Here is a 57,671-nt window from a genome sequence, read left to right as displayed (position 1 = left end):
CGACGCATTTCGCTGGCCTGGAACACGCGCTCGGTGCGTGCCTCGACGACTTTGCCGTGGGCACCCAACACGCGCGCCTCGACTTCTTCACCGGCCAATGCGCCGAGGACGAACCAGGTGCGACCTTCGAAAAACGCGATGCCGCGACCGTCATTGGCCAGGCGCTCGATGGTCAGGCGCTGCTTTTTGCCGGTCGGAATTTGCGGGGCCTTGCTGCCGCCGGTGGGCTGGAAGCGCAGGCCTCTCTCGTGCTTGGCCATCAGTTGGGCGCGTCGAAAATGCCGGTCGACAAGTAACGGTCGCCACGGTCGCAGATGATCGCGACGATCACCGCGTTTTCAACTTCTTTGGACAGCCGCAGCATGGCCGCGACAGCACCACCCGAGGACACGCCGCAGAAGATGCCTTCTTCGCGGGCCAGACGACGGGTTACGTCCTCGGCTTCGCTTTGCGCCATGTCGACGATGCGGTCCACGCGATCCGCCTGGTAAATCTTCGGCAGGTATTCTTGCGGCCAGCGACGGATGCCCGGAATCGCCGAGCCTTCCATGGGTTGCAGGCCGATGATCTGTACGTTCTCGTTCTGCTCTTTCAAGTAGCGCGAAACGCCCATGATGGTGCCAGTGGTGCCCATCGAGCTGACGAAATGCGTGATGGTGCCCTCGGTCTGACGCCAGATTTCCGGGCCGGTGGTGGTGTAGTGCGCTTCCGGGTTGTCACCGTTGGCGAACTGGTCCAGCACCTTGCCACGGCCTTCGGCTTCCATTCGCTGGGCGAGGTCGCGGGCGCCTTCCATGCCTTCTTCCTGGGTGACCAGGATCAGCTCGGCGCCATAGGCCGTCATCGCGGCTTTACGTTCGGCGCTGGAGTTGTCCGGCATGATCAGGATCATCTTGTAACCCTTGATCGCGGCGGCCATGGCCAGGGCGATCCCGGTGTTGCCCGAGGTCGCTTCGATCAGCGTGTCGCCGACGTGGATCTGCCCGCGCAACTCGGCGCGGGTGATCATCGACAGCGCCGGACGGTCCTTGACCGAACCCGCCGGGTTGTTCCCTTCGAGCTTGAGCAAAAGGGTATTGCTGGTGGCGCCGGGCAGGCGCTGCAAACGGACCAGCGGAGTGTTGCCGACGCAATCGGCGATGGTTGGGTACTGCAAGGTCATGGCGTATTCGCAATCCAGACTGCGGGGGCGCCTATCATACCGGCAAACGTTCGCAGGCCATATCACGCAAAGTGCGGTGCTTATGGCTTATGGGAATAAGCGAGTCGTTCAGCACTCTTCTGCTTGTGCGACATTCAATGCATAGAACTCATGCAGCTTGGCCTGCAATAACTGCTTGTCCGGTAGCTGGACCTGATACTCAGCGATGAGCGCTGGCGAGAGACTGCGGTTAAGGGCGTACTCGACCACTTCGTCATCCTTGCTGGCACAGAGCAGTACACCAATGGCTGGGTTTTCGTGGGACTTACGTTCACCACGATCCAGCGCTTCCAGATAGAAATTCAGCTTGCCCAGGTACTCCGGTTCAAAACGACCGACCTTCAGCTCAATGGCCACCAGGCAGTTAAGCCCACGGTGGAAGAACAACAGGTCCAAGGCGAAATCCCGGCCGCCAACTTGCAGCGGGTATTCGGAACCGACAAAGCAGAAGTCGCGGCCAAGCTCGATCAGAAACTCCTTGAGGCGTGCCAGCAAGCCCCGATGCAGATCAGTTTCGGCGTGGGCGCCGGGAAGGTCGAGAAACTCGATCATGTAGGCATCGCGGAATATCTCAAGCGCCGAAGGGTGGGTTTGTTTCAGCACGGCGGAGACTTTTGCCGGTTGGATCACGCTACGTTCGAACAACGCAACTTTGAGCTGGCGTTCCAACTCACGCGTCGACCACTTTTCCTGGATAGCCAGACGCAAATAGAACTCGCGCTCTTGCGGGTGTTTACTCTGAGTCAGAATGAGCAGGTTATGGGTCCAGGGTAATAGTGTCAGCAGTGCTGACACTTTTTCATCGTCCCGATAAGCCTCGTAGAATTGACGCATACGAAACAAATTGCGTCGGGTAAAGCCACGCAATCCTGGTTGCGTCTGAGCCAGATGCTCAGCCAACTGAGTCACTACGGAATCGCCCCATTCAGCCAGTTCCAGCTTGCGACTGATGTAACCACCGACCTGCCAGTACAGCTCGATCAACCGGGTATTCACCGCCTGTATCGCCTGTTGCCGGGCACCGTGAATCAGCGCAAGCACTTCATTGAAACGGTCATCGGTTGTGTTGCCGGAAATGTGAGGTGCAGTCATGCCTGATTCCTTGAACATGAGTTAAAGCGTGAGCTTAAACCGTCAAGGAAGCTTGAAATGACCGTTGATACCCTTTGGGAAATGTCGTACAGATTCCAGGGAACGCTCCGGCAAAAACAGATCGGCGGTGGTTGGTGGGCCATCGCGAGCAGGCTCGCGCCCACAGGAGATAGCGCTTCTCACACAACTTGTGGCCGACACACATCCACTGCAGGAGCGGGCTTGCTCGCGATGACATCATCACTGACAACCCCATCATCGGCCAATAGCCACATATTCAACCGCAACCCGGAACCCGTGTTCTCCGCCCAAAGTCGCCCGCCCTGCCGCTGTACTGCATTCCTGGCAATGCTCAACCCCAACCCGAACCCACCATTTCCGGGCCGCGAACCATCAAGCCGCGTGAAGGGCGAGAAGATCCGCTCCAGATCCTCCTCTGCCACCCCGCCCCCCTCGTCCTCGAGCCACAAGTGCCAGTAATCACCCTCGCGTCGCCCATCCAGTCGCACAACGCCGCCCTTCGGCGAATGACGAATGGCATTGCGCAGGATGTTTTCCAACGCCTGAGCCAGGGTGTTGAGATTGCCGCGCACCCAACAGGATGAATCCACTGCACATTGCAATTGGCCCACCGGGCAGCCACTTTCATAGCAGGCGTTTTCCGTGAGCATTTCCCACAGCGCCTGAATCTGGATCGCTTCGCCGGGCAAGGGTGAGCGCTCGGTGTCGAGCCAGGCCAGTTGCAGCGTGTCTTCGACCAGGCGCTGCATGCCATCGACTTCGCGGCCAATGCGTTCGCGCAGTTGCGTCAGGCTTTGCTCACCCTCGCTGGCCACCCGCAAACGGCTCAACGGCGTGCGCAGCTCATGGGACAGGTCACGCAGCAGCTGTTGTTGCAGGGCCACCGTGCTTTGCAGGCGTTCGGACATGTGATCGAACGCACGGCCCAGCTCACCCAGTTCGTCTGAACGATTGGTGGTGCGATGTGACAGCCGCACGCCCAACTGATCCGCACGCCAGGCATTGGCCTGCTCGCGCAGTTGATTGAGAGGAACCACCAGCAGTCGATACAACCCGACGCACAGCAGCAACGTGAACAGCCCTGGAATCACACCGTTGGTGATCACGCGCCAGAACACTCGGTAACGCCCGGGCATGAAACGCTGGGGCAGCTCGATCACCAGACTGCCGGCAGACGAGTCGCCGGGAAACGGTACGCGCAGCCATGGCATTCGCTTTCTGTGGATGGGCCAGTCCAGACCTCGCAGAAAAGTCAGGCGCTCGATTTCCCGGTCCGTCAGCGGTTGACTGCTCAACGACTGCAAATCGCCGCCGATGACGCCTGACCAGCCTTTTTCACGCTGACGCATCAGCTGCAGCCAGGCATCGACGCCTTCACTTTGCCCCTGCTGCCACGCCTGTTCGGCTTCGGCGGCATAGCGCGTCAGAGTACTTCGGGCCTCATCCGACAGAAACTGGTTGCGCTCTTCCATGTAGCGCCCCCAGGACCAGCTCAACCAGATCATCAGCAGACAGAACGCCACCAGCAGACAGGCGAGTTTCCAGAACAGCGAATGCCGGCCCGGCAGGTCAGACCATTTCATCGGCAACACTCAAGACATAACCCTTGCCCCAGACCGTGCGCACTTCCCGCTCGGTGTAGCCGATGGCCTTGAGCTTTCTGCGGATCTGGCTGATGTGCATGTCGAGGCTGCGGTCGTGGGCCGCATAACCCCGTTGCAACACGTGCTGATAAAGGAAGGCCTTGCTCAACACTTCATCGCCGTTGCGGTTGAGCGTGTCCAGCAAGCGGTACTCGCTGCGGGTCAGGCCGGCGGCCTGCTCGCCAAAGAACACCTCGAAACGTTCATCGTCGAAATGCAGACTGTCCACCGCCAGGGCAATCGGTTCTACGGCAGGCCAACGGTCCAGCGCGACGCGCCGCAGGATCGCTTCGATGCGCACGCGTAATTCGGCCATGCTGAAGGGCTTGGGCAAGTAGTCATCGGCGCCGAGGCGGAAACCGCTGATGCGATCCGCCTCGGCCCCCAGCGCCGACATCAGCACTACCGGGGTGGAATGGCTCTGTCGCAATTGGGTCAGCACATTCAGACCGTTCATGCCCGGGAGCAGAATGTCCATCAGCACGACATCGAAGGCTTGTTCGCGGGCCATCGCCAGACCTTCCTGACCGTCCTGGCACCAGGTCACCTGGAAACCGCTACGGCCCAGTTGCTCGTGAACATAAGCACCGAGCACGAGATCATCTTCGATGGAAAGAATGCGGGGATGGCCGACAGAGATGGGAGTCATGAGTATCTGCAAATAATTCTCAGTTGCCGATTATTCAAGATTGCCTCACCGAGGGCAACCCAAGGGTGTGCCCACGACCCGAAAGCATTCAATGACCCGACGAATGACGACATCAATTTTACGAAGATTGCCCGCAAGCAAATCGCTACACTGCGCAAGTGGCGCGTGCCGGATGTACGCGCAGGTTCCTAAATGGCTGGATGCAGGAGAGATGCGTGCTCAAGAAACTGGGAATTAAAGGCCGCGTGCTGTTGCTGACCTTGCTTCCTACCAGCCTGATGGCTCTGGTACTGGGCGGCTATTTCACCTGGATGCAGCAATCCGACCTGCAGACCCAACTCATGCAGCGCGGCGAAATGATCGCCGAACAGCTCGCGCCTCTCGTGGCCCCGGCCATGGGTCACAAGGACACCGAACTGCTGGAACGCATCGCCACCCAGTCCCTGGAAACCGCCGACGTGCGCGCGGTGACCTTCCTCGCCCCGGATCGCTCGCTGCTCGCCCATGCCGGCCCGACCATGCTCAATCAGGCGCCTTTGGGCAATGGCTCGCAGATGCTGCGCCGCAGTGGCAACGATGCGACGCGTTACCTGCTGCCAGTGTTCGGCAAGCACCGCAATCTGGCCGGCGACCTGATTCCCGATGAAGCCGACCGCCTGCTGGGCTGGGTCGAACTCGAACTGTCCCACAACGGCATGCTGCTGCGCGGTTATCGCAGCCTGTTCGCCAGCCTTTTGTTGATCGGCGCAGGCCTCGCCGGTGCAGCGCTGCTGGCGTTGCGCATGGGCCGGACGATCAACCGGCCGCTGAGCCAGATCAAGCAAGCGGTGGCGCAACTCAAGGACGGTCATCTGGAAACCCGCTTGCCGCCCCTCGGCAGTCAGGAGCTGGATGAGCTCGCGTCCGGCATCAACCGCATGGCCGGCACCCTGCAGAATGCCCAGGAAGAATTGCAGCACAGCATCGACCAGGCCACCGAAGACGTGCGCCAGAATCTGGAAACCATCGAAATCCAGAACATCGAACTGGACCTGGCGCGTAAAGAGGCCCTGGAAGCGAGCCGGATCAAATCCGAGTTCCTGGCCAACATGAGCCATGAAATCCGCACGCCGCTCAACGGCATTCTCGGTTTCACCCACCTGCTGCAAAAAAGCGAGCTGACCCCGCGCCAGCTCGATTACCTGGGCACCATCGAGAAATCCGCCGACAGCCTGCTGGGGATCATCAACGAGATCCTCGACTTCTCGAAAATCGAGGCCGGCAAACTGGTGCTCGACCACATTCCGTTCAACCTGCGCGATTTGCTCCAGGACACCCTGACCATCCTCGCTCCGGCCGCCCACGCCAAACAGCTGGAGTTGGTGAGCCTGGTCTATCGCGACACGCCGCTGTCGCTGGTCGGCGATCCGCTGCGACTCAAGCAGATCCTCACCAACCTGGTGAGCAACGCGATCAAGTTCACCCGCGAAGGCACCATCGTCGCCCGCGCCATGCTCGAAGAGGAGCATGAAGACAGCGTGCAGCTGCGCATCAGCATTCAGGACACCGGCATCGGCCTGTCGAACGAGGACGTGCGGGCGCTGTTCCAGGCCTTCAGCCAGGCCGACAACTCGCTGTCCCGGCAACCCGGCGGCACCGGTTTGGGATTGGTGATTTCCAAGCGCTTGATCGAACAGATGGGCGGCGAGATCGGCGTCGACAGCACGCCGGGCGAAGGCTCGGAATTCTGGGTCAGCCTGAGCCTGCCCAAAACCCGCGACGACGCTGAAGACCTGCCCGGTCCGCCGCTGCTCGGGCGTCGCGTCGCCGTGCTGGAGAACCACGAACTGGCCCGTCAGGCGTTGCAGCATCAACTGGAAGACTGCGGCCTGGAAGTGACGCCGTTCAACACCCTGGAAAGCCTGACCAATGGCGTGACCGGCGCGCACCAGACCGATCAGGCCATCGATCTCGCCGTGCTCGGCATCACCAGCAACGACATGCCGCCGGAACGCCTGAACCAGCACATCTGGGACCTCGAACACCTCGGCTGCAAAGTGCTGGTGCTGTGCCCGACCACCGAGCAGACGCTGTTTCACCTTTCGGTACCCAACCCGCACAGTCAGCTTCAAGCCAAACCGGCCTGCACCCGCAAGCTGCGCCGGGCCTTGTCCGATCTGGTCAATCCGCGCCAGCAACGCAGCGATCCCGGCGAACCGGTGTCCAGCCGTGCGCCGAAGGTGCTGTGTGTGGACGACAACCCGGCCAATCTGTTGCTGGTGCAAACGCTGCTTGAAGACCTGGGCGCCAAGGTGCTCGCGGTGGAAAGCGGTTACGCCGCGGTCAAGGCGGTGCAGACCGAGACCTTCGACCTGGTGCTGATGGACGTGCAGATGCCCGGCATGGACGGGCGCCAGAGCACCGAAACCATTCGCCAGTGGGAAAGCGAACGCCATTGCACCCCGCTGCCGATCGTGGCCCTCACCGCCCATGCCATGGCCAACGAAAAACGCGCGCTGCTGCAAAGCGGCATGGACGATTACCTGACCAAGCCGATCAGTGAACGGCAACTGGCGCAGGTGGTGTTGAAGTGGACCGGCCTGGCGCTGCGCAATCAAGGGCCGGATCGTTCCAGCGACAGCCATGGCGGCAGCCACGAGTTGCAGGTGCTGGACCACGAAGAAGGGTTGCGCCTGGCTGCCGGCAAGGCGGATCTGGCGGCGGACATGCTGGCGATGTTGCTGGCATCCCTGGAAGCCGACCGCGAAGCGATCCGCGTGGCCCGGGAGACCAACGACCACAATGCCCTGATCGAACGGGTGCACCGCCTGCATGGCGCGACCCGTTATTGCGGCGTGCCGCAACTGCGCGCGGCCTGCCAGCGCAGCGAAACCCTGCTCAAGCAACAGGACCCGAAAGCACCCGGCGCACTGGAAGACCTCGACCGCGCGATCAATCGCCTGGCGGCCCATGCCCGTATAAATGCTTGATGCAGCGCAGTGGCGTTGATCACCATCAGCGCTAGGCTCACCGCAATCCTGTAGGAGCCGGCTTGCTGGCGATAGCGGTGTGTCAGTTGGCATTTATGCTGCCTGATACACCGCTATCGCCAGCAAGCCGGCTCCTACAGAAAGATCGGGACATGGAGGACAAGATGCGCACAATTCTTTTCAGCAGCCAGACCTACGACCGCGACAGTTTTCTCGGCGCCGACCTCCCCGCCGGTATCGAGCTGCACTTTCAATCGGCGCGACTGAGCCTGGACACGGCAGCGCTGGCGGAACATCACGACGTCGTCTGCGCCTTCATCAATGATGACCTCAGTGCCCCGGTGCTCGAACGCCTGGCCGCCGGCGGCACACGCCTGATCGCCCTGCGTTCGGCCGGTTACAACCATGTCGATCTCGCGGCGGCGAAGCGGCTGGGGTTGTCGATCGTTCGGGTTCCGGCCTACTCGCCCCATGCCGTGGCCGAGCATGCGGTGGCGTTGATCCTGGCGCTCAACCGGCGTCTGCACCGCGCCTACAACCGCACCCGCGAAGGGGATTTCAGCCTGCATGGGCTGACCGGATTTGACCTGGTGGGCAAGACGGTCGGTGTGGTCGGCACCGGACAGATCGGCGCGACTTTCGCGAAAATCATGAACGGTTTCGGCTGTCGGCTACTGGCTTACGACCCTTACCCCAATCCGCAGGTCGAAGCGCTCGGCGCTCGTTATCTGAGCTTGCCGCAACTGCTGGCCGAGTCGCAGATCATCAGCCTGCATTGCCCGCTCAACGAACAGAGCAAACACCTGATCAACCGCGAATCACTGGCGCACATGCAACCCGGCGCCATGTTGATCAACACCGGGCGTGGTGGTCTGGTGGACACGCCGGCACTGATCGACGCGTTGAAGGATGGCCAACTGGGTTATCTGGGGCTGGACGTGTATGAGGAGGAAGCGCAGCTGTTCTTCGAGGACCGATCCGATTTGCCGTTGCAGGACGATGTGCTGGCACGCCTGCTGACCTTCCCGAACGTGATCGTCACCGCGCACCAGGCCTTCCTGACCCATGAAGCTTTGGGCGCCATTGCCGCGACAACGTTGCAGAACATTGCAGCCTGGGCGGCGGGCACTCTGCAAAATCAGGTCGATGCCGGCTGAACCGGATCGAAGGTCACTTCCCTGCGCGGTACGGCGTCGATGTCCGTGCTAGCATGCCGCGCATATTTGGAGGACCCATGGTCGAACACGATTTCCGCTATAGCCTGATGAACCCGCAACACACCCTCACCGAATGCCGCGCCCTCGTGCCGGGGCGTTATCAAGTCACCGGCAACGGCGGCTCGATTCGTAACAATGACGTGCTGGTCGTGACCCTCAAAGGCGCCAAGGACTTGTCCATGCGCCTGACCGTCGAAACGGTTCGCCACCTGATCAACCCGCCCGGCCAATGGGTCGCGGTGGCCAGCGGCCCGGTGTTCGGCGAACTGGCGATCCACACCTGGCAAGTCAATTGCGACAGCTGCGCCAAAGAGCTCAGCTTCGAGTTCGCGGTCGATGCCAAACTGGGCAACAAGGCCGAAAAGCCTGCCGCTACTGCGCGAATTGCGGAGTTGGGCTGGAAGTCCGTCGGCGAGAAACACCTGTGCCCGAAATGCCAGGAGCCCGCGTGATGAAACGCCTCGCTCTGACCGCGATGGTCGGCGCCAGCCTGCTGGGCTGCGCCGCCGAGCCGGTGAAATTGCAGCAGAACCGCAGCTACATTCTGGAATGGATCGGCGAACGTCCGCTGATGGATTACAGCCACCTGACCGTCACCCTCGGTGAAGACGGTCGCGCCTACGGCAATGGCGGCTGCAACCACTGGTTCGCGCCGTACACACTCGACGGCAACAAGCTGAGCTTCGGCAAGGTCGGCAGTACACGCAAGCTGTGCGCGCCGGCGTTGATGGAACAGGAAAAGCGTTTCCTCCAGGCCCTGGAAAACGTACAGCGCTGGGATGTTTCGCCGATCGACCAGATGCGCTTCTGGCCGGCAGAAGGCAAACCGCTACGCTGGTGGCTTGAAGAGGGTTAACACTTTGTAGGAGCCGGCTTGCTGGCGATAGCGGTGTGTCAGTTGGCATTTATGCTGCCTGATACACCGCTATCGCCAGCAAGCCGGCTCCTACAAGGGATCGCAGTTCGTCAGATGGAATCAGTTAGTCGCCTGCAACGCCTCAAGTTTCGCCATCACCCCCGCCGCCGTCTGCTCGCCCATCAACTGTTCCCGCACCTTGCCTTTGTTATCGATGATGTACGTCACCGGCAACGCTTCGCTGCGCGGCAATTCAAACAGCTCTGCCGGATCCGACGCCAATACGGTGAACTTGATCCCCAGTTTCTCACTGGCACTTTTCAGCTCTTCACCCTGCACATTGTCGAAGTTGACCCCGAACACGCCGATCTTCCTGTCCTTCAACTGATCGGCCAGCCTGTTCAATTCCGGGATCTCCGTCCGGCAAGGGCCGCACCATTCGGCCCAGTAATTGAGCACAAGCCATTGTTTGTCCAGACGTTCGGCGGCGACTTTATGGCCGTTCTGATCGATGCCGTAGTCGTTGCCGCAGCCCCCCAGCATCAGCGTCCCGAAGATCGCCAGTGCCGCTGCCAGTCGCCTTGTCATGTCGTGATCCTTGTTCAAAATTGAATGCGCCTGCGACCCATCGCCTCCCAAGGTTCTGGATTACGCGCTGCACAGTTAGAATAGCCGCCACCTTACGCAAGATGCGACCCGCACATGACCGATCTGACGCTTTATCACAACCCGCGCTGCTCGAAATCCCGCGGTGCGCTCGAACTGCTCGAAGCCCGTGGCCTGACGCCGACCGTGGTGCGCTACCTCGAGACCCCACTGGACGCCGCGCAACTGCAGGGCCTGCTGAAAAAGCTCGGCCTCAGCGCACGGCAACTGCTGCGCACCGGTGAGGACGAGTACAAAACCCTCAACCTCGCCGACGCCAGCCTGAGCGAGGCGCAATTGATCGCCGCCATCGCCGCGCACCCGAAACTCATGGAGCGGCCGATTCTCGAAGTTGGCGACAAAGCCATCATCGGCCGTCCGCCGGAGAACGTGCTGGAGTTGCTGCCGTGAGCGCGCCGTACATTCTGGTTCTGTATTACAGCCGCAGCGGCTCGACCAATGAAATGGCCCGGCAGATTGCCCGCGGTGTCGAGCAGTCCGGGATGGAAGCGCGCCTGCGCACCGTGCCGGCGATCTCCACCGAGTGCGAAGCCGTGTCGCCGGACATTCCGGACGAAGGCGCGCTGTACGCCAGCCTCGACGACTTGAAGAACTGCGCGGGCCTGGCCCTCGGCAGCCCGACGCGCTTCGGCAACATGGCGGCGCCGCTCAAGTACTTCCTCGACGGCACCAGCAACCTGTGGCTGACCGGCGCCCTCGTCGGCAAACCGGCCGGGGTGTTCACCTCCACCGCGAGCCTGCACGGCGGCCAGGAAACCACGCTGTTGTCGATGATGCTGCCGTTGCTGCACCACGGCATGCTGATTACCGGTCTGCCGTACAGCGAATCCGCGCTGCTGGAAACCCGTGGCGGCGGCACGCCGTACGGCGCCAGTCATCACGCCGGGGCCGATGGCAAAAGCGGTTTGAATGAACATGAAGTGGCGCTGTGCCGGGCCTTGGGTCTGCGCTTGGCGAAGACCGCACAAAAGTTGGTGAGCTGAGATGGCGAAAAAGCCGAAGATCCTGCCTTCCATTGAATGGCTCGAACCACGGGTTCGGGCGATGCGCGTCATCAGTCTGCTGTGCTACTTCGGCCTGGTGGGATTGCTCTGCGTTTATTACCTGGTGATCGCCGACCTGCACGGCGCGCGGCCGTGGGTGATTTTGCTGATCGAGCTGGTGCCGCTGCTGTTGCTGGCGCCGGGGATGATCATCGGCAGTGCGCGCGGGCATTCGTGGATGTGCTTTGTGGTGAATCTGTATTTCATCAAGGGCGCACTGGCGGCGTACGACCCCAACCGGCAGCTGTTTGGTTTGCTGGAGATGGGCGCGAGCCTGGCGGTGTTTTGTTCGGCGCTGTTGTATGTGCGGTGGCGGTTTCAGTTGAATCGCAAACTGGCTGGCGAGGGCGAAATCTCAGCCGCCTGACCGGACGCCATCGCGAGCAAGCCCGCGCCCACATTAGACCGAATTCCTTCAGTTGGAATGCGCTCAAATGTGGGAGCGGGCTTGCTCGCGATGGGGGCGACTCGATTTTAATGATTGGCGGTGTACGCCAGCATCATCGAGATCTGGCTCATCGGCCGTCCGCCGCTTTCCTCATGCCACTGATTGAACACACCCTGCACCGTCGCCAGGTCCCGCAGACTGGTCGGCACCTTGTCGACGACTTTCTGCGCATTCAACGCCGCCACCACGTCATAACTCGGCACAAACGTGTCCTTGCCGACCATGCGCAGGAATCGCGGTGCCGACAGCCCGCCCAGTTGATGCCCGCGTTTTTTCAGGTACGTCCATAACCCGACGATATCCGTCACAGGCCAATCAGCGATCAACTCACCAAAGCTGCCTTTCTCATGCGCCACGTCCAGCACGAACTGCGCATTGCGCGGCACGCTCTTGAGCTTGCCCAGGTGGCGGATGATTCGCGCGTCCTGCATCAGGCGCTCCAGGTGTTCGGCGCTCATCAACACGACTTTTTCCGGGTCGAACTTGAAGAATACTTCTTCGAAGGCCGGCCACTTGGCGTCCACCAGGCTGTGCTTGAGGCCGGCGCGGAATACACGCAGCGCCATGGTCGAGAGGTAGCGGTCGTCGCTGATCTTGCGCAATTGCGCCGCGGTTTTGGGAACGGGCAGATGGGCTTCCAGTTCAGCTGCTGAACCGAAGCGGTTCAGACAGTATTCGTGCAGCCACTTGTAATCGCGCATGCCCTCTCCTATTGAATGAAACAAAAACCAATGTGGGAGCGGGCTTGCTCGCGAAAGCGGTGTGTCATTCAGCACCTATGTCGACTGACACTACGCATTCGCGGGCATGCCCGCTCCCACATTTTTAACGGTGTTTACAGGTTTACAACGTTAACGAAGCGCGAAGCCGCCGTCTCGTCGATCTTGAGGCTGGTGAAGTCGAACAGATTGCGATCCGCCAGTTGCGACGGTTGCACATTCTGCAAGCTGCGGAAAATGCTTTCGGTACGGCCCGGCGTCTTGCGCTCCCAGTCCTGAAGCATCTCCTTGACCACCTGCCGCTGCAGGTTTTCCTGAGAACCGCAGAGGTTGCACGGGATGATCGGGAATTGCTTGAAGTCCGAGTAGGCCTGGATGTCTTTTTCGTTGCAGTAGGCCAGTGGGCGGATCACCACGTTGCGGCCGTCGTCGGCACGCAGCTTCGGTGGCATGGCCTTGAGCGAGCCGTTGAAGAACATATTGAGAAAGAACGTCTCGACGATGTCGTCGCGGTGATGACCGAGGGCCATTTTGGTCGCGCCGATTTCATCAGCGAAGGTATAGAGCGTGCCACGACGCAGGCGCGAGCACAGCGAGCAGGTGGTCTTGCCTTCCGGAATAAGCTCCTTGACCACCGAGTAAGTGTCTTTCTCGACGATGTGGTATTCGATACCCAGGGTCTTGAGGTACGCCGGCAGCACGTCTTCAGGGAAACCCGGCTGCTTCTGGTCCATGTTCACGGCCACGATCTCGAACTTGATCGGGGCTACTTTCTGCAAATGCATCAGCACGTCGAGCATGGTGTAGCTGTCCTTGCCACCGGACAGGCAGACCATGACCTTGTCGCCGTCTTCAATCATGTTGAAATCGGCAACAGCCTCACCGGCCTGACGGCGAAGGCGCTTTTGCAGTTTGTTCTGGTTGACCGTGAGAGTGCCCATGACGCGAAATCCGTGAGGTGTGACGAAAGGCCGGCATTTTACGCAAAAACCCTACGCTGGCGAAGACCTTGGGAACTGCACTTTATCTGAGTGAAGGATACCCCTGTGGCGAGGGGGCTTGTCGGAGAGACGCATCGTCCCGTTCGGCTGCGAAGCAGTCGCAAAACTGCTCCCAAGTTCTGCCAGTTGGCTGAATTGGGGAGCGCTTCGCACTCCAACGGGGGCAAGCCCCCTCGCCACAGGGTTTGTGCAAGTCCCAGTAGCGATTAACAGATGTGTTTACAGCGCGATTTGCTCTAACGGCCCCGCACTATTGCAAGTAACTCCTTTCTATACTGCGACATAAGGTCGCATACATATCCAGACCTTTACTTACTTGGCCACATTGGCCTGTATGCGCTCCACTGGGGGGCGACGGTAAAAACAAGAGGAGTGACTGGCATGATCCATCACGTAGTGGGGCTCTTCACCCACCCCGACCAGGAATGGAAAGAAATCCGTGGCGACCAGGAGGAAAGCATCAGCCACATGTACCTGACCCACACGTTGATTCTGGCGGCGATCCCCGCCGTGTCGGCGTTTATCGGCACCACACAGGTCGGCTGGGTCATCGGCAATCGAGCGCCGGTGATGTTGACGACAGAAAGTGCGCTATGGATGACGATCATGTCGTACCTGGCGATGCTCGGCGGCGTTGCAGTGATGGGCGCGTTCATCCACTGGATGGCTCGCACCTATGACGCCAACCCGAGCCTGGCCCGTTGTGTTGCATTTGCGACCTATACCGCGACCCCGCTGTTCATTGGCGGCCTCGCGGCGCTGTACCCACATATGTGGCTGGGGATGATCGTCGGGACGGCGGCCATCTGCTACACGGTGTATCTACTGTATGTGGGGCTACCCACTTTCATGAACATTCCATCAGACGAGGGATTCCTGTTTTCAAGTTCGGTGCTCGCCGTAGGGCTGGTGGTGCTGGTGGCCATTATGGCGTTCACGGTGATTGTCTGGGGACTCGGCGTGGGGCCGGTCTATACGAATTAGCAACACACCACCCAAAAACAAGATCTGCCAACACAGGCCGCCGCAAGGCGGCCTTCTACTCTCTAGTACAAAGCAGAGGGGTAACGACCACTCGGCACCTGAGCGATTCGCAAGCCACCAAGGTTGCGGCATACTCGACGTCTCTGGAGATCCATCAAGCATGCCCGAGCAACTCAATACCCGCGTCGAAGACTGTTACCAGCAAGCCGAATCCTTTTTCAAACGAACTTTCAAACGCCCCGTGGTGAGCCTCAAGCTGCGCGGGCAAAAAGCCGGTGTCGCGCATCTGCACGAGAACCTGCTGCGCTTCAATCCGCAGTTGTACCGGGAAAACACCGAAGACTTCCTCAAACAGACCGTGGCCCATGAAGTGGCGCACCTGATCGCTCATCAGCTGTTTGGCGATCGAATTCAGCCCCACGGCGAAGAGTGGCAATTGATCATGCGCGGCGTGTATGAATTGCCCCCCAATCGTTGCCACACCTATGACGTCAAGCGCCGCAGCGTGACCCGCTATATCTACAGGTGCCCGTGCGCCGACAGCGATTTCCCGTTTTCGGCACAACGGCACAGCCTGGTGCGGCAGGGACGGCGGTATTTGTGTCGCAGATGCCGGAGCACTTTGGTGTTCAGTGGGGAAATGCGGGTCGAGTAGTGAGATTTTTGGTGTTTGGGCCGACCTCTTCGCGAGCAAGCCCGCTCCCACAGTCAATCGCATTTCCCTAAAAGTACTCGATCGAATGTGGGAGCGGGCTTGCTCGCGATAAGACCCGGACAGGCACTAGAGAACCACTTTGGCACGCCGCAACCCGGCAATCCGCTCAGCACCAAACCCCAATTCCCCCAACACCTGATCCGTATGCTGTCCCAGCGCCGCCCCGATATGCCGAGGCTTGGGCAACCCGTCCGAGAACTTCAATGGACACGCCATCTGCGCCTGGCTCGTCCCGTCCCCCCGCGGCACGTCGGTCACCACTTCCCGAGCCTTTAACTGCGGATGCTGAATCGCCTCGCCCAAACTCAGCACCGGTTCCACGCAGGCATCCAGTTCGGAAAACAGCGCACACAACTCGGCAAAATCGTGTTTCTCGAATTCAATCTTCAGCGCATCCTTGAGCTTCTTTTGCTGGGCAGGTTGCGGCGACAAGCCCAGTGCCGCCAGCTCCTCAAGCCCCAACGCCGTGCACAGTTGTTTCATGAAGGCCGGCTCCAGGCTGCCCACCGATAACCAGCGGCCATCCCGCGAACGGTAATAATCGTAAAAGCTGCCGCCATTGAGCATCTGATCTTCCCTGCCAGGCTCCTCGCCACAGGCCAGATAACCCGCACCGGCCATGGCGTTCAGGCTGAACGCGCAGTCGGTCATGCTCACATCCAGATGCTGCCCCAACCCGGTCTGCTGCCGGGCGATCACCGCTGCCAGCAGGCCTATCACCCCGTGCAACGAGCCACCGGCGACATCCGCCACTTGCATGCCCAAGGGCAACGGCCCGCTCTCGGTACGGCCGGTGTAGCTCGCCAGCCCCGCCAGTGCCAGGTAATTGATGTCGTGGCCGGCGCGGTCCTTGTAGGGGCCGGTCTGGCCGTAACCGGTGATCGACACGTAGATCAGCTTCGGGTTGATCGCCTTCAACGCTTCATAACCCAGGCCCAGGCGCTCCATTACGCCGGGGCGGAACTGTTCCAGGACAATGTCGTGGTCCTGCAGCAACTGCTTGATGATCTCCAGCGCCTCGGGCTGCTTGAGGTCCAGCGCGAGGCTGCGCTTGTTGCGATTGAGGTAGGCATGGCTGGCCGACACGCCCTGATCATGGGGCGGCAGCACCCGCAGCAGGTCCATGCGGGTCGGCGATTCGATGCGCAACACCTCGGCGCCCATGTCGGCCAGTAACAGCGAGGCAAACGGCCCCGGCAGCAGCGTCGAGAAATCCAGAACCTTGAGTGATGCCAGTGGGCCGAGCATGAGCGATCTCCGTGAACGATGCTTCCAGCCTAGGCAGGCAACGCGATTGCAGCAATCACCTGATGTGTCAGCAACTGTGACCGTTACGCTCAAATCGCCGGCATGAAAAAACCCGCCGAAGCGGGTTTTTTCATGACAACGCGTGTTACTTGACGTTGCTTGGGGTTGGGCCTTCGGCCACACCCAGGTCATCTACTTCACGTTCGTCGGAGATACCGCGACCGCCGGAAGCCAGCTCGACTTGCAGCTTGTCTTCGTCCAGCTCTTTCACCCACTTGGCCACGACCAGGGTCGCAACGGCATTACCAACGAGGTTGGTCAGCGCACGGGCTTCGGACATGAAGCGGTCGATACCGAGGATCAGCGCCAGGCCGGCAACCGGCAGGTGGCCAACGGCGGACAGGGTGGCGGCCAGCACGATGAAGCCGCTGCCGGTTACGCCCGCAGCACCTTTGGAGGACAGCAACAGCACCAGCAACAGGGTGATCTGGTGGGTGATGTCCATTTGGGTGTCGGTCGCCTGAGCGATGAACACAGCGGCCATGGTCAGGTAGATCGAAGTACCGTCGAGGTTGAACGAATAACCCGTAGGAATCACCAGACCCACAACGGATTTCTGTGCACCCAGGCGTTCCATCTTGATCAGCATGCGAGGCAAAGCCGATTCTGAAGACGAAGTACCCAGCACGATCAGCAGTTCCTCACGGATGTAGCGAATCAATTTGATCACGCTGAAGCCGTGTGCGCGGCAGATGCCGCCCAGTACGACGAGCACGAACAGGATGCAGGTGATGTAGAAGCAGATCATCAGTTGACCAAGCTGTACCAGCGAGCCAACACCGTAGGCACCAATGGTGAAGGCCATGGCACCGAAGGCACCGACCGGCGCGAGCTTCATGATCATGTTGATGATGTTGAACATCACGTGAGCGAAGCGATCGATAAAGTCCAGGACCGGCTTGCCGTACGCACCCAGGCGATGCAGGGCGAAACCGAAGATCACCGAGAACATCAGAACTTGCAGGATATCGCCGTTGGCGAAAGCGCCGACGATGGTGTTCGGGATCACATTGAGGATAAAGGCGACGATGCTCTGGTCTTTACCGGCCGAGATGAAGCCAGCGATTTTGCTGGTGTCCAGAGTCGTTACGTCGATGTGCATGCCGGCGCCCGGTTGCACGACGTTGACCACGACCAGACCGATCAGCAAGGCGATAGTGGAAACGATTTCGAAGTACAACAGCGCATAACCGCCGGTCTTGCCGACCGATTTCATGTTCTGCATGCCGGCGATACCGCTGACGACCGTACAGAAGATGATTGGCGCGATGACCATTTTGATCAGTTTGATGAACCCGTCACCCAGCGGCTTGAGGGCCACACCGGTCTGCGGGTAGAAGTGACCAAGCAGGATGCCGATGGCGATGGCAACGATCACCTGGAAATACAGGGATTTGTACAGTGGCTGACGAGTCGTCATTGCAAAGTTCCTCAAGAGTGTCCCGCGACAACATCCATCTGTTGTCAACGAGCCCTCATTTGCGAACCCTCCTGCACTGGAGGGATTTGTTTTGTCGAGCTGCGCAACGGCAGGCATCTGCTCGTTGTATCGCAAGTGGCGTGCCACCTTCGCCAAAACACCCGCAAGCCTTTGACATCAGGGGTTACAGGATCAACGCGTTATGGATTCGTTAAACAACAGTGGCGGATTTCCGCCCATCCGCCAAACCTCGTCCTGCAATTTGGCGGATATCCGCCTTGTTCATCCTCTGGCAGCGCGGCTACCATCCGTCGTTCACTGAGGGACCTGCCTGTTATGCGCGAACGCACCATCGCCAGTCATTTCGCCCGTGCCGCCCTCGGTGGCGCGCGCCGCCTCGGTCATGACTGTTCAGAACTGTTGCAACAACTCGGCATCAGCCCTGAGCTGCTGGATGAGCCGCGTGCGCGAATCGCGCCTGAACAGTTCACACGATTGATCCAGGGATTGTGGCTGGCACTCGACGACGAGTACCTCGGCTTCGGGCCGGTCCCGAGTAAAACCGGCAGCTTCGCGATGATGTGCCACGCGGTGATTCACTGCCGCAATCTCGATAAGGCACTGCATCGCGGCTTACTGTTTTACGGCCTCTTCCCCGGCGGCCCGCGTTTGACCCTGACCCGCGAAGACGAAATGATCCGCCTGAGCCTGGACGACTCGAAGTTTCAGGATCCGGACCACTTCCTCACCGAGAGCCAACTGATGGTCTGGCATCGCCTCGGCAGTTGGCTGATCGGCCAGCGCATCCGGCTGGAGCAGGCGACGTTCAGTTATCCGCGTCCCGCGCACGGCGCCGAATACGATTTGTTGTTCCCCTGCCCGATGGCGTTTTCGGCGCCGCAAAGCAGCCTGCTGTTTCACAGCCGCTACCTGAACATGCCGTTGTTGCAGGATGAACGCACCCTCAAGCATTTCCTCGAACGCTCACCCGCCGACCTGTTGTCGCGCCCGGACGACGGCGACAGCCTGAGCAGCCAGTTACGCCGCTTGCTCAGCCGCGACAGTGCGCGCTGGCCGGACCTGGAAACAGTGGCTGCGCACCTGCACATCAGCCCGCAGACGTTGCGTCGGCATCTGCGTGAAGAGGGCTCGAGTTTTCAGGAGTTGAAGGATCAGTTGCGTCGGGACATCGCGATTTATCACTTGGGGCGTGCGGATCTGTCGTTGCAACAGATTGCCGAGCAACTGGGGTTTTCCGAGCCTTCGGCGTTTCATCGGGCGTTCAAGAAGTGGACCGGGCTTACACCGGGGGCTTATCGCGCGCAGGAGAACTGAACCTGCAGGAGCCGGCTTGCTGGCGATGGCGGTGGGACAGTCGACATATTTATCGTCTGACAGGACGCTATCGCCAGCAAGCCGGCTCCTGCAGGTCGCGGTGTTTCGGCTATCACACCACCGGGAAATGAATCCGGAACACCGCGCCGCCCATGGGTGAATCCCCCAAGGTCAATTTGGCGTTGTAGCTCTCGATGATGTCCTTGACCACCGCTAACCCGATCCCCTGCCCCGGATGCTGACGGTCCAGCCGTTCGCCACGCTGCAGAATCCGCGCACGTTGATCCGGCGGCACACCCGGGCCGTCGTCCTCGACGCACAACTCGATCCCGCTCAAGGTTTCGCGCACGCTGATGCGCACTTCGCCGAGACACAGGCGATAGGCGTTTTCCAGCAGGTTGCCGAGCATTTCCAGCAAGGCGCCCTGCTCGATCGGCACATAACACTGTTCCGGCAGATCGAAAACCACCCGCACCCGCTTGTCGCGGTAGACCTTGTCCAGCGTATCGCAGAGGCTTTGCAGCACCGGCCGCAGCCGCACCTGATGGCGTACCAGACCGCTTTTGCGCAGGCTGGCGCGCTGCAATTGATAGCTGATCTGCTGGCTCATGCGCTCGATCTGGGTTTGCAGCACCCAGGCCTGATCACGATCCTCCGGGCGCTGCGCCATGTCCTCGCTGACCCCTTGCAACACAGTCAACGGGGTTTTCAGGCTGTGAGCCAGGTCGTCGAGGGAATCGCGATAACGGCTGCGTTGTTCACGCTCACTGTGCAGCAAGCGGTTGAGGGAGCCGGTCAGGCGCAGCAGTTCTCGCGGGTGCTGTTCGCTGAGGCTTTCGCGGGTGCCGCTTTCGATTTCGTCGAGTTCCTGGCTGAGCCGACGCAACGCCTGCAAACCCCAGGTCAGGCCGATCCACAGCAACGCGAGCAGCACCAGCAGCGCAGCGCCGAAGCCGAGGTAAAGGTTTTCCCGCAGACCTTCGAGGGTCACTTCGTATTCGCGCACCGGTTGCAGCGCGACAATGCTGAACGCGGCGCTTTTACCGCCGAGCAGTTTGACTTCAACGTCATAGACGAAGAATTCCTGACCGTTGGCTTCGCTGATCCTCGCGAACTCATTACCACGCCCGTCGTAACGCGGTTTGTAATTGATGTTCTCTTCGCGGGTGCCTTTCGAGCGCCACACCAGATGGCCTTCGCGGTCATAGATGTAGCCGAGCAAACGGCTGTCGGTGAGGTTGAAGCGCTCATCGGGCAACTGCGCCGGCATCTGCAGGTGGTTGCCCTCGACCCGGGCGGCGGAGATCAGCGTGGTGACGTCCGACGCCAGGCGTTGCTCGATGGAATCCTGCAACGCGAGGCTGAACGCGCCTTGCATCGCCGGCAACAACGCCAGCATGAACAACACCGCCAACAGGGTGGCGGCGAGCATCAATCGGACACGAAGAGAACGAATCAAGTGCAGCGCTCATTGAACAGATAGCCGAGGCCACGCACGGTGTCGATCGGCTTGAACCCGGCCGGCCCTTCGAGTTTGCGGCGCAAACGGCCGACCAGCACTTCGATCACGTTCGGATCGCGCTCGTCGTCGTCCGGGTAGAGCTGCTCCATCAAGCGGTCCTTGGCCACCACTTGCTGGTGATGGCGCATCAGGTACTCGAGAATCCGGTACTCATATGCGGTCAGCGCCAGCGGCTGTTCGTCGAGGGACGCCTGTTTGCGATTGAGGTCGAGCAGCAGCGGCCCGGCGACGATGGTCGACTGGGTGAAACCGCTGGAGCGACGCAGCAAGGCATTCAGGCGCGCATCCAGCTCTTCGAACTGGAACGGCTTGACCACGTAATCGTCGGCACCGGCGGCGAGGCCTTCGACTTTGTCCTGCCAGTTGCCGCGCGCGGTGAGGATCAGGATCGGGAAGGTCTTGCCTCGTGAACGCAATTGGCGGATCAAATCGAGCCCGCCCATGCCTGGTAACCCGAGGTCGATCACCGCCAGGTCATGGTTGAACTGCTCGGTCTGGTACAGCGCCTCTTCGGCGTTGGCCACGGACTCGACCACGTGGCCACTGTCCGTCAGGCGGGTGTGCAGGTGATGGCGCAACAGCGCTTCATCTTCGACGACCAGCAGTTTCATGACGCTCTCCTACGCAAATCGATATCTCCAGCAACACAGTTTCGCACCTCTATGCCTGACAAGGCGCAGAACCTGTGGGATCGCCGCACCGCCGCTCCCACAGGTTTTTCGCACATGCCCGCGACCTGTTTAGAAAGCGTAGTTGGCGGACAGGTATGTCTGGGCGCTGCTGGTCAGGTCCAGCGAACCCTGTTTGCTGCCGCCGCGCTCGCTCATCTCGGTGCTGGCATTGCTGCGCAGGTAACGGTAACCCAGTTCAACCGAGGTGTTTTGCGAAACCTGCTGCAACACACCCAACTGGCCGCCGACGGCGTAACCAATGTCGCTGTCGCGGCTGAAACCTGGGGAGTCCTGGGTCAGTTTGGTCAGACCGGCCGTGGCGCCGCCAAACAGTTTAGTGCTGCCTCCCACCGGATAGAACAGATCGTAGCTGCCCAGCAGGTTTTCCTGGCGCAGTTTAATGCCATTGTGCGAGCCCGACACGTTGTCGTAAGTCGCGTAGTAGCGGCCCTGGCTGTTTTGCTGGCCCAGACGCAATCCCCAGGTGTTGTCCTTGTCGATCACGCCGTCGGCGTTCGGGTTGTTGAGGTTGGTGTTCAGGGCGTTGGACTTTTTGACCTTGTCGCTGGTCTGTCCAAAAGTAAGGCTGGCAAAGTTATCGTCCGCCGCGTGGGCGGCTACGCTTGCACCCATGACGGTGAAAGCCAGAAGCAGTTTCTTGAAGGTAGTCATTGGGGAATTTCCTCATGAGCCATGTGCTTTTCGGGTATGGCGCAAGGTTACTCACCTGCCCCTGAACTCCCCCTGAACGCACTCTGAACCTGAGCTGAACCGAATCGCACCGGCTGTTTTAACGACTTTTTGCAGGAGATCCGACCATGCGCGTATTCCTCGCTTCGCTGTTGCTGGCCTTGAGTGGGCTCAGTCAGGCTGCCATCAAGACTCAGGAAATTCCTTATCAGAGCCCCGACGGTACGACGCTGATCGGTTACTACGCCTACGACGACGCGATCAAAGGCCCACGCCCGGGCGTGGTGGTGGTGCATGAGTGGTGGGGGCTCAACGACTACACCAAGCGTCGCGCCCGTGACCTGGCCGGTCTGGGTTACAGCGCGCTGGCCATCGACATGTACGGCGACGGCAAGAACACCGAGCATCCCAAGGACGCCATGGCCTTCATGCAGGCCGCGTTGAAAGACAGCGCTGCGTCCAGTGCCCGCTTCCAGGCGGGGCTCGATCTGTTGAAGAAACAGGCGCAAACCGACCCGGACAAGGTGGCGGCCATCGGTTATTGCTTTGGTGGCGCGGTGGTACTGAACGCGGCGCGCCAGGGCGTACCGCTGGCGGGCGTCGTGAGTTTCCACGGGGCGCTGGCGACAAAAGCACCTGCGACGCCGGGCAGCGTGAAGGCGAAAATCCTGGTCGAGCACGGTGCGCTGGACAGCATGGTCACGGCGGAAAACGTGGCGGCATTCAAGGCCGAGATGGACAAGGCCGGGGCCGATTATCAGTTCGTCAGCCTTGAGGGCGCCAAGCACGGGTTCAGCAATCCGGACGCGGATCGCCTGGGCCATGGCGATCATGGCGGTCCGGATATCGGTTACAACAAGGCAGCGGATGAAAAGTCGTGGGCGGACATGCAGGCCTTCTTCAAGAAGATTTTTAGCTGAACAGGTAGACCGCGGCGAAGTCTTTCGCGGGCAAGCCTTGCTCCTACAGGTTTTGTGTCGTTCAGCCATTTCGTGATCGACATAAAACCTGTAGGAGCAAGGCTTGCCCGCGAAGAACGATAACGCGGTCTAACGTCAGGGCTACCCAGCCCGAAGGCAACCCGGCAAAATGCCCGACATGAATGCCCTCCCCGCCCTGCCCGTTTGCTGCACCCCGCTCGATGCCCATTGGCCGCTGCCGTTTGTGCTGCCCGATACGGTGCTGCTGAGCACGCAATTCGATACCTCGCAACTGGCCATCGATGATTTCCAGCGCAGCGCCATCGAGCCCCCCGCGACTATTCAGCGCTCCGTCGCCAAGCGTCAGGCAGAATTCCTGGCCGGGCGGATTTGCGCGCGGGCCGCACTGCAACAGCTGCAAGGGCTGAATGTGGTCCCGGCCATCGGCGAAGACCGGGCGCCGGTCTGGCCTGCGCACATCAGCGGCTCGATCACCCACACCACCGGCCGGGCGGCAGCGATTGTCGCGCAGAAAACCCACTGGCGCGGCTTGGGCATGGACCTGGAAAACCTGCTCGCCCCCGAACGGGCGGAACGCCTGGCTGGGGAAATACTTACGCCAGCGGAATTGCAGCGCATGGCCGCCGGGCCTCTCGATCAACTGGCGATGCTGGTGACGCTGACGTTTTCGGTGAAAGAGAGTTTGTTCAAGGCGCTCTACCCAATCGTTCAGCAGCGGTTTTATTTTGAACATGCCGAAGTGCTGGAGTGGAGCGAGGGGGGTGAGGTGCGGTTGCGGTTGCTGACCGACCTGTCCAGTGAGTGGCGAAATGGCACAGAGCTGGATGCGCAGTTCGGGATGATGGATGGGCAGTTGTTGAGTCTGGTCAGTATCAAGGCCTGAAGGTATTCGGCGTTTTTCAGAGCGCCATCGCCAGCAAGCCGGCTCCTACAGGTCCGCGCGAATCTGTAGGAGCCGGCTTGCTGGCGATGGCGGCGGAACATTCACCGCAAGACTCAACGCTTCTCCTGATTCCTCGGCCAACTCAAGCTAAAGCAAGCCCCGCCCAGACTCTTGCTCTTGCTGATCAACGCCCGCCCGTCATGCCAATGGATGATCCGCCGCACGATCGACAAACCCAACCCATGCCCGCCCGACGCGCGGGTCCTGCTGTCATCCAGTCGCAGGAACGGTGTAAATATTTTCTCCCACGCCGATTCGGGAACGCCCGGCCCGTCGTCCTCTATATCGACCCGACACCGCTGCTGCCCCACCTGATAACTCACGGTCACCCGCGACTGAGCATGGCGCATGGCATTGCTTACCAGGTTCTGAATCGCCCGGTGCAAATAGCGAGGCTCGGCTTCGACCCAGGCGTCGTCACAATCGGCCGCCGACAGGCACAACCCGCGCTGCACCGTGACATCGGCGCGCAGTGGCGCCAACTCTTCGATCACTTGATTGACCAGCGCATCCAGATCGATTCGCTGGAAATTCAGCGCCGGCGAACCCTGTTCCAACCGCGCGTAAGTCAGCATCTCGTCCACCAGCCGGTCGAGATCCTCGATGTCGTGGTCCATGCCTTCGCAATATTTCTCCAAGGCCTGAGGCGTAGTGGCCGAGCCGATCATCTCCAGGCCAAACCGCAGGCGCGCCACCGGCGTGCGCAATTCGTGTGACACAGCGCGCACCAGCTCCCGCTGAACCGCCAGCAACTGTTGCAGGTGCTCGGCCATGCCGTTGAACGCCGACGCCAGGCGCCCGACCGAGTCTGCGCCACGTGCCGGCACGCGGGTTTCCAGGCTGCCTTTGGCGATGCGCGTGGCGGCCGCTTCGAGGCCACGCAAACGACGCTCCAATTGACGCACCAGCAAATAGACGATCAAACCGATCAGGCTCAAACCGAGTGCCGCGATCAGCACCAGCCATTCTGGCGGGTAAGGATTCATCTGGTACAGCGGACCGATTTCCAGCACCCACGGCGTGCCGACCATGCCGGCAAACACCCGGATCGAATCGCCCTCCTTGCCCAGCGCCATCACCGTGTCGCCTTCGGCCACACGGCGGCTCTGGTCTTCATCCATGTCGGCCTCACCGACCGTGACCAGCCGCAGATCGAAACCGAAACCCTTCTCTTCCTTTATCTGCGCCAGGCGCTTGGGCTGCTCGGCCACCGGCACCCGTACCAGCTCATCGGCAAGCAGATAAATCGTCGCCCTGGCCAGTTGTTCGCTGATCTGCTGCACCTCGCCGGTGAGCACCAACTGTTCCCGGTCGCTGACCAGTCGATACACCTTCGCCGCATGGGGGCCGGTCTGTTCCACCAGCGCCTGGCCGCGCAGTACGCGGGTGCGCTGGGTCATATCGAGGTCAGTCTGGGCGAAGGTTTTCAGCGCCAGGGGAATACCCAGCAGCCGCTCCCACACCAGCAAGGCGCGGTGACGCTGGGTTTCGTTCATGGGTTGCAGGTTGTCGGCCATCAGCGAGAACGTGCCGTGGGCCAGGCGCTCGCGGTACTGCTCGCTGCGCACCTGGTTGAGCATGTGCAGGGCCAGCACGCCGAGCACGGCCACCAGAATCAGCGCCGCGCACATGCCTCCATAGATGCGCAGGAAGATCGAATTCACAGCGAGGGATCTACGCAGGCTTCAGGCACGAACAGATAACCTTTGCTGCGAATGGTCTTGATCAGACGCGGATGGTCCGGGTCGTCGCCGATCTTCGGCCGGATGCGCGAGATGCGCACGTCGATGGAACGGTCCTGGCCGTCATAACCGATGCCGCGCAGGGCGGTGAAAATCTCTTCGCGAGACAGGATGCGTCCGGCGTTGGCCACCAGCAACCACAGCAGATCGAACTCGGCGCTGGTCAATTCGATGCCGTTGTCATGCAGCCAGGCTTCACGCAGCGCGTTATCGACCACCAGCGGGCCGAATTGCAGACGCCGTTGTTTTTCCGGGACCGGCTCAGGTGTTTCACTGCGGCGCAGCAACGCCTGGATGCGCGCCAGCAGCAAGCGCGGGCGCACTGGTTTGCACACGTAGTCGTCGGCGCCCAGGTCGAGACCGAGAATCTGATCGGTGTCGTCGGTACGGGCGGTGAGCATCAGGATCGGGCCATCGAACTTGTCGCGGACCTTGCGGCAAATGCTCAGGCCATCTTCGCCCGGCAGCATCAGGTCGAGGATCACCAGGTCCGGTTTCTCCTTGATGATGCGGGCTGCGGCCAGGGCGCCATTACCCTCGATCGACACGCGCAGGCCGTTGGCTTCCAGGTAATCGCGGGTCAGTTCGGCCAGACGCTGGTCGTCTTCCACAATCAATACCTGCCAGGCTTCTTGCTCCACGGTGACCTCTGCTTGCCAACAACACTTATAAAGGAAGGATCCGCCCGTCTTTTTGTAATGATTGGGGAGGATAAGAATGCGTATGTACCGGCCGATTGTATAAACGTCACTCGTGCAGAACACAAGTCGGCAAATGCGTTCGGACACACCGTTTTTTTGTGATAGGGTTCGCGCCCTTAAAAATCCGAATGACTGTTTTCAGTCGCTGGAAATCAGTGAATAACGGTCCGCTCCAGCTAGGTCGCGGCCTACACGCCGGTTCCCTCTTTCACACACAATTTACGCACAGGTTTATCCACAGGTAGTACGTTGCAACACCCTCCAAAACGCATTATCTTGTACCCCGGCGCCAAAAAAACCCTACATGTAGGGTTTTATGCCAAAAACCAAACACAAATCGGACACCGATTTCAAGCGCTTTTATTGCCTCTGTCCGGTTGAACCAAACGTATTTTCGAAAGACCAAACCGCGCGTGCGGATGGCTACTGTTTTTGAGCCGAAAACGGCGTTAACGGTACGGGTGTTGCAGTCAATTACTGTCACCCAAAAGGATTCCGGTTTCAGGCTCAAGGCTTGGGACCAAAGACTTCGGCATGGAAGCGGCGCCCCAATAGCCCCCTTCCTGATCTGTCCCGAAGTTGGTATGCCCGGCCCCGCCGGTTGTAGTGCTTCAGGACAGAACGGTGGGCACCATGATGGTGCCCAAACAAACATAGAGAATGTGGAGACAACCCCCCATGCAAACCGACACAACTCGCGAGAACCCGCAAGGCACCTTGCCGCAGGCCGCTGATTCGACTTCGGATCTGTCCGCCACCGCGCCTGGCCAGCTGCGCGTGATCAAGCGTAACGGCACTGTCGTTCCTTATACCGATGACAAAATCACCGTCGCGATCACCAAAGCGTTTCTCGCAGTTGAGGGTGGCACCGCTGCCGCTTCGTCGCGAATCCATGACACCGTTGCCCGCCTGACCGAACAGGTCACCGCGACCTTCAAGCGTCGCATGCCGTCGGGCGGCACCATCCACATCGAAGAAATCCAGGACCAGGTCGAACTGGCCCTGATGCGTGCCGGCGAGCAGAAAGTGGCTCGCGACTACGTGATCTACCGCGACGGTCGTTCGAAACAACGCGCTGCCCACGCTCCGGCAGAAGAAACGGTCAACGCTCACCCCTCGATCCGTATTACCCGCGCCGATGGCACTTTTGCACCGCTGGACATGGGTCGCCTGAACACCATCGTCACTGAAGCGTGCGAAGGCCTGGAAGAAGTCGACGGCGACCTGATCCAGCGCGAAACCCTGAAAAACCTGTACGACGGCGTGGCCCTGACCGACGTCAACACTGCCCTGGTGATGACCGCCCGTACGCTGGTCGAGCGTGAGCCGAACTACTCGTTCGTGACTGCTCGCCTGCTGATGGACACCCTGCGTGCCGAAGGCCTGGGCTTCCTTGGCGTCGCCGACAGCGCGACCCACCACGAAATGGTCGACCTGTACGCCAAGGCGCTGCCTGCGTACATCGCCAAGGGTATCGAATTCGAATTGCTGAACCCGGTCCTGGCCACCTTCGACCTGGAAAAACTCGGCAAGGCGATCAACCACGAGCGCGATCAGCAGTTCACTTACCTGGGCCTGCAAACCCTGTACGACCGTTACTTCATCCACAAGGACGGTATCCGCTTCGAACTGCCGCAAATCTTCTTCATGCGCGTGGCCATGGGCCTGGCGATCGAAGAGAAGCAGAAAGAAGACCGTGCGATCGAGTTCTACAACCTGTTGTCGTCCTTCGACTACATGTCCTCGACTCCGACCCTGTTCAACGCCGGCACCCTGCGTCCACAGCTGTCGAGCTGCTACCTGACCACCGTTCCGGATGACCTGTCGGGCATCTACCACGCGATCCACGACAACGCCATGTTGTCGAAATTCGCTGGCGGCCTGGGCAACGACTGGACACCGGTTCGTGCGCTGGGTTCGTACATCAAGGGCACCAACGGCAAATCCCAGGGCGTGGTTCCGTTCCTGAAAGTAGTGAACGACACCGCCGTCGCCGTTAACCAGGGTGGCAAGCGCAAAGGCGCTGTCTGTGCCTACCTGGAAACCTGGCACATGGACATCGAAGAGTTCATCGAACTGCGCAAGAACACCGGTGATGATCGTCGTCGTACCCACGACATGAACACCGCCAACTGGATCCCTGACCTGTTCATGAAGCGTGTCTTCGATGACGGCAAGTGGACCCTGTTCTCGCCGTCCGAAGTACCGGACCTGCACGACCTGACCGGCAAGGCCTTCGAAGAGCGTTACGAGTACTACGAAGCCCTGACCGAGTACCCGGGCAAGGTCAAGCTGTTCAAGACCATCCAGGCCAAAGACCTGTGGCGCAAAATGCTGTCCATGCTGTTTGAAACCGGCCACCCATGGCTGACCTTCAAAGACCCGTGCAACCTGCGTAGCCCGCAGCAGCACGTCGGCGTGGTCCACAGCTCGAACCTGTGCACCGAGATCACCTTGAACACCAACAAGGACGAGATCGCCGTTTGCAACCTGGGTTCGATCAACCTGCCGAACCACATCGTCAACGGCAAGCTGGACACCGCCAAGCTGGAACGCACCGTGAACACCGCCGTTCGCATGCTCGATAACGTAATCGACATCAACTACTACTCGGTGCCACAAGCGAAGAACTCCAACTTCAAGCACCGTCCGGTCGGTCTGGGCATCATGGGCTTCCAGGACGCTTTGTACCTGCAGCACATTCCTTACGGTTCCGATGCGGCCGTCGAGTTTGCCGACAAGTCGATGGAGGCCGTCAGCTACTACGCCATCCAGGCGTCCTGCGACCTGGCCGACGAGCGCGGCGCTTACGAGACGTTCCAGGGTTCGCTGTGGTCCAAAGGCATCCTGCCGCTGGATTCGCAACAGATCCTGATCGAGCAACGTGGCCAGAAGTACATCGACGTTGACCTGAACGAATCCCTGGACTGGGCACCGGTTCGCGCCCGTGTACAGAAAGGCATTCGTAACTCCAACATCATGGCCATCGCACCGACCGCGACCATCGCCAACATCACTGGCGTCTCGCAGTCGATCGAACCGACCTACCAGAACCTCTACGTGAAATCGAACCTGTCGGGCGAATTCACCGTGATCAACCCGTACCTGGTTCGCGACCTGAAGGCTCGCGGTCTGTGGGACGCCGTCATGATCAACGACCTGAAGTACTACGACGGTTCGGTGCAACAGATCGAGCGCATCCCGCAAGAACTCAAAGAGCTCTACGCGACTGCCTTCGAAGTGGACACCAAGTGGATCGTCGACGCGGCAAGCCGCCGTCAGAAGTGGATCGACCAGGCTCAGTCGCTGAACCTGTACATCGCTGGCGCTTCGGGCAAGAAGCTGGACGTGACCTACCGCATGGCCTGGTACCGTGGCCTGAAAACCACTTACTACCTCCGTGCCCTGGCCGCGACCAGCACCGAGAAGTCGACCATCAACACCGGCAAGCTGAACGCAGTTTCCAGCGGCGGCAACCACGGTGAAGATTCGGTCCTGGCTGCTCCTGCCGGTCCTGCTCCAGTGCCGAAGGCTTGCGCCATCGACGAGCCGGATTGCGAAGCTTGCCAATAAGCTGAGCCGGTAGGCGCCGCGAGGCGCTTACTCGACAACCCCCGATCGGTCCTCTGGATTGATCGGGGGTTTTCTTTTGCCTGAAGGAAAGTGGCGACTGTGCTGACGCCTTCGCGGGCAAGCCCGCTCCCACAGGGTTTTGTGTCGTTCAGTAGTTTTGTGAACAACACGAATCCTGTGGGAGCGGGCTTGCCCGCGAAGGGGCCATCACAGACAACCAAAAACCTCAGCTCCCGATAAAAATCCCGCCCATAAAAAAACCCCTCTTGCGAGGGGTTCTTTGTGCAGCAATCAGCCAACCAACATCAAGTCATCTGAATGATGGTCTGCATGATGGTGCTTTGAGTCGAAATGGTCTTGGCGTTCGCCTGGTAGTTGCTCTGCGCCTTGATCAGGTCGACCAGTTCGCTGGTCAGGTTGACGTTGGACTCTTCCAGGGAGTTGGAATGGATCTCGCCCAAGGTACCGGTGTTCGGTGCATCGTAGCCCGGGATACCCGACGCGTAGGTTTCTTTCCAGCTGGTGCCGCCTACTGGCTGCAGACCTTGTTCGTTGGTGAAGCTGGCGAGCGAGATCTGGCCGATGGCCTTGGTCTGGCTGTTGCTGAAGTTGGCCAGCATCACACCGCTGCCATCGATGGTCAGGTTGGTGATCTGGCCGGTGGCGTAGCCGTTCTGCGAAGGAATCGAACGTGCGGTGTCGGCGTTGTACTGCGATGTTTTGGCCATGGAGATCGTAACGACGCCGGAAGTAGCGCCGTTCGCTGTCCACACGCCATTGGTCACGGTACCGGGAACCCAGCCAGTGAGCTTCAGGTCAGGACTGACGATCGGCACCGGAACGGCCGGCGTGGTGACCGAAACCAGATTGCCCGAGGTATCGAACACCATGGTCGAAGCGACCGGCGCGTTCAACGGAACCGCAGTAGGACTAGGGTCGGTGCCATTCGGGTTGCGACCATCAACCAGGGTGTAGGTTTTCCAGGTGTTCGAGCCAGTCTTCACCATGAACTGATCCATGATGTGCTCGTTACCTTGAGTGTCATAAATTTTGGTACTGAACTGCTTGGTGAAGGATGCTTCTTTCGTCGGGTCGAACGGGGTCGCAACCTGATCGATAACCGGTGCGGTGGAGTTCAGATTGATCGTCGACGACACCGTGGAGGTGTTTTTTGGCGCCAGGTTCGAAGTATCGATACGCAGGTCGGTCAGCACGCCGTTGATGATCTTGCCGTTGGCGTCCACGCCGTAACCTTGCAGACGCGCAGTGCCGTCGGTGTTGGTGACGTAACCGTCCTTGTCGACCTTGAACGTACCGGCACGGGTGTAGGACAGCGAGCCGTTGTCGCTCAGTACGAAGAAGCCGGAACCGTTGATGCCCATGTCCAGCACGTTGCCGGTGTTGTTGACGTCGCCCTGGGTGAACTGCTGGGAAACGTTGGCCAGGCGCACGCCGTTACCAATGGTTTTGCTGCCGGAACCCAGCTTGGTGGCCGAGTAAACGTCCGAGAATTCCGCACGGGACGATTTGAAACCGGTGGTCGCGACGTTGGCGATGTTGTTGCCGGTTACGTCCAGTTGTTTGTTGGCTGCATAGAGACCGCTAAGGCCGATATTGAAAGACATATTCCACTCCTTTGTGCCGGGTTAGTCGGCTCTACATACCAATGGTTTGTACTTTGGACAGGGCAATGCTGCCCAGCCCGGCGAGATTGAGCATCAACTCACCGCCGGTCTGGCTGATGGTCACGCTGTTGACGGTTGCCGGCAGGTACGTCACCAGCGAGGTCGCCTTGCCGTCGTAGGTCGCAGTAGCGCCGAAGTTATAGGTACCCGCCTTGGCCACTTCGCCCGCATCGTTCTTGCCGTCCCAGATGAAACTGGAAGTACCGGCTTTCTGGCTGCCCAGGTCGATGGTGCGGATGACCTTGCCATCGGCATCGGTGATCTTGACCTTGACCGGGTCCACAGACGCCGGCACGGCAATGGTGCCGGTGAAACTCTTGGAGGTATCGACCACAGCCTTGTCGGCCGGGGCAATGACCGAACGCCCGACCAGCGACGAAGCCTGCAGGGCCTGGGACGAGTTGTAGTTGCTGGCCAGCCCGCTCACGGTGGTGTTGAGCGTGGTGATGCCTTCCAGGCTGCTGAACTGCGCCAACTGGGCAACGAACTCGCCGTTGTCCTGCGGCTCCAGCGGGTTCTGGTTCTTCAGCTGAGTCACCAGCAGTTGCAGGAACGCGTCCTTGCCCAGGGCCTTCTTGCCGGTGGCGCTGTTCGTCGCGGACGCCAGGCCGTCGGCACTGGTGTTGGTCTTGATCGAAGAGTTGGCCAGGATGTCTTTTAGGCTAAGGCCGCTGGTGGTATCGGTAACACTCATCTGAGTCGCCCCTTATCACTGACCGAGGGTCAGGACCTTCTGCATCATGGTTTTGGCGGTGTTCATCATTTCGGCGTTGGTCTGGAACGAACGGCTCGCGGAAATCATGTCGGCCATTTCTTCCACCACGTTCACGTTCGGGTAGTAGACATAGCCCTTGGCATCGGCCGCCGGATGGTTCGGTTCGTAGCGGGCGTCCAGGTTGCTCTGGTCTTCGACCACGCCCAGCACTTGCACACCCTGGCCTGCAGCGTCCTGGTTCTGGAACAGCGAATCGCTGCCGCCGCTCTGGCCACCCTGGAACATGGTGGCGAACACCGGGTGACGGGCGCGGTAGGTCTGGTCGATGCTCGACGAGACGGTTTCGGCGTTGGCGATGTTACTGGCGACGGTGTTCAGGCGAGTGGTCTGGGCACTCATGCCGCTACCGGCGATATTGAAAACACTGGCTAGAGACATGACTTACTCTCCTCGCAGGGCGGATATCAGCCCTTTGAATTTGCTGTTGAGCAGGGTGAAGCTGGCCTGGAAGTTGACCGCGTTTTCTGCGTACGCTGATTGTTCAAGCTGAGCGTCCACGGTGTTCTGGTCGATCGACGGTTGCATCGGCGTGCGATACATCAGCGACTCGTCGCCGTTGCCCAGACCTTCGGCTTCGATATGCCGGTTGTTGGTCATGTTCAAGGCAAAGGTGCCGTTCCTGGTTTTCTCGCTCTGCTCGGCGAGCACTTTCGAGAAGTCCAGATCCCGAGCCTTGTAGTTCGGGGTGTCGGCGTTGGTGATGTTGTTGGCCAGGACTTCGGCACGCTGAGCGCGGAAGCCCAGGGCTTGTTCGTGGATACCGAGCGCTTTATCGAAGCTGATGCTCATGTCGGGAAACCTTCGGGTGACCTGATTTTTCGTACGATGAACATAGCAAGCGGCGTGCCAATTCAGAAAACCCCATAAACCGGGGCTTTGCGGGCAGGGACAAGGCGGCAATGCCAGAAAAGCGGCAACGGGTTTCCGCCGTCTGCCGCTTTTCTGCCGCTTTGCCATGGGCAACGACTTTCTCCTGTGGGAGCGGGCTTGCTCGCGAAAGCGGTGTATCAGCCAACGCCGATGTCGACTGACACGACGCCTTCGCGAGCAAGCCCGCCCCCACATTGGGTTTGTGGTGTCTTTGGGAAGTCGGCAGGCATAAAAAAACGGGAGCCCCTGAGGACTCCCGTTTTATGACACCGCCAACCCATCACTTCGCCTGGTAAATAATCCCCGGGCTGCACTGAACCATCTGGTAATGATCCGGCAAGCCGTTCAGCGCTTCGGACGCGCCGAGGAACAGATAACCGCCCGGCTTCAGCGTGCTGTGAATACGCAACAGAATGTCCTTCTTCACCTCGGCGGAGAAGTAGATCAGGACATTGCGGCAGAACACGATGTCGAACTTGCCGAGGCTCGCGTAGCTGTCCAGCAGGTTGAACGAGCGAAATTCCACCCGGCTCTTGATCGGCGCCTTGATCGCCCAGCGTCCCGGCCCTTTCGGGTCGAAGTAACGCTGCAGGCGCTCGGGCGACAGACCGCGGCCGATGGCCAGGCTGTCATATTCGCCGTTCTTGCAGTTGGTCAGCATGGTGCTGGACAAATCAGTGGCGACGATCTGCACGCCCATCTTCAACTGGCCCATGTTGACCCGTTCGAACTCGTCGATGGACATCGACAGCGAATACGGTTCCTGCCCCGACGAGCACGCCGCCGACCAGATCCGCAGACGCTGGCCCGGAGCTGCCTTGATTGCTTCGGGCAGTACCTTGTTCTTCAAGACTTCAAACGGATAGGTGTCACGAAACCACAGGGTTTCGTTGGTCGTCATGGCATCGACCACCAACTCGCGCAAACCGCTGCGCGGCTGAGTCTGGATGCGCTGGACCAGCTCACCCAGGGACTTGATGCCTTGCTGCTCCATCAGTTTGTTGAGACGGCTCGAGACCAGGTACTGCTTGTTTTCACCGAGCAAAATGCCACAGGCTTTTTCCAGGAAGACCCGGAACTGTTCGAAATCCAAATTACCCGTAGACAAAGATGCCGCCTCTTAAATCGTGTTAACCGCCAGGGGCAGAAGGCCCCTAGCTGATGTCTGCTGCTTTGATCCGGTCGACTACCCGGGATGCCAGGTCATCAGGACGGAATTTGGCCAGGAAGTCATCGGCACCGACTTTCTTGACCATCGCCTGATTGAACACACCCGACAACGAAGTATGCAGGATGATATGAAGCTTTTGCATGCGAGGGTCGTTGCGGATTTCGGCCGTCAAGGTGTACCCGTCCATTTCCGGCATCTCGATGTCGGAAATCATCATCAGGAACTCTTCCTCTGGCTTCTTGCCCTCGTCGGCCAGCTTGCGCAGGTAATCGAGCGCTTGCCGTCCGTCGTTCAACGCCACCACTTCAACACCGACCGTCTGCAGGCAACGCGTGACCTGCTTGCGTGCCACCGACGAGTCATCGACCGTCAGCACCCGCAGCGACAGCGCCTTGTGCTGGGTCTCGACATCGACCACACCGACGGAAATCGCTTCCGGCGTCGGGGCCACTTCCGCCAGGATCTTCTCGACGTCGATGATTTCGACTAACTGATTGTCGACCCGAGTCACAGCCGTCAGGTAATGATCGCGTCCGGTGCCCTTGGGAGGCGGATGAATCTCCTCCCAGTTCATGTTGACGATGCGTTCCACCGAGCGCACCAGGAAACCCTGCGTCTTGGTGTTGTACTCCGTGATGATCACGAAGGGATTGCTTTGATCTTTCAACGCTCCGGAACCGGTCGCCATTGCCAGATCAAGGATCGGAATGGTCGCCCCCCGGATATTTGCCACACCGCACACGACAGGACTGGACTTGGGCATCAGGGTCAGCTTGGGGCATTGCAGCACCTCACGAACCTTGAACACGTTGATCCCGTACAGTTGCTGGCCGTCAAGACGGAACAACAACAGCTCCAGGCGATTCTGCCCTACCAGTTGCGTGCGCTGGTTTACCGAATCCATTACACCAGCCATGCCCAGACTCCTACACCAACGCTAAGTGTGTTGCGACGCACATTCATCACTAAACGGCACGGCGCTTGCTTTTTAACTCTTATGAACACAGAACCGACATTTTTCCGACGCCTGACATCACCTTTCCGCAGATTGCTCTGTGCAATGTCGGCCGTTTGCCTGCTCAACGCTGGCAGCCCTGCCCTTGCTGACGCGGTTACCTTGCCTGACATGCTTATCGGCGTCACCCAGGGCTTTCTTGAATTCACCGTAGAAGACTATCTGGCGACCAGTCAAATGGAAGGTAGCTACGAAATCCAGGTCAACCAGCTCGATCCGCGGCTGCGCATGCCCATGTGCGACAAGGAATTGACAGCCAGCCTCGAGAGCCCGGCCAAGCCGCTGGGCCGCGTTACGGTCAAGGTTCGCTGTGAGGGAACCTCCCCCTGGACGGTGTTCGTACCCGCTCAAGTCCGCCTGTTTCGCGACGTCGTGACCACCACCCGCCCGCTGCGCCGCGCCGACATTGTCGAACCTGCTGACGTGCTCCTGCGCGAACGCGATATCAGCCTGATCAACCAGGGCTACCTGACGACCCTCGACCAGGCGATCGGCCAGCGACTTACCCGACCAATGGTCGCCGACCAGGTGATTACCCTCGTTCACCTCGAGCAGGCGGAAGTCATTCGTAAAGGCGACCAGGTGGTGATTACCGCCCGCAGTGGTACGCTCAGCGTGCGAATGCCCGGCGAAGCCCTGTCCAATGGCGGCATGAGCGAACAGATTCGCGTGAAAAACCTCAACTCCAAGCGGGTCATCAAGGCGCAAGTCACCGCGCCGGGCCAGGTGGAAGTGTCTATGTAGGCACCCTTTCCTGAAGAAGTGGCGTTGCCCGAGGCTGTTCCCTAAACTGTGCCGCATGCAGAGAAGTGCTGGCGCATGCAGGCTCATTGATAAATGGGTCTAAAGTTTTCACAGGGAGAGCCGAAAACATGGCAAGCGTCCAAATACTCAGAGGTTTTTTACCATGGTCATCGATTTCAGCCGTTTGAACAGCTCCTCGCCACTTACGGGCAGTACACGTACCAGCGTTGCCAAGGAAACGGCCGAAGCCGGCAAATCCGCGCCGCTGAATACCCCGGCCGAACAGGCCAGCACCGTCAAAAGCGGGGAATCGGTACACCTCAGCAATGAGGCTCAACAGTTGCAACAGGTCACTGACAAGCTGCGCGATCAGCCTGCCGTCGACAAAGCCCGTGTGGCCGAGTTGAAAGCAGCGATTGCCGATGGCAGCTACAAAGTCGACAGCAACCGTGTAGCCAGCAAACTGCTCAACTTCGAAGCCCAGCGCTAGGCTACGGCCGCGCCAGGCTTTTGGACGCTTAAAACCCAAGGCCAGCCATGCACGACACTAACTTACTGCAACTGATCACCGACGACTTTGCTCCAGCGCAACGATTGCTGGAGTTACTGCAAGCCGAGTCCCTCGCCTTGCACGGTCGTGACATGCCACTGCTCGAAGACATTCTGGCGCAGAAGCAGGCATTGATCATTCTGCTCGAACAGCATGGCCGCAAGCGCAGTGAAATCCTCGCCAGCCTCAATCTGCCGGTCAATCGCAGCGGCCTGGAGCAACTGGCCAGCCATTCGAGCATCGGCGAAGAGTTGCTGGCGCAGAGCGATGTGCTGACCGACCTTCTGGCTCAATGCCAGGCAGCGAACGCCAATAATGGCCAGTCGATCCTGGTCCAGCAAGCCACCACGGCCAACCAGCTGAAAATCCTCACCGGCGGCGAACCGCCTGCCCTTTATGATGCTCGCGGATCAACCGCCAAGCTTGCGAAGCCACGCCCGCTCAGTCAGGCTTGAGCCTTCAAATGACCACGCCCTATCAAGACTTGCAACATGCTGGCAATATACTGGCCAGCCGTAGTCATATTTTGTCTGGAGATTGATGAACCGTGTCCAATGCCTTAACCGCGGAAGATGCCCCGCAGCCACCCAAGGTGCTTACCACGCCTTTGGAAATCTCCGGCAACCTGCGCCAACTGCAAGAAAGCCATGATCCGCTGATCATCACGTTCCATGAGCGCACTCAGCGCTTCCAGAGCTATCTGGTCGACGTGGACCGCGAAGGCCGCACCATCGCGCTCGACGAGATGATCCCGCGTGACGGCGAACGCTTCCTGCTGGCGGGCGAACCGTTCAAGGTCGAAGGCTTTCACGACGGCGTGCGCATCGCTTGGGAAAGCAACGGTCAACTGACCATCGACGAATCCGGTGACAGTCGCTGCTATCGCGGTCCGCTGCCCGATGAAGTGGTCTATCACCAGCGCCGCAATGCCTTTCGCGCGGCATTGAAGCTGGCACAACTGGTCAACGTCGATCTGGACGGTGAAAAGCTCAAGGCGCCGATCAGCGGCAAGCTGCTGGACATTTCCGCCACCGGCTGCAAGTTGCGCTTCGACGGCGACATTACCGGCAGCCTGCAACTGGGCCAGGTCTACGACCGCTTTGCCGCCGCCCTGCCCTTCGGCAAAATGACGGCACCGGTCGAACTGCGCTACCTGCACTTCGAAGAAAAAATCTCCACCACCTTCGCCGGCATCCGTTTTCACAACATGAGCGGCCTGGTGCAGCGTCAGGTCGAGCGCTTCGTCTATCAACTTCAGCGCGAAGCACGACGCTTCGACAAAGACGACATGTAATTCGATAGCGGCATGAAAAACGGGCAGTCCCTTGCGGTGACTGCCCGTTTTTTTTGCGCCATTCGTTTGGTCTGCGCGGCTCACTGTAGGAGCCGGCTTGCTGGCGATGGATTCAAATGCGCAGTGTTCATCCAGTTAATATGCGTCTTCGTTAACGCTCATCGCCAGCAAGCCGGCTCCTACAGGTGGTGCGATTCAGGGTCGAGCCTCGGTGAAGCTTTGCTCGCGGCCAGCATCCGGATCCTCGGGCGGATCGGTTTCTGGCGCGGGCTCAGGCTCGGGAGTTGGCTCGGGATTGACCGGACTCTGCATCTGGTCCTGCACCACTTGCTCATCGACCCGCGGATCAAGGCAAGCCACCAGCGGCGAACTCGACATGCTGTCCGGCATGGCGACGTGATGCAACGGCGCATCGTCCACCTGGTGCAGGTTGGTCACCGCTTTCGGGCGGATCCGCCACACCAGCACCAACGCGAAGAAACTGAAGAAGGCGTAAAGCATCTGGCTGCCGAACATCTTCATCAGCACCCCGGCGACCAGCGGCCCGATACTGGCGCCGACACCGTAGGTCACCAGCAACATCGCGGTCAGGGAAACACGACGATCACCCTCGACGTGGTCATTGGAGAACGCCACCGCCAGCGGATACAGGCAGAACATCACCAGCGAACAGAAGAACCCGGCGACAAACAAAACCTCCAGCGGCACCTGTTGCATGATGGCCAGCGGCAACGCAGTCAGGGCCAGCACCACCGCAAAACAGCGGATCAACAACGCCCGGTCATAACGGTCGGACAACCAGCCCAACGGCCACTGCACCAGCAGGCCGGCAAAAATGCAGCTACCCATGAACAGACCGACCTGCTCCGTGGACAACCCTTGCTGCGAGGCATACAGCGGCGCCAGACCGTAGAACGAGCCAATGATCAAGCCCGCCCCCAGCACTGTACTCAACGACTGCGGTACGCGTTTGATGAAAAATCGCGGTTCCATCGGCGCCGGGTGCAGAGGCGCCGGGTGAATCCGCCGGGTCAGGGCGACCGGCACCAGGCACAGGGCAAAGCACAGGGCGACCAGCATCAACAGCTCCAGACCGAGCGCCGGGTGCATGACCAGAATCAGTTGCCCCAGCACCAGGCCCAGATACGACGCGATCATGTATCCGCTGAACACCGTCCCGCGTTGTGAGGCTTCAGCCTGCTCATTGAGCCAGCTTTCGATGACCATGTACTGGCACATCATGCCGAGGCCGACGATGACCCGCAGGAATATCCAGGCAGGCAGCCAGTCCACCAGGCCGTGGCCCAGCACTGCCGCGCCGACGATCCCGGCGCAGGCCGAATAGGCGCGGATATGCCCTACACGGGCAATCAACCGGTGACCGATCTTGCCCCCCAGCACCAGGCCGAAATAGTTGGCGGCCATCAACGCACCGACCCACAGGCTGTCGACATGGTCGGCCGCCAGGCGCAAGCCCAGGTAAGTACTCAGCAGGCCCGAGCCGATCAACATCATCAGCGAGGCAAAATACAGCGCTCGAAAGGGTTTCCAGATTTGGCGCATCGGCGTTCCGAGCGGCTCCTTGCGGTGAGAAACGGGCTATCCGAAAGATAGCCCGAAGACGAAGGTTCGTCAGGCCTGGGCGGCCAGGACACGGCGCTCCCAGGGCGTAATTTCATCAAAGAAGCTGGTCAACTCCAGGGTCTTCGAAGCGACGTAGCCTTCGATGAACTCCTTGCCAAACAGTTCCTTCGCCAATTGGCTACGTTTCAGACGTTCGAGAGCGGCATGCAAGGTACACGGCAACGAAAGATTATCCGGCACCTCGAACTCACCCTGGATCGCTGCGCTCGGCTCCAGCTCTTTTTCAATACCGTACAGCCCCGCCGCCAGGCTGGCGGCGATCGCCAGATACGGATTGGCATCCGCCCCCGGCAAGCGGTTCTCGACTCGACGAGCGGCCGGCGAACTCGCCGGAATACGCAAACCGGCCGCGCGATTGTCGTGGGACCAGCAGGCATTGTTGGGTGACGCGAACGGATGACACAAGCGCTGATAGGAGTTTACGTTCGGCGCAAACAGTGCGGTGAAATCCGCCATGCCCGCCTGCTGACCGCCGATGAAGTGACGGAAGGTCGCAGTCGGTTCACCGGCCGCGTCGCTGAACACGTTACGCCCGCTGCCGATCTCGACGATGCTCTGGTGAATGTGCATCGAACTGCCCGGCGTATGCGCCAGCGGCTTGGCCATACAGACCACGGTCAGGCCGTGCTTGAGCGCAACTTCCTTGAGCAGATGCTTGAACAGGAACGTCTGGTCGGCCAGCAGCAGCGGATCGCCGTGCAGCAGATTGATTTCGAACTGGCTGACGCCCATTTCATGCATGAACGTATCGCGGGGCAAACCGAGTGCCGCCATGCATTCGTAGACTTCACTGAAAAACGGGCGCAAGCCGTTGTTGGAGCTGACGCTGAACGCCGAACAACCGTCCTCGCGACGACCATCCAGGCCCAGCGGCGGCTGGAAGGGTTGCGTCGGGTCGGTGTTGGGCGCGAAGACAAAGAATTCCAGTTCGGTCGCCACCACAGGCGCCAGACCCAGTGCCGCATAACGCGCGACGACGGCCTTGAGTTGGCCACGGGTCGACAGGTTCGAGCTCTCGCCGGTCAGCTCGTCGGCATCACAAATGGCGAAGGCGCGCGGCTGCTTGCTCCAGGGCAAGCGGTGAATCTGCGCAGGATCGGGCACCAGCGCCAGGTCACCGTCGTCACTGCCGTAAAAACGCGCCGGCGGGTATCCGCCCATGATGCATTGCAGCAGCACACCCCGCGCCATCTGCAACCGCCGTCCTTCGAGAAACCCCTCGGCTGTCATGACCTTGCCACGGGGCACGCCGTTCAAGTCAGGCGTAACACATTCAATCTCATCAATGCCCGTCAGTCGCTGTGCGAGTGAGCGCTGGCCATCGGTAGTCATGACGCAATCCTTTGTTTGTGGTGCAAGCCGCGAACGGCGACCGTACAAAATAGGCTCCGCCTGTTCGGAATATCAAGCATTGCACACAAATACTCCCGACCGCCCCCCCTTCCTGTCGGAGCCGGCTTGCTGGCGATGAGGCATTTGGATTCTGCGGCGTTCTTTCGGACGCCATCGCCAGCAAGCCGGCGCCTACAAGAGGTCGCGGTATTTCAGGGAAGATAAAGGCTGAATACGCCGCCGCCCAACGGGCCGCCATTGCTGATTTCGGTGCGTCCGCCGATGCCGTTGCGCTGATGCAACGCGGCAATCCGCCCGGCGAAATACAGACCCAGGCCAGTGCTTCCGCTGCTGTGGTTGATGCCCTGCACGTATTCGGCCTGACGTTCGATCATCTGGGCCGGGTAGCCGTCGCCGTCATCGTTGATCGTCAGCACCAGCTGTCCAGCCTCATCGCTGACGCTGATCAATACCGCATGTCGGGCATAACGGATGGCGTTGTTGATGCAATTGCCCAGCACTGACGCAATCAGCTCCCGGTCGAAGAAACCCAGCGGGCTCAGCGGGTCCACTTCGTAGGTCGCCATGATGCCGCGGCTGGCGAACACGTCCTGGTGGCAGGCCAGTTGTGCTTCGATGAAGTCATCGAGTTCGTGGTAGGCCGGTTGCAACGGCATCTGATTGACCCCGAGTTTGTACAGCCCCAGCAACTGCACGAGCATGTCGTTGAGGTGGGCGAACTCGAAATCGATCACGCCCTGCTCCGGGGTGTGCCGCGCCGGGTCGGGCAAACGCGCCAGCCATTGGCTGTGGGCCTGCATCAACATTGCCAGCGAGTTCTTCATGTCGTGCACGGTGGAAGCAATCACCGTGGAGAAATCCAGTGCCGGGTTGTCTTGGCTCATCCGCTGAACGCCTTGATTTTCAGTTTCTGATAACGCGCATACCGCGCGTCGGTGTCGGGCATCAGGCCGACCGTTTTCAGGCAGGCCCGACATTCTTCAAGCTCCGCCGACGGCACGCTGGTGTCAGTGCCGTGCAGCAGCGACTGCGCCATGTTCAGCGCGATGCTGATGTTTTTCGGTTGCATCGCCAGGGCTTTGCGAAACGCCGCCCGCGCCTCCACCAGGTTGCCGGTCTTGTACACCCGCACGCCTTGACGGTTGAGTTCCGCCGCATCGTTGCCGGAGTTGAGGATGGTCGGGTCGTCGGTCAGCTTGGCGATGCTTTTCATCACGGTCGGATCGTCGCCGTAGATTTCCACGCAGTTTTTCAGCATCGAGGCGCCGGCATCGGCCTGACCGAGCATTTGCAACTGCTTGGCCACCAACAGCGCCGCTTCGGCACTCATGAACTGCTCCATGCCATCGAGGCGCAACATGGCTTGCTCGGTGAGCTTTTCTGCGGTTTCGGCATCGTTGAGCAGCAGGCTGGTGGCCTTCATCAACCGCGCACGAATCTGCAGGCCCGGGTCGGAAGGGTTTTCCTTGGCCACGGCACTCAGCGTGGTGTTGATCTCCAGCCGCGTGCGGGTATCCAGGCCTTTTTCGCTGCCCTTGCTGATCAAGGCGTGGGCCAGACCGAGGTTGCTTTCCGCATCCTTGAAGCGTGACTGGGCGCCTTGGCTGACCGCCTGTCGATAAGCCTTGGACGCCGTGTCGAAATCTTCGTTGGCCATCGCCAGTTTGCCCAGCAATGCCTGCCGGCGCACGGCCAGCGGCGACAAGCGAATTGCCTCTTCCAACACCTGTTGCGCGGCTTTGGTATCGCCTTCGGCGACCAGCACATCCGCCATGCCATCGTAGAGCGCCGGCATCATCGGAAACACTTTCAGGGCTTTTTCGTAGACGCCCTTGGCCTGGCTGACCTGACCGCGCTTGAACAGCAACTGGCCCAATCCGGCGAACGCCCACGGCAAAGGCCGATCGGCAATGATGCTGTCGTAGAGTCGCTCCAGTGCTTCGTTCTGATTCAAGTCACGCAAGGCGTCGGCGCGGTAGCGCAGGCACAGCGGCGAATAGCGGATGTCCTGTTTGCACAGCGCGATGCAGGCATTGAGCACTTCAACCGGTTTGCCGCGATCCAGCGCCTGCAGGATCGGCTTGAGCAACGTCTTGCGCTGCTCCAGACGCTCCAGGCGCTGGGCCAGGCCCGAGCGGTTGAACGGCTTGGTCAGGTAAGCATCAGGCTCATGCTCCAGCGCACTGAGCACCATCGCCTGGCTGGTCTCGGCGGTGACCATGACAAACACGGCCTCATGGCTGATCAGCTTCTCGACCATCAGATCTTCGAGCACCTGCTGGCCATTCTTCTTGCCGTCGCCGAGGTGAAAATCCTGCAGGATGAAATCGTAGGACTTCTGCGAACACATGCGCAGCGCCTGCTCGCCGGTGTCGGCGGTATCCACGTCCTTGACGCCCAGCTCACGCAGCATGGAACGGACCGAACTGCGGAAATCGGAGAAATCATCGACGATCAGAAAACGCTTTTGGTGATACGACAGCATCGAAGATTTCCAGGCAATTTTAAGAAGAAGATCATGACTGTCCGGGTTATCGGCCAGAAGGGCCATTCACTTGAAGAAATGAGAACTCATTTGCGTCGTTGGAGTGCAAATTTCAAAGGGCTGCGATTGCCGGCTAAATATTTGAAGGTGTTATTGAAAAACGGGATTATCCTGATTTATTGCAACGCGTCTGCTGCCCGTTTCAGATCAAGACGCTTCCTTCGTTGGCTAAGGCAGAAGTTATGACCACCACCCCCAATCGCTCCGTAACTTCTGATGAGCGAAAGGCCCCGCGCCCCAGCACACTGGACTTTCCGGTGGTGGGCATCGGTGCCTCGGCGGGCGGGCTGCAGGCGATAAAACTGTTCTTCGAAAACATGCCGCAAGATAACGGCATGGCGTTCGTGATCATTCTGCATCTGTCCCCTGACCACCAGAGCATCGCCGACAGGATCATCCAGGAATCGACCCAGATGCCGGTGCAACAGGTCACCGAAACGGTGTCCATCGAGAAAAACCACGTGTACGTCATTTCACCGGCGCAACGCCTGTCGATGAACGATGGTTTTCTTGAAGTCAGCCCCTGCCAGACGCGGGAAACCCGTCACGCTTCGATTGATCTGTTCTTCCGCGACCTGGCGGATGTGCATCGGGAACGGGCTTTCTGCGTGGTGCTGTCGGGCACCGGTTCCGACGGGGCTGTCGGCCTGTCGCGGATCAAGGAACAGGGCGGCGTCACGCTGGCCCAGGCACCGGAAGACGCCGAGTTTGATGGCATGCCCCGCGCCGCCATCGACACCGGTATGGTTGACCTGGTCCTGCCGGTCGTTGAAATGCCGCAAAAGCTGCTGGAGCTGTGGCGCAATTCCCAGGAGATCAGCTTGCCCACTGCCAGCGACTCCGAATTACAGAGCATTGCCGCCATTTCCGAACGTGAATCGCTGCTAGCCGAACAATTGCTGCACGATGTTCTCATCCAGTTGCGCACCGGCACCGGCCATGATTTCAAGCACTACAAACGCGCCACGGTGTTGCGTCGGATCGAACGGCGGATGCAGGTCACGGCCCAGCCGGACCTGGCGGCCTACTATCGTTATCTGCAAGACAATCCGGAAGAAACCAAGGCCCTGCTCGCCGACATGCTGATCGGCGTGACCAACTTCTTCCGCGACCGGGAAGCCTTCGAAGCGCTGGAACGCGATGTGGTGCCACAACTGGTCAGCGCAGCCGTGTCAGCGCAACCCGGGAAGGAAGAAATCCGGGTCTGGTCCGCCGGCTGTTCCACCGGTGAGGAGGCCTACAGCCTGGCCATGTTGATCAGTGATCAACTGCAAGTGGACGCCAGCGCAGCGTCGATGCAGCTGTTTGCCACCGACATCGATGAGCGCGCCATCAGCGTCGGCCGCGCCGGACTGTATCCGCTGGCCATCGTGACCGACGTACCGCCCTCGCGCCTGCGGCATTACTTCCTCAAGGAAGACGACCACTATCGGATCCGCAAGGAAATCCGCGAAAAGGTCCTGTTCGCCAAACACAGCCTGTTGTCCGATCCGCCGTTCTCGCAGATCGACCTGATCGTGTGCCGCAACCTGCTGATCTACCTCGATCGCGAGGTGCAGCGCGAAATCCTGCAGATGTTCCACTTTGCCCTGCGCCCTGGCGGCTTCCTGTTTCTCGGCTCCTCTGAAAGTGCCGATGCATGTCACGAACTGTTCGCCCCTGTGGACAAGCGCAACCGGATCTTCCGCGCCAAGACCGGCACGGCCAACAGCCGTCGTACCCCGACCATGCCCCGCAGTGGCTATGTGCGCACCAACATTTCCCAACAGCCTGCGCAAAGCAACGTGCAACGCAAACTGTCTTTCGCTGATATCCATCAACGCGCCATAGAGCAGTCTGCGCCACCGAGCGTGATCGTCGATGCCAACGCCGACATTCTGCACATGAGCGAAAGTGCCGGGCGTTTCCTGCGGCATGTCGGGGGTGAGCTGTCGCGCAACCTGCTGACGCTGATCCTGCCGGAACTGCGCCTGGAGTTGCGCACCACGCTGTTCCAGGTCCAGCAAAGTGCGCTGCCGGTCAAATCCCGTGAAGTGCCGATCAAGCGTGATGACCGGCGTTACCTGATCGATCTGGTCGCTCATCCCTACAAGGATGAAGGCTCGGACAGCGAGTACGTGCTGGTGATTTTCGAGGAGGTCGAAGTCGACCCTTCGGAACTGGCGGCAACCACCGTTCTGCAGACGGAAAGCCAGGTGCTGTCCAACCTTGAGCGCGAACTGCAACGCACCAAGCTGCACTTGCAGGACACCATCGAACAATCGGAAGTCTCCAGCGAAGAGCTCAAGGCGTCCAACGAGGAAATGCAGGCGATCAACGAAGAACTGCGCTCGGCCACCGAAGAACTGGAAACCAGCAAGGAAGAGCTGCAGTCGATCAACGAAGAGTTGCTGACGGTCAATTTCGAGCTGAAAACCAAGGTCGAAGAAACCGACAAGATCAACGATTACCTGACCAACCTGATCGCCTCCACCGACATTGCCACCGTGTTTGTCGACCGCGCCATGCGCATCAAGTGGTTTACCCCGCGCGCCACCGACATCTTCAACATGTTACCGGTGGACACCGGGCGCTCCCTGCTCGACATCACCCATCGCCTGGATTACGACAACCTGGCCGGTGACGCGGCGCTGGTGTTCGAATCGCTGAACATGATCGAGCGCGAAGTCAGCAGCAACGACAACCGCTGGTACATCGCCCGCCTGCTGCCCTATCGCTCCAGCGAAGACCACATCGACGGCACCGTGCTGACCTTTATCGACATCACCAAGCGTCGGGCGGCCGAAGAAGAGTTGCGCCTGGGCGAAGAGCGCATGCGCCTGGTCGCCGAAAGCACCCGCGACTACGCGATCATCACCCTCGATGAACAGGGTGTGATCACCAGCTGGAACAAAGGCGCGGAGTTGATTTTCGGCTACAGCAAGACCGAGGCCGAGGGCACTTACTACGACTTCATTTTCTCCCCCGAGGACCGTGCGGCGGGCGTGCCCGAGAACGAATTGCTGACGGTGCGTACCCACGGCCGCAGCGACGATGAACGCTGGCATCTGCACAAGGATGGCAGCCGGTTTTTTTGCAGCGGCGAAGTGACCCTGCTCAGCGGCGACAACCTCAAGGGCTACGTGAAAATCGCCCGAGACCTCACCGGTCACAAACGCGAGCACGAAGCACAGAGCCAGGAATTGGCCGAAACCCGTAACACCAATTACCTCAAGGATGAGTTCTTCGCGGTCATGTCCCACGAGCTCAAGCATCCGCTGAACCTGATCCAGCTCAACGCCGAATTGCTGCGACGCTTGCCGGTGACCAAGTCGCTGGCTCCGGCGGCCAAGGCGGTGAACACCATTTGCGATGCGGTCAACAGCCAGGCGCGGATCATCGACGACCTGCTGGACGTCGCCCGGGTCCGCACGGGCAAGCTCAAGCTGCAACCGGTCAACGTCGACCTCGCCAGCGTTCTGCGCGACATCTACACCGTCGTGCTCAATGACCAGCATGACGTCAAGATTGAACTGCTGGTGCCGTCCGACCCGCTAATGGTCCACGCCGATCCGACACGGCTGGAGCAAATCATCTGGAACCTGGTGAACAACGCCCTGAAGTTCACCCCACCCAAAGGCCGCGTGCAATTGATCGCCAGCCAGTCCGGTGACATGGCGCGGCTCGACATCAAAGACAACGGCGCCGGCATCGCCCCGGAAAACCTCGAGCACGTGTTTGACCTGTTCAGCCAGGCTGAAAAACAACACATCACTCACAACCGTGAAGGACTGGGAATTGGCCTGTCGCTGGTGCGCCAGTTGACCGAGGCACACCGCGGCACGGTCGAGGTGAGTTCTGCCGGCATGGGCACAGGCTGCACGTTCACCGTCTACCTGCCATTGGCCACGACCCTTGGCGAAGCACAGCCCGTCGCGTGTGCCGAGGATATTTCCGGAAGACTGAGCGGGTTGACGATCCTGTTGGTGGACGACTCCGCAGACGTGCTGGAAACCCTGAAAATTCTGCTGGAAATGGAAGATGCGCAAGTGATTGCCTTTGACCGGCCGGCGGCAGCGCTGGACGCGGCGAAAAGCACCCGGTTCGACCTGATCATCTCAGACCTCGGCATGCCGAACATGAACGGTCACGAGCTGATGAGTGCACTGCGTCAGTTGCCGCTCGCGAAGGATGTCCCGGCCATCGCCCTGACCGGCTACGGCGCCAACAGCGACATTCAGAAAACGCAGCAATCGGGCTTTGACCAGCACATCGGCAAACCGGTGTCCTACGATGACCTGATCAGCACCATCGAGACGCTGCGACGCCAGCCTTGAGTCGCGCTCAGTTCAGATAGTCGCGCTGCACACAGGCGCGCCGGTCGATGGCCTGCCGGAGCCGCTCCTTGTGATCGGCCCAGACCGCGGGATCGACCTTGGTGGAGCGCATCAATACAAGCATGGCCTCCTTGGCGGCCAGATACTCCGACCAGGCATCAGCGGACCTGAGCTTCAAACGCTCACGCTCAGTCATCTCCATCCGCCGCAACGCAATGACCGACTCATCGGTGATGACCGGCCCCAACGTCAGTTGCACCCGGTGCGGTGCAACGAACGCCTGAGTGTCCGCGACAATCTCCCTCGCCCGCTGGGTGCCCCACGTCAATGCTGCACAATAATGCTCTCCGACGTTGCGTTCATGATGCTCCTCGCTGATCGGCCAGCCATCAGCGCCATAGACACCGAGAAAAACCTGAGTAACCCCTTCAACACTGGTCCGCGCATGCACCTCGATCTGCACACCATTGCCCAGCACTTCTTCGTGGGTGTGCAGAGGTAGTCTCGTGTTGGTCCATAACCAGAACTGGGCGCCTCTGCGTCGCATCGATTTCCCTCCTTGTTGGTCTGTGGAGTAAGGCACAGCAATGAGCGTCTTTCCAATGTCGATCGTCGGGTGATGTACCGACGGCCTGTGGCCTGGGGTCAGCTGCATGAGGTGTCGGAGGAGGCCTGGCTTTACTAAGTGGTCTCGGATGCATGATTGTTGACGATCAGCTTCATAGACGCCGCCCACCGCGCAGCTTGAAAGCAGAATGGATACCGACCGTAGGCTATTGAAATGCGCAGGAAGCACAGCCCGATATCAGCCATTTTTTGATGCATCGCGACAACTGGATTCGGCCTCACCAATTCAACGATGGGTTGGCGCCAGCACGAGCCGAGGAAAAACTTAACGTCGTGTTCGGGATTAGTTGACCACTACACATAGCCTATAAAGATGTCGTCGGAAGTGCCGATAATTCGAAAGAATATTAGATGACCGCGCGTCGAGTTTGGCGATGAGCAAGGAACAGGAAATGATGTCTTCTCGTCAGAACGCATTCAAAGCATCAGATGTGAGCCTTTGCGCTCTGGTGTTCCTAGCGGGTGTCGCCGTCACGGTCTTGGTACTGATTCTTTTCATTGGGTCAGAGCAGCGCACCGTCAACGTTGCGTTCCAACTGGAGGTCGACGAACGATTCAGTCGCCTGCAACGACGCTTTAATACGCAGGTCTTAAAACTAGACGTTGTGAAGCATTTCTTTATCAATGCCGACGATGTCACTGAAAAGGAGTTTCTGGGATTCGTCACACCTCTAGTTGGAGAGGGCGAAGCCTATAGCTGGGTACCGAGGGTTCTTGAGAAGGATCTACAGTCGTTTCGCGCGAAGGCGCTCCTCAACGGTACAAGTGATTTTTCATATCATGAAATTAATCCAGTCACCGGCGAAAAAATCCCCCTCTCCAGCAGGCCGGAACACTGGATATTGCTCTACCTATTGAAGCGCGATGACGTGAAGATCGTTCCTGGCATGGATGTCATGGCTCGCCCGGGTCGCCAGGTCTTGATGAGCAAGGCGAGAGAAACACATCAAATAGTCGTGTCGGAACCATTGAAAATGACGAATGGGCAGTCCGGGATTTTCTTCGTCGCCCCCGTATTCCAGGACTACCTTGAGGTTCCATCTAAAGATGATGGTTTGCAGGGTTTCGTTGTCTCCACCGTACGCCTGGCGTCTTTGATGGAACAAGGCATTCCATCACCCAGTCTGCAACGGCTGAACGTGAGACTTTCACTGATCGACACGCAGCATCAGGGCGAAACCATTTATCAGAGCCAGGCCCCCGCAGCCCCTTCAGAGCTGTACGCACAACGGCTGCTGAAAGTGGCTGACCAGAATTACCTAATACAGTTTCGGCCCAGCTCAACGTTTCTGGTCGCCAACAGCAACGCCCTGTCCGTCAGTTTGATTGCAGTATTCGGAGTAGGATTGACGCTGCTGCTGACCTTGATGGTGTACTTGCTGATCACTCAGCGCGCCCGCGCCCTCTCGCTGGTTGATGAGCGCACGCAAGACTTGCGTTTATTGAACATTACCGATCACCTGACCGGTGTCTATAACCGCCGGTATTTCGAAGATTTGATGGGGCGCCTGCTCATCGAGGCTAACCAGCACGACAAGCCTCTATCGCTGATCCTGTTCGACGTCGATCACTTCAAATGCATCAACGACCGCTGGGGGCATCAGTGTGGTGATGACGTTCTTAAGTCGTTGTGCGCACGAATACGTTCGGCAACACGCAAAACCGATTTTCTGTGCCGAACGGGCGGAGAAGAGTTCGCATTGATTTGCCCGGACAGCGAATCGAACGATACGAGCCTGCTGGCAGAAAAGCTTAGAGTGCTGATAAGCACCCTCCCATTTGACGAGGCAGGAAAGGTTACTTGTAGCTTCGGCGTTGCAACGTGGGCTCCATCGGAATCGTTTGACGCCTTCATTCGGCGTGCCGATACCGCTATGTACAGTGCTAAATCAAGTGGCCGTGATCAAGTCCAACTTGCGAATCCGTAACAAACTGGCTGTCGAGTTATCACTACACTAAACCCTCGAAACCGCTTCACGGTTAGGTGATGAAGCTTGCGAAATGGCCAACCCGCTCATTTTTCCACAGTCTGGGGCGCTGGTTCGTTACGGACGTCTATGGTGATCAAGACAACGTCGGCATTCAGAAAGCTCTTTATCTAATTTTCAAAAATATAGAAAAGACCAAAACCGGATCCAGCCAACACCCAATAAAAATAGCGCAATGCATTGTTATTAAAGGGTTTTTTACAATAACTACTAACCTTTTTCTAGTATCTGCCGATGGCATTTTAATAGGACACAAGGAGCAGTAGGAATGAGAAACAATCAACCGGTAACGCAGCGCGAAATTGCGCTAGCACCTCAACAGAAACTCATCTCAACAACAGATACTCGAGGAGTGATTACTTATTGCAATGACGACTTTGTCGAGATCAGCGGTTTCGACCGAAACGATCTGATTGGCGCCCCTCAAAACATCGTCCGCCATCCTGACGTCCCATCCGCAGTCTTTGCCCATATGTGGAGTGCTCTTAAGCAAGGCAACCCGTGGATGGGGATTGTCAAAAACCGTTCTAGGAATGGCGATCACTACTGGGTCAACGCTTACGTAACACCAATTTTTGAAGGCAGCCAAGTGGTTGGCTTTGAATCGGTCAGAGTGAAACCGACCGCTGAGCAGATCCGACGCGCAGAATCCCTTTACAGGCGCATCAGCCAGGGAAAACCTGCCATTCCCACTCGAGACAAGTGGTTGCCGGCCCTGCTGGACTACCTGCCGTACCTTGTCATGGGCCTGGTGGGCACTTTGAGCGGCCTATTTCTCAACGCATCCGTAGCTATTGTCGCCACAATAGGCATATCCGTTCCGCTCGGACTGGTGACCTCTCGTTGGCAAAAGCAAGGAACAATGCGCCTGTTGCAGATGGCTGAGCCCTCTACTTCTGATCAACTTATTGCACAGATGTACAGTGATCAGCACGGGGCTCAAGCTCGTTTGGAAACAGCCTTTGTGAGCCAGGCTGCGCGTCTAAAGACCTGTCTTACACGCCTGCAAGACACCGCAGAGCAACTCAGTGGGCTAGCCGGGAGATCCGACATACTGGCCTCCGACAGCTCACGTGGACTTGATCGCCAGCGCGTCGAGACCGAGCAAGTGTCCGCTGCAGTCAATCAGATGGCGGCGACCACACAAGAAGTCGCGAGCCATGTCCAGCGCACCGCTGACGCCACCCAGGAGGCTAACCTGCTGACCGGACGCGGACGCGACATTGCCCGAGATACCCGCGAAGCGATCCAGCGCCTCTCTGCAGTGGTGGGGGAAACTGGGGAGACCGTCGCGCAGTTGGCCAAGGACAGCAATGAAATCGGAACAGTGGTCGACGTAATCAAAGGTATTGCCGATCAAACCAACTTACTGGCACTGAATGCCGCGATCGAGGCCGCGCGCGCTGGCGATATGGGTCGAGGCTTTGCTGTGGTGGCCGACGAGGTACGCCAGCTGGCACAGCGCACGTCTGAGTCCACTAAGCAGATCCATGACCTGATCACCAAGCTTCAGACGTCATCTAACAATGCCGTACAGACAATGGAGAGCGGTCATCGTCAAGCCGAAGAAGGTGTGGCGTGGGTACTTGAAGCAGACAAGGCATTGGTAGGAATCAGTGAAGCCGTAGCCAACATCACTGATATGACAACGCAGATTGCGGCCGCCACTGAAGAGCAAACCGCCGTCGCCGAGGAAATCAGCCGTAACATCACCACCATTGCCCACCTGGCGGATCAGACATCGGAGCAAGCTCATCACTCAGCAGAACTAAGCAAGGAGTTGACCAAGACAGCTGCAACTCAATATTCGTTGGTCGAGCGCTTTAATCGATAGTCCCAACACGCTGAACCACCGGCGTTGTCATTGCCTGGGCCGCCAAAGTAAACGCGCTGCCTTCTCGTTCGTGTCCTCTTCCTCGCCAACTAATTAAGGGCCCTCACAGGCCCTTTGTACTCAAATCAAACTCACTTGGTCAGCCAGGACTCGACAGGTCCGACCCAAATTTTGCTTTCCATTCCTTCAGCGTTTTGTAGTTGCCGCCTTAGGTTTCGACGACTTCGCCGGTATACGTTTTTTTGTAAACTTTGAGGGTGCGAGCCCTACGGGGGGCGCTTGGCCTCAACAGCGGCTGGAGCACGGCGGTTAACTGGCCGTATTCAGCTCCCGGCTGAGCTGTGAATGCCAACTCGAATCTCCATCCAGAATCCCCAGAATCTGAATGTCATTGAGAGCAAATCTGGGTACAGATTCCATGCCGGCTGGCAAGCTATCGTGGGGACACATCAGGGCGCCCTTGCCCTCACCGAACTGCTGGCTGATAAAAGTTTTAAGGTTACTTGGCGTTTTAGTGGCATAGGCGCTTCGGAAGATCGACAGGTCGCAAAGAACACCTGCGAGCATTACCCAGGCGTGACCGTCCCACTTGGCTTCCACGAACTCTCCCTCATAGGTTGCCCCTGGAATATTCCCTCGACATTCAAAAGCATACTGGTCGTTAATTAGCAGGTCTCCGAGGACGACAACGGCGGGTATCCCTTTAGATTTGAGAATGGCAGTGAAGCCAGCACTGACCATGACGCAAGAACCAAATGACGGAGGGATCGAATCTAGCGTTTGCCTAACAGCGCTAACGATTACATCAGGATCGGTAATTTGAAACTCCGCGTAATCGGTATCGATCAACGGCGCCAGCAGTTGCAATGGGAAAGTGTGATCGCTGAACGCTTACGATCTGACGGCTGCAATGATCATTCATTGTCATCGCTCTTCATCAATCGATGACAAAAAAAGCAATTTATTGACGTCAAATCATAATCGTGTATAGCACCATTCAGCTGCCAGATTGCCCGCCGATACCTATTCAAGTCGAATCCGTTGACGGTAACTCCGGGGGTCAGTCCATGTTCAATAAATCACTCAAAGATGAACTAGAGGCCAGGAAGGCCGAAGTCTTGGGATATAAGGGATTGATCGAAGCACTGGGCCGCTCCATGGCGGTGGTCGAGTTTGACCTGGACGGCAAGGTGTTGCGAGCCAACGAGAATTTTCTCGCCATCATGGGCTATAGCGCTGAGCAATTGCTCGGGAAATCGCATCGGAACTTCTGCGCCTCTGCGTTAACTAACAGCGCGGATTACAGCCAGTTTTGGTCGCAACTGCGTGCTGGTAAATTCGTGTCGGGTACTTTCCAGCGAATCAACTCGATGGGGCAGAATGTCTGGCTTGAAGCCAGTTACAACCCTGTGATCGACGAGCGAGGCCAAGTTCATAGAATCGTCAAGTATGCCCTGGACGTGACTGAAAAAGTCACTCAAGAAGCGCTGACTCGGAGCAAGCTGGCCGCACTGGATCGCGCCATGGCCGTGATTGAGTTTGACCTCACTGGCAATATCCTCTCGGCCAACGACAATTTTCTGCACACCATGGGCTACGGCCTAAACGAGCTCAAGGGTAAGCAACACCGGCTGTTTTGCGAAGCAAGCCTGATAAATAGCAGCGACTACAGCGACTTCTGGCGTCGATTGAATGCCGGTGAGTTTTTCAGTGGTCAGTTCAAACGTATCGGCAAAAACGGACGAGTGGTCTGGCTGGAAGCGACCTATAACCCGGTGTATGACGCTGATGGCAAATTGTCGAAGATCGTCAAGTTCGCCAGTGATATCACCGAGCGCATCGAGCGCTTTGAAGAGGACTCGCGCGGTGCTTCCCGGGCGTACCATATTTCCGCCGAGACCGAGAAAGTCGCCGAACAGGGCGCCCAAGTCATTCAGGAAACAGCTAGAGAGATGCGCCAAATAGCCGAAAAAATTGGCGCGTCGGCGAAGCTGGTTGGTCAGCTGGGCGACCGTTCCGAACAGATCACGGCCATCGTCAATACTATTCGCGGGATCGCTGATCAGACCAATCTGCTCGCCCTTAACGCCGCCATTGAAGCGGCCCGAGCGGGCGATCAGGGCCGAGGCTTTGCGGTAGTGGCCGACGAAGTCCGGCAACTGGCGGGGCGCACCAGCCGCTCGACTGCAGAAATTGCCGAAATGATCGGCAAGATCCTTTCTGAAACCCGTGACGCCGTCTCCAGCATGAATGCTACTCTAGAGGGTGCACAACGCGGCGTTGGTCTGGCCGATCAAGCTGGCTCGGTGATCCTGCAGATTCGCAGCGGCACCAGCGACGCCGTCGAGGCGGTGAGCATGTTCGCCTCCAAACTCGACGAGTCAGAAGTGATTCCCAAAACCGCCGTCAGTTGGGTCGAGTAAAACGCTACAACTGGTGCGCACTTAATTTAAGTGCGCACAATATTTTGTGCTTTTTACGCGACTGGGTGATCCGCAAAGCTGCTCAAGATGATCAGTTCAAAAAAAACCATCTCACTGGCATCAACCATATCGTCATAGGACGTAATGGGTGTAGTGGCCAGCCTTAAAATTCAAGAAGCACGGCCAAGCCACTGCTTTTCACAACGTCGGCGTAGGTATATCGGTACGTGGGATTGCGCCTTTAAAGATAAGGCGATTTGAAGCTGGAACGCCAGGCATGAAGAATTTTAAATCGATCAAATAACGAGACAATTTAGAATAGTCAGCAGAGTGAACGAGGCAGAATAAATTAAAACCAATGCCACCTCTAACAAGCCTGCCTGCATTCACATAAACCGGGCTCACTCTTGCATTTTCAGAAAACCTGCATAGGCTTCTTTCAAGGCCGAATCATTGGGATCAACTTTAAAAGCCCTTTGAAACAACAGCTCAGCCTGATCAGGCTTATCATACTGAAATGCCAAAAACTTAGAATAATGAAGAATACACGTTAAGCTATCAGGCTCAATTTCTAGTGCCTTTTTATAAAACTTATCTGCCCTCTCATACTCCTCTAAACTATCCGATAAAAAATTAGCATAACTTAGCAGAATCTCTGCATTATCGGGAAACTTTCTTACAGCCTTTCGATAAACATCTCCAGCACGCGAAAAATCTTTTTTCTCCGATAAGATTTCGGCATACAGACCAAACGCATCGGGATCTTCAGGAGCTAAAGCCATCGCCCTCTCAACCAACGCTAAAGCTTTATCGAAATCTTTATCATGCTCAAATATTAGCTGCGCGTAATTATATATTGCATCAGAGTCCTCCGGGGCTAGCTCTAGAACTTTCTGATACATTAATTTTGCAGCATCTGGATCCTTTTTAATCCGACTGAGGAATATGGCAAAATTATAATGCAACTCCGGACTATCGGGAAACTGAGATAATCCTTGCATATAAATCTTCTCGGCCTCCACAGGATCTAATTGAGCTGCCGCCTCAAGCTCCCAAGCCCACCAGCTCCTTCTGCTTTGGACCGACTGCGCCATAACCTTACGAGTATTAAGCTGCTCTTGGGTGCCCTGCGCCAACGACTTCATTAGTTGGTCCGCTTGCTTGCGATAACGCTCCGCACTTTTTTTTCCGAGATCTTCTGTTCGCTCAGAAATTCTGCCTAAATCAAAATCCGGCACGAGCTTAGCCGCCAATTGCAGCATAAATTCGTCAAAACCAGGGATTTGAACTTTAATCCCTTCATGCTTTATCAATACTTCATGCGCTAATATAGGCGGAGGAGATCCGTCCCTATAGCACCATATCATCCGACCAGCAATATCGCCCAATTCAAGAGCATTCAGCAACCCCATCAAACTCCCATCATTGCCGCCATACCCAACAACAATAGGTGTAAAATACTGAAATAACTTTTTCAAAGCGTGCTTCCACCCCTCCTCCAGATTGGAAACGCCAACTTGATCATTGATCGGATTGAAATATAGATCACGATGTATTTTGGCTACTAGTGGACGACGAAGCTGAGGACGAACGAAACCGACTAACGACTCATGTGCCACAACCAGTGGCGACTGATGAGCGTGCATCGACAAGGCATCGGCCACCAAATTATCAAAATTAGTTGTAACCACCACCTTATGCCTAGTTTCTTGAATAATTTCAGCAAGAAGCGTATAGCCTAAACTTGGACTCTTACCATCCATGTGTTTTTCCAGCTCTGCGTATCCAGACTCCCGATCCCCTCGAAATCGACGTTCGAAAATCTGTGGATAAAACTCCGCAGCGCTTTCAAAGGTTAAACCGCCGCTAACTATATCGCAGGTCTTAGTCCACTCCTCAACCGTGGCGCCACTTTTACATTCTCGGAGATGAAGATCGGTTAACCACCGCTGCGCGAGGTCTTTTCCGGTAGGTATGTTGGAGGAAAACGACGCACCAGAACCTAAAATGAACGCGAAATGCCGGTCATGCATTGAGTTGTCAATGCGGGCCAACTCGTCTAGTACGCCCTCCAGCGTCCATTCTTGCACTTCAATGTGTGTCATCATTCGTCCATGGATAGAGTGGGAAAGGCGAGTATCATAATGCCATCCTTGCGGCGCATCTATAGTCCAGTTGAACACTATCGGATAGGAGCCCGCATACCTCATTACGAAAAGCTCACCAAAGCAACTGCCTAGGATTGAGCCAAAGGCCAACTGAAATCAGCCCCTCCTATCGAGACCCAGTGCGATATTAGGAAACGATCAAAAGCTAGTGCAACATCGGGCCGCTGGGATCTGAATACACCAGTTGCTAGGAAGAGATGTGAGCAGAACTCCGCGCATCTGGCTAATGTCCTCAGATTTGAGTGCATCTCCTCCCTAAGGTAAAAGCCCGCGATATTCCCCTCCCACAGTGAAATATCGCGCATTGAGACGATTTGGTCTCAGTGAGATGGTTTGGTCTCACTGGCAGATCGGGAGTCGTTCCGATTTTCTCGGTGCTCGCTCCCACAGCGGCGAAACAGGCAAAGTGAGCCGAGTCAAATCGTATGGCATGACTGGGCCGGTAACGCTTCTAACGCTTCTAACGTTACCTAACCGTTACCTAACAGTTATCTAACGTTGGCCAGCGCCTGACAGCAGGCTGAAACAGGCTCGATTCAATTGTGATCCCGGCTCACATTTGAGCCTTCAGGATCAAAGTGGTTTTCCCTCACTTTGCT

Annotated in this window: 49 protein-coding genes and 3 pseudogenes (1 of these 52 running past the window's edge); 23 read left to right on the top strand and 29 right to left on the bottom strand. The window is 58.5% G+C overall.

Going from position 1 to position 57,671, the window contains the following annotated elements:
• The 5 genes from rlmD to PMI01S_RS21045 all read right to left on the bottom strand — a co-directional run.
• Positions 1-260 carry the 5' portion of a 23S rRNA (uracil(1939)-C(5))-methyltransferase RlmD gene (gene rlmD, locus PMI01S_RS21065; RefSeq protein ID WP_084321991.1) on the bottom strand. 1,093 nt of this gene lie to the left of the window's left edge, so 260 of the gene's 1,353 nt are visible here — the first part of the coding sequence; it begins with the start codon at positions 258-260; its stop codon lies off the left edge, out of view.
• Positions 260-1,162 carry a cysteine synthase CysM gene (cysM, locus tag PMI01S_RS21060; RefSeq protein WP_084321990.1) on the bottom strand — a complete coding sequence of 301 codons (903 nt, stop codon included), beginning with the start codon at positions 1,160-1,162 and terminating at the stop codon, positions 260-262. Before cysM ends, rlmD begins: the two co-directional genes overlap by 1 nt.
• Before the next feature lie 108 nt (positions 1,163-1,270).
• Positions 1,271-2,293: a PDDEXK nuclease domain-containing protein gene (locus PMI01S_RS21055; RefSeq protein ID WP_084321989.1), complete on the bottom strand. Its 1,023-nt coding sequence runs from the start codon at positions 2,291-2,293 to the stop codon at positions 1,271-1,273.
• Positions 2,294-2,472: 179 nt separating this feature from the next.
• A complete protein-coding gene (locus PMI01S_RS21050) occupies positions 2,473-3,897 on the bottom strand; it encodes a sensor histidine kinase (protein WP_084321988.1) in 1,425 nt (474 codons plus the stop codon).
• Positions 3,884-4,606, bottom strand: a complete 723-nt coding sequence (locus PMI01S_RS21045; RefSeq protein ID WP_084321987.1) for a response regulator transcription factor — start codon at positions 4,604-4,606, stop codon at positions 3,884-3,886. The genes PMI01S_RS21050 and PMI01S_RS21045 overlap by 14 nt, the downstream gene beginning before the upstream one ends.
• A gap of 215 nt (positions 4,607-4,821) precedes the next feature.
• Between PMI01S_RS21045 and PMI01S_RS21040 the strand changes: the two genes are divergently transcribed.
• The 4 genes from PMI01S_RS21040 to PMI01S_RS21025 all read left to right on the top strand — a co-directional run bounded on the left by PMI01S_RS21040 (position 4,822) and on the right by PMI01S_RS21025 (position 9,648).
• Positions 4,822-7,575 (top strand): response regulator, encoded by a 2,754-nt coding sequence (locus PMI01S_RS21040; protein WP_084321986.1) that lies wholly within the window; start codon positions 4,822-4,824, stop codon positions 7,573-7,575.
• 164 nt (positions 7,576-7,739) lie between these two features.
• Positions 7,740-8,732 carry a 2-hydroxyacid dehydrogenase gene (locus PMI01S_RS21035; RefSeq protein ID WP_084322017.1) on the top strand — a complete coding sequence of 331 codons (993 nt, stop codon included), beginning with the start codon at positions 7,740-7,742 and terminating at the stop codon, positions 8,730-8,732.
• A 77-nt stretch (positions 8,733-8,809) separates the two neighbouring features.
• Positions 8,810-9,244: a hypothetical protein gene (locus PMI01S_RS21030; protein ID WP_084321985.1), complete on the top strand. Its 435-nt coding sequence runs from the start codon at positions 8,810-8,812 to the stop codon at positions 9,242-9,244.
• Positions 9,244-9,648, top strand: a complete 405-nt coding sequence (locus PMI01S_RS21025) for an META domain-containing protein (RefSeq protein ID WP_084321984.1) — start codon at positions 9,244-9,246, stop codon at positions 9,646-9,648. Before PMI01S_RS21030 ends, PMI01S_RS21025 begins: the two co-directional genes overlap by 1 nt.
• A 120-nt stretch (positions 9,649-9,768) precedes the next feature.
• Here the strand turns inward: PMI01S_RS21025 and PMI01S_RS21020 are convergent, their stop codons facing one another.
• The gene (locus tag PMI01S_RS21020) at positions 9,769-10,236 is read right to left on the bottom strand and encodes a TlpA disulfide reductase family protein (protein ID WP_084321983.1); all 468 of its coding nucleotides are present in this window, start codon (positions 10,234-10,236) and stop codon (positions 9,769-9,771) included.
• Positions 10,237-10,350: 114 nt separating this feature from the next.
• Between PMI01S_RS21020 and arsC the strand changes: the two genes are divergently transcribed.
• Genes arsC through PMI01S_RS21005 form a run of 3 tightly spaced genes read left to right on the top strand, consistent with a single transcriptional unit; the run spans position 10,351 to position 11,724 of the window.
• Positions 10,351-10,704, top strand: a complete 354-nt coding sequence (gene arsC, locus PMI01S_RS21015; RefSeq protein WP_084321982.1) for an arsenate reductase (glutaredoxin) — start codon at positions 10,351-10,353, stop codon at positions 10,702-10,704.
• A complete protein-coding gene (gene wrbA / locus PMI01S_RS21010; protein WP_008011647.1) occupies positions 10,701-11,297 on the top strand; it encodes an NAD(P)H:quinone oxidoreductase in 597 nt (198 codons plus the stop codon). The genes arsC and wrbA overlap by 4 nt, the downstream gene beginning before the upstream one ends.
• A 1-nt stretch (position 11,298) precedes the next feature.
• Positions 11,299-11,724, top strand: a complete 426-nt coding sequence (locus PMI01S_RS21005; RefSeq protein WP_084321981.1) for a DUF2069 domain-containing protein — start codon at positions 11,299-11,301, stop codon at positions 11,722-11,724.
• A gap of 107 nt (positions 11,725-11,831) precedes the next feature.
• Here the strand turns inward: PMI01S_RS21005 and PMI01S_RS21000 are convergent, their stop codons facing one another.
• Together PMI01S_RS21000 and ttcA are read right to left on the bottom strand one after the other, a co-directional pair.
• Positions 11,832-12,506 (bottom strand): DNA-3-methyladenine glycosylase I, encoded by a 675-nt coding sequence (locus PMI01S_RS21000; protein WP_084321980.1) that lies wholly within the window; start codon positions 12,504-12,506, stop codon positions 11,832-11,834.
• A 134-nt stretch (positions 12,507-12,640) separates the two neighbouring features.
• Entirely contained in the window at positions 12,641-13,465 is an 825-nt protein-coding gene (ttcA, locus tag PMI01S_RS20995; protein ID WP_084321979.1) for a tRNA 2-thiocytidine(32) synthetase TtcA, read from the bottom strand.
• 441 nt (positions 13,466-13,906) lie between these two features.
• Between ttcA and PMI01S_RS20985 the strand changes: the two genes are divergently transcribed.
• Both PMI01S_RS20985 and PMI01S_RS20980 read left to right on the top strand, forming a co-directional pair.
• Positions 13,907-14,509 carry a Yip1 family protein gene (locus PMI01S_RS20985; protein ID WP_017340184.1) on the top strand — a complete coding sequence of 201 codons (603 nt, stop codon included), beginning with the start codon at positions 13,907-13,909 and terminating at the stop codon, positions 14,507-14,509.
• 160 nt (positions 14,510-14,669) lie between these two features.
• Positions 14,670-15,164, top strand: a complete 495-nt coding sequence (locus tag PMI01S_RS20980; RefSeq protein ID WP_084321977.1) for a SprT family zinc-dependent metalloprotease — start codon at positions 14,670-14,672, stop codon at positions 15,162-15,164.
• A gap of 126 nt (positions 15,165-15,290) precedes the next feature.
• Here the strand turns inward: PMI01S_RS20980 and PMI01S_RS20975 are convergent, their stop codons facing one another.
• Positions 15,291-16,472 (bottom strand): CaiB/BaiF CoA transferase family protein, encoded by a 1,182-nt coding sequence (locus PMI01S_RS20975; protein ID WP_084321976.1) that lies wholly within the window; start codon positions 16,470-16,472, stop codon positions 15,291-15,293.
• A gap of 145 nt (positions 16,473-16,617) precedes the next feature.
• Positions 16,618-17,952 (bottom strand): dicarboxylate/amino acid:cation symporter, encoded by a 1,335-nt coding sequence (locus tag PMI01S_RS20970; protein ID WP_084321975.1) that lies wholly within the window; start codon positions 17,950-17,952, stop codon positions 16,618-16,620.
• A 336-nt stretch (positions 17,953-18,288) separates the two neighbouring features.
• On the opposite strand from PMI01S_RS20970, the gene PMI01S_RS20965 reads away from it, so the two are divergent.
• The gene (locus PMI01S_RS20965; RefSeq protein ID WP_084321974.1) at positions 18,289-19,287 is read left to right on the top strand and encodes an AraC family transcriptional regulator; all 999 of its coding nucleotides are present in this window, start codon (positions 18,289-18,291) and stop codon (positions 19,285-19,287) included.
• A gap of 112 nt (positions 19,288-19,399) precedes the next feature.
• On the opposite strand, the gene PMI01S_RS20960 is transcribed toward PMI01S_RS20965, so the two are convergent.
• The 3 genes from PMI01S_RS20960 to PMI01S_RS20950 form a co-directional block, all read right to left on the bottom strand.
• Complete coding sequence (locus tag PMI01S_RS20960) at positions 19,400-20,746, bottom strand: ATP-binding protein (protein WP_084321973.1); 1,347 nt, start codon at positions 20,744-20,746, stop codon at positions 19,400-19,402.
• A complete protein-coding gene (locus PMI01S_RS20955; protein ID WP_084321972.1) occupies positions 20,743-21,420 on the bottom strand; it encodes a response regulator in 678 nt (225 codons plus the stop codon). Before PMI01S_RS20955 ends, PMI01S_RS20960 begins: the two co-directional genes overlap by 4 nt.
• Positions 21,421-21,549: 129 nt before the next feature.
• Entirely contained in the window at positions 21,550-22,152 is a 603-nt protein-coding gene (locus PMI01S_RS20950) for a hypothetical protein (protein ID WP_084321971.1), read from the bottom strand.
• Positions 22,153-22,298: 146 nt separating this feature from the next.
• On the opposite strand from PMI01S_RS20950, the gene PMI01S_RS20945 reads away from it, so the two are divergent.
• Complete coding sequence (locus PMI01S_RS20945; RefSeq protein ID WP_084321970.1) at positions 22,299-23,090, top strand: dienelactone hydrolase family protein; 792 nt, start codon at positions 22,299-22,301, stop codon at positions 23,088-23,090.
• A gap of 178 nt (positions 23,091-23,268) precedes the next feature.
• Positions 23,269-23,994, top strand: coding sequence for a 4'-phosphopantetheinyl transferase family protein (locus PMI01S_RS20940; RefSeq protein WP_208603349.1), 726 nt, complete (start codon positions 23,269-23,271; stop codon positions 23,992-23,994).
• 113 nt (positions 23,995-24,107) lie between these two features.
• Here the strand turns inward: PMI01S_RS20940 and PMI01S_RS20935 are convergent, their stop codons facing one another.
• Positions 24,108-25,718, bottom strand: a complete 1,611-nt coding sequence (locus PMI01S_RS20935) for an ATP-binding protein (protein WP_084321968.1) — start codon at positions 25,716-25,718, stop codon at positions 24,108-24,110.
• Entirely contained in the window at positions 25,715-26,437 is a 723-nt protein-coding gene (locus PMI01S_RS20930) for a response regulator (RefSeq protein WP_084321967.1), read from the bottom strand. Before PMI01S_RS20930 ends, PMI01S_RS20935 begins: the two co-directional genes overlap by 4 nt.
• 738 nt (positions 26,438-27,175) lie before the next feature.
• Between PMI01S_RS20930 and PMI01S_RS20925 the strand changes: the two genes are divergently transcribed.
• Positions 27,176-30,070 carry a ribonucleoside-diphosphate reductase subunit alpha gene (locus PMI01S_RS20925; RefSeq protein ID WP_017340196.1) on the top strand — a complete coding sequence of 965 codons (2,895 nt, stop codon included), beginning with the start codon at positions 27,176-27,178 and terminating at the stop codon, positions 30,068-30,070.
• A gap of 305 nt (positions 30,071-30,375) precedes the next feature.
• On the opposite strand, the gene flgE is transcribed toward PMI01S_RS20925, so the two are convergent.
• The 6 genes from flgE to PMI01S_RS20895 form a co-directional block, all read right to left on the bottom strand.
• Entirely contained in the window at positions 30,376-31,695 is a 1,320-nt protein-coding gene (flgE, locus tag PMI01S_RS20920; protein WP_084321966.1) for a flagellar hook protein FlgE, read from the bottom strand.
• A gap of 31 nt (positions 31,696-31,726) precedes the next feature.
• A complete protein-coding gene (gene flgD / locus PMI01S_RS20915) occupies positions 31,727-32,449 on the bottom strand; it encodes a flagellar hook assembly protein FlgD (protein WP_084321965.1) in 723 nt (240 codons plus the stop codon).
• Between the two features lie 15 nt (positions 32,450-32,464).
• Complete coding sequence (gene flgC / locus PMI01S_RS20910) at positions 32,465-32,908, bottom strand: flagellar basal body rod protein FlgC (protein WP_074879168.1); 444 nt, start codon at positions 32,906-32,908, stop codon at positions 32,465-32,467.
• Between the two features lie 3 nt (positions 32,909-32,911).
• Positions 32,912-33,319 carry a flagellar basal body rod protein FlgB gene (gene flgB, locus PMI01S_RS20905; protein WP_084321964.1) on the bottom strand — a complete coding sequence of 136 codons (408 nt, stop codon included), beginning with the start codon at positions 33,317-33,319 and terminating at the stop codon, positions 32,912-32,914.
• A 361-nt stretch (positions 33,320-33,680) separates the two neighbouring features.
• The gene (gene cheR / locus PMI01S_RS20900; protein WP_084321963.1) at positions 33,681-34,508 is read right to left on the bottom strand and encodes a protein-glutamate O-methyltransferase CheR; all 828 of its coding nucleotides are present in this window, start codon (positions 34,506-34,508) and stop codon (positions 33,681-33,683) included.
• A 46-nt stretch (positions 34,509-34,554) separates the two neighbouring features.
• Complete coding sequence (locus PMI01S_RS20895) at positions 34,555-35,487, bottom strand: chemotaxis protein CheV (protein ID WP_008033048.1); 933 nt, start codon at positions 35,485-35,487, stop codon at positions 34,555-34,557.
• 81 nt (positions 35,488-35,568) lie between these two features.
• Between PMI01S_RS20895 and flgA the strand changes: the two genes are divergently transcribed.
• The 4 genes from flgA to PMI01S_RS20875 all read left to right on the top strand — a co-directional run bounded on the left by flgA (position 35,569) and on the right by PMI01S_RS20875 (position 38,174).
• Entirely contained in the window at positions 35,569-36,330 is a 762-nt protein-coding gene (gene flgA, locus PMI01S_RS20890) for a flagellar basal body P-ring formation chaperone FlgA (protein ID WP_084321962.1), read from the top strand.
• A 163-nt stretch (positions 36,331-36,493) separates the two neighbouring features.
• A complete protein-coding gene (gene flgM, locus PMI01S_RS20885; protein WP_084321961.1) occupies positions 36,494-36,820 on the top strand; it encodes a flagellar biosynthesis anti-sigma factor FlgM in 327 nt (108 codons plus the stop codon).
• Between the two features lie 47 nt (positions 36,821-36,867).
• On the top strand, positions 36,868-37,335 hold the full coding sequence (locus PMI01S_RS20880; RefSeq protein WP_084321960.1) for a flagella synthesis protein FlgN: 468 nt from the start codon (positions 36,868-36,870) through the stop codon (positions 37,333-37,335).
• Between the two features lie 92 nt (positions 37,336-37,427).
• Positions 37,428-38,174, top strand: a complete 747-nt coding sequence (locus PMI01S_RS20875) for a flagellar brake protein (protein WP_084321959.1) — start codon at positions 37,428-37,430, stop codon at positions 38,172-38,174.
• 195 nt (positions 38,175-38,369) lie between these two features.
• On the opposite strand, the gene PMI01S_RS20870 is transcribed toward PMI01S_RS20875, so the two are convergent.
• The 4 genes from PMI01S_RS20870 to PMI01S_RS20855 form a co-directional block, all read right to left on the bottom strand.
• Entirely contained in the window at positions 38,370-39,737 is a 1,368-nt protein-coding gene (locus tag PMI01S_RS20870; protein ID WP_084321958.1) for an MFS transporter, read from the bottom strand.
• Between the two features lie 69 nt (positions 39,738-39,806).
• Positions 39,807-41,048 carry a glutamine synthetase family protein gene (locus tag PMI01S_RS20865; RefSeq protein ID WP_174602681.1) on the bottom strand — a complete coding sequence of 414 codons (1,242 nt, stop codon included), beginning with the start codon at positions 41,046-41,048 and terminating at the stop codon, positions 39,807-39,809.
• Positions 41,049-41,362: 314 nt separating this feature from the next.
• On the bottom strand, positions 41,363-42,055 hold the full coding sequence (locus tag PMI01S_RS20860; RefSeq protein WP_084321956.1) for a sensor histidine kinase: 693 nt from the start codon (positions 42,053-42,055) through the stop codon (positions 41,363-41,365).
• Entirely contained in the window at positions 42,052-43,656 is a 1,605-nt protein-coding gene (locus PMI01S_RS20855; protein ID WP_084321955.1) for a tetratricopeptide repeat-containing response regulator, read from the bottom strand. The genes PMI01S_RS20860 and PMI01S_RS20855 overlap by 4 nt, the downstream gene beginning before the upstream one ends.
• Positions 43,657-43,898: 242 nt before the next feature.
• Here PMI01S_RS20855 and PMI01S_RS20850 point away from each other — a divergent pair, with 242 nt between their 5' ends.
• Complete coding sequence (locus PMI01S_RS20850) at positions 43,899-48,032, top strand: CheR family methyltransferase (RefSeq protein ID WP_084321954.1); 4,134 nt, start codon at positions 43,899-43,901, stop codon at positions 48,030-48,032.
• Positions 48,033-48,039: 7 nt separating this feature from the next.
• Here the strand turns inward: PMI01S_RS20850 and PMI01S_RS20845 are convergent, their stop codons facing one another.
• Positions 48,040-48,579: a hypothetical protein gene (locus tag PMI01S_RS20845; protein ID WP_084321953.1), complete on the bottom strand. Its 540-nt coding sequence runs from the start codon at positions 48,577-48,579 to the stop codon at positions 48,040-48,042.
• Between the two features lie 182 nt (positions 48,580-48,761).
• Here PMI01S_RS20845 and PMI01S_RS20840 point away from each other — a divergent pair.
• From PMI01S_RS20840 to PMI01S_RS20825, 3 genes and pseudogenes are all read left to right on the top strand, one after another.
• Positions 48,762-48,950: pseudogene (locus PMI01S_RS20840) on the top strand (IS3 family transposase); the annotation flags it as partial.
• A gap of 83 nt (positions 48,951-49,033) precedes the next feature.
• Entirely contained in the window at positions 49,034-50,587 is a 1,554-nt protein-coding gene (locus PMI01S_RS20835) for a sensor domain-containing diguanylate cyclase (RefSeq protein WP_235864441.1), read from the top strand.
• A 328-nt stretch (positions 50,588-50,915) separates the two neighbouring features.
• Positions 50,916-52,481 carry a methyl-accepting chemotaxis protein gene (locus tag PMI01S_RS20825; RefSeq protein ID WP_084321950.1) on the top strand — a complete coding sequence of 522 codons (1,566 nt, stop codon included), beginning with the start codon at positions 50,916-50,918 and terminating at the stop codon, positions 52,479-52,481.
• 131 nt (positions 52,482-52,612) lie between these two features.
• Here the strand turns inward: PMI01S_RS20825 and PMI01S_RS32065 are convergent.
• Together PMI01S_RS32065 and PMI01S_RS20820 are read right to left on the bottom strand one after the other, a co-directional pair.
• Positions 52,613-52,755, bottom strand: a pseudogene (locus tag PMI01S_RS32065) (transcriptional regulator); the annotation flags it as partial.
• A gap of 35 nt (positions 52,756-52,790) precedes the next feature.
• Complete coding sequence (locus tag PMI01S_RS20820) at positions 52,791-53,348, bottom strand: transglutaminase-like domain-containing protein (protein WP_139273087.1); 558 nt, start codon at positions 53,346-53,348, stop codon at positions 52,791-52,793.
• A 200-nt stretch (positions 53,349-53,548) separates the two neighbouring features.
• Between PMI01S_RS20820 and PMI01S_RS32485 the strand changes: the two are divergent.
• Positions 53,549-54,316: pseudogene (locus PMI01S_RS32485) on the top strand (PAS domain-containing protein); the annotation flags it as partial.
• On the top strand, positions 54,308-54,904 hold the full coding sequence (locus tag PMI01S_RS32480; RefSeq protein WP_371850931.1) for a methyl-accepting chemotaxis protein: 597 nt from the start codon (positions 54,308-54,310) through the stop codon (positions 54,902-54,904). The pseudogene PMI01S_RS32485 and the gene PMI01S_RS32480, both read left to right, overlap by 9 nt.
• A 401-nt stretch (positions 54,905-55,305) precedes the next feature.
• On the opposite strand, the gene PMI01S_RS20810 is transcribed toward PMI01S_RS32480, so the two are convergent.
• Positions 55,306-57,009 carry a tetratricopeptide repeat protein gene (locus tag PMI01S_RS20810; RefSeq protein WP_159439542.1) on the bottom strand — a complete coding sequence of 568 codons (1,704 nt, stop codon included), beginning with the start codon at positions 57,007-57,009 and terminating at the stop codon, positions 55,306-55,308.
• Positions 57,010-57,671 lie beyond the last annotated feature (662 nt).

Source organism: Pseudomonas migulae NBRC 103157, assembly GCF_002091715.1.
Classification (GTDB): domain Bacteria; phylum Pseudomonadota; class Gammaproteobacteria; order Pseudomonadales; family Pseudomonadaceae; genus Aquipseudomonas; species Aquipseudomonas migulae_A.
Note: the sequence above shows the minus strand (reverse complement) of the source record. Positions and strands in the feature narration are given on the sequence as shown.

Coding starts and splice junctions, on each gene's coding strand:
- cysM (WP_084321990.1), bottom strand. CDS start 1,162: ATGACCTTGCAGTACCCAACCATCGCCGATTGCGTCGGCAACACTCCG.
- PMI01S_RS21055 (WP_084321989.1), bottom strand. CDS start 2,293: ATGACTGCACCTCACATTTCCGGCAACACAACCGATGACCGTTTCAAT.
- PMI01S_RS21050 (WP_084321988.1), bottom strand. CDS start 3,897: ATGAAATGGTCTGACCTGCCGGGCCGGCATTCGCTGTTCTGGAAACTC.
- PMI01S_RS21045 (WP_084321987.1), bottom strand. CDS start 4,606: ATGACTCCCATCTCTGTCGGCCATCCCCGCATTCTTTCCATCGAAGAT.
- PMI01S_RS21035 (WP_084322017.1), top strand. CDS start 7,740: ATGCGCACAATTCTTTTCAGCAGCCAGACCTACGACCGCGACAGTTTT.
- PMI01S_RS21030 (WP_084321985.1), top strand. CDS start 8,810: ATGGTCGAACACGATTTCCGCTATAGCCTGATGAACCCGCAACACACC.
- PMI01S_RS21025 (WP_084321984.1), top strand. CDS start 9,244: ATGAAACGCCTCGCTCTGACCGCGATGGTCGGCGCCAGCCTGCTGGGC.
- PMI01S_RS21020 (WP_084321983.1), bottom strand. CDS start 10,236: ATGACAAGGCGACTGGCAGCGGCACTGGCGATCTTCGGGACGCTGATG.
- arsC (WP_084321982.1), top strand. CDS start 10,351: ATGACCGATCTGACGCTTTATCACAACCCGCGCTGCTCGAAATCCCGC.
- PMI01S_RS21005 (WP_084321981.1), top strand. CDS start 11,299: ATGGCGAAAAAGCCGAAGATCCTGCCTTCCATTGAATGGCTCGAACCA.
- PMI01S_RS21000 (WP_084321980.1), bottom strand. CDS start 12,506: ATGCGCGATTACAAGTGGCTGCACGAATACTGTCTGAACCGCTTCGGT.
- ttcA (WP_084321979.1), bottom strand. CDS start 13,465: ATGGGCACTCTCACGGTCAACCAGAACAAACTGCAAAAGCGCCTTCGC.
- PMI01S_RS20985 (WP_017340184.1), top strand. CDS start 13,907: ATGATCCATCACGTAGTGGGGCTCTTCACCCACCCCGACCAGGAATGG.
- PMI01S_RS20980 (WP_084321977.1), top strand. CDS start 14,670: ATGCCCGAGCAACTCAATACCCGCGTCGAAGACTGTTACCAGCAAGCC.
- PMI01S_RS20975 (WP_084321976.1), bottom strand. CDS start 16,472: ATGCTCGGCCCACTGGCATCACTCAAGGTTCTGGATTTCTCGACGCTG.
- PMI01S_RS20970 (WP_084321975.1), bottom strand. CDS start 17,952: ATGACGACTCGTCAGCCACTGTACAAATCCCTGTATTTCCAGGTGATC.
- PMI01S_RS20965 (WP_084321974.1), top strand. CDS start 18,289: ATGCGCGAACGCACCATCGCCAGTCATTTCGCCCGTGCCGCCCTCGGT.
- PMI01S_RS20955 (WP_084321972.1), bottom strand. CDS start 21,420: ATGAAACTGCTGGTCGTCGAAGATGAAGCGCTGTTGCGCCATCACCTG.
- PMI01S_RS20950 (WP_084321971.1), bottom strand. CDS start 22,152: ATGACTACCTTCAAGAAACTGCTTCTGGCTTTCACCGTCATGGGTGCA.
- PMI01S_RS20945 (WP_084321970.1), top strand. CDS start 22,299: ATGCGCGTATTCCTCGCTTCGCTGTTGCTGGCCTTGAGTGGGCTCAGT.
- PMI01S_RS20940 (WP_208603349.1), top strand. CDS start 23,269: ATGAATGCCCTCCCCGCCCTGCCCGTTTGCTGCACCCCGCTCGATGCC.
- PMI01S_RS20925 (WP_017340196.1), top strand. CDS start 27,176: ATGCAAACCGACACAACTCGCGAGAACCCGCAAGGCACCTTGCCGCAG.
- flgE (WP_084321966.1), bottom strand. CDS start 31,695: ATGTCTTTCAATATCGGCCTTAGCGGTCTCTATGCAGCCAACAAACAA.
- flgD (WP_084321965.1), bottom strand. CDS start 32,449: ATGAGTGTTACCGATACCACCAGCGGCCTTAGCCTAAAAGACATCCTG.
- flgC (WP_074879168.1), bottom strand. CDS start 32,908: ATGTCTCTAGCCAGTGTTTTCAATATCGCCGGTAGCGGCATGAGTGCC.
- flgB (WP_084321964.1), bottom strand. CDS start 33,319: ATGAGCATCAGCTTCGATAAAGCGCTCGGTATCCACGAACAAGCCCTG.
- PMI01S_RS20895 (WP_008033048.1), bottom strand. CDS start 35,487: ATGGCTGGTGTAATGGATTCGGTAAACCAGCGCACGCAACTGGTAGGG.
- flgA (WP_084321962.1), top strand. CDS start 35,569: ATGAACACAGAACCGACATTTTTCCGACGCCTGACATCACCTTTCCGC.
- flgM (WP_084321961.1), top strand. CDS start 36,494: ATGGTCATCGATTTCAGCCGTTTGAACAGCTCCTCGCCACTTACGGGC.
- PMI01S_RS20880 (WP_084321960.1), top strand. CDS start 36,868: ATGCACGACACTAACTTACTGCAACTGATCACCGACGACTTTGCTCCA.
- PMI01S_RS20870 (WP_084321958.1), bottom strand. CDS start 39,737: ATGCGCCAAATCTGGAAACCCTTTCGAGCGCTGTATTTTGCCTCGCTG.
- PMI01S_RS20865 (WP_174602681.1), bottom strand. CDS start 41,048: ATGACAGCCGAGGGGTTTCTCGAAGGACGGCGGTTGCAGATGGCGCGG.
- PMI01S_RS20860 (WP_084321956.1), bottom strand. CDS start 42,055: ATGAGCCAAGACAACCCGGCACTGGATTTCTCCACGGTGATTGCTTCC.
- PMI01S_RS20855 (WP_084321955.1), bottom strand. CDS start 43,656: ATGCTGTCGTATCACCAAAAGCGTTTTCTGATCGTCGATGATTTCTCC.
- PMI01S_RS20850 (WP_084321954.1), top strand. CDS start 43,899: ATGACCACCACCCCCAATCGCTCCGTAACTTCTGATGAGCGAAAGGCC.
- PMI01S_RS20845 (WP_084321953.1), bottom strand. CDS start 48,579: ATGCGACGCAGAGGCGCCCAGTTCTGGTTATGGACCAACACGAGACTA.
- PMI01S_RS20835 (WP_235864441.1), top strand. CDS start 49,034: ATGAGCAAGGAACAGGAAATGATGTCTTCTCGTCAGAACGCATTCAAA.
- PMI01S_RS20825 (WP_084321950.1), top strand. CDS start 50,916: ATGAGAAACAATCAACCGGTAACGCAGCGCGAAATTGCGCTAGCACCT.
- PMI01S_RS20810 (WP_159439542.1), bottom strand. CDS start 57,009: ATGACACACATTGAAGTGCAAGAATGGACGCTGGAGGGCGTACTAGAC.